This window comes from Streptomyces sp. NPDC057854 (assembly GCF_042797055.1).
Taxonomy (GTDB): domain Bacteria; phylum Actinomycetota; class Actinomycetes; order Streptomycetales; family Streptomycetaceae; genus Streptomyces.
This window is the reverse complement of sequence record NZ_JBHVMF010000027.1, coordinates 1-57,671: the sequence shown is the minus strand read 5'-3', so window position 1 is coordinate 57,671 and position 57,671 is coordinate 1. Positions and strand designations below refer to the sequence as shown.

The following is a 57,671-nucleotide window of genomic DNA, read 5'->3' as shown; positions in this document are numbered from 1 at the left end:
CCACGGCGACAACGGCATCCAGGGCTACCACAACTACTGCCGGCACCGCGGCTACAAGCTGGTCGAGGAGGCCACCGGCAAGCGCCAGAGCCTCGTCTGCCTCTACCACTGCTGGGTCTACGACCGAAACGGCAAGCTCAAGAGCTTCAACGGCACCTACATGGACCACTTCTTCGACAAGGAGAAGAACGGCCTGCTGCCCGTGCGGACCGAGGTCCGCTTCGGCGTGGTCTTCGTGGCGCTCTCCGACGACGCCCCCGACCTCGACGAGTCGCTGGGCGAGTTCGGCGAGTTCGCGAAGGTCTACGACCTCGCCGACCTGGAGTGCGTCGAGGCCAAGGACTACCCGGTCGCCTCCAACTGGAAGCTCGTCGCGCACAACGTCAACGAGAGCCTGCACTTCCCCACCGCCCACAAGGACCTGCATCGCATCACCGACTTCGACGACGCGGGCACCTACGACCTCGAGGGCGACATCGTCGGCGCCTGGCAGTCGATCCGCACCGGCTACAACTCCGTCTCCATGTCGGGCCGCAGTCCCCGCACGCCGATGCCGAACGTCCCCGAGGGCGACCTCCAGAAGATCAACTGGATCACCATCCTGCCCAACCTGCTCTTCGGGTTCACGGCCGACTACGTGATGATGCAGTGGGTCTGGCCGGAGAGCCCCGGTACCTGCTTCGTCCGCCACTTCTGGCTGTTCCACCCCACCGAGACCGCCAAGAGCGACTTCTCGCACGAGGACGTCTTCGCGCTGTGGGACAAGGCCAACTACGAGGACTGGGAGATGTGCGAGCGGACCCACCGCGGCCTCTCCAACCCGCTGTGGGTCCCCGGCCAGCTCTCCTACGACGAGGAGGTCATGGCCCAGATCGACGCCTGGGTCGCGCGCGAGACCGCCGAGGGCGCCGAGGCCGGGGCCGGTACCCCGGCAGCCCCGGCCGCCGAGCCCGCCGGCGCCTCCGCCGACTCCGAGGCCTCCGCCGCCGAGGACGGCGGCCAGGCCGCCGGACCCGGAAAGGCGGAGCGGTGAGCATGAACGCCAACTGCTACCTGATCGGCGGCACCCGCGTCCTCACCCAGTGCGGCGCGCGGCTCCTGGACGCCGGTGTGACGATCGAGGGCGTCCTCAGCGACGACCCCGCCGTCGTCGCCTGGGCCGGCGCCCACGACGTGCCCGTGCACGACCCGGCCGGGGACCTGACGGCGCTCCTGTCGGAGCGGCCGTTCGACTACCTGTTCAGCATGGTCAACTTCCGCATCCTGCCGGGAGCCGTCCTCGACCTGCCGAAGATCGCCGCGATCAACTTCCACGACGGCCCGCTGCCCCGCTACTCCGGAAGCCACGTCCCCGCCTGGGCCCTGTACGAGGGCGCGCCGCGCCACGCGGCCACCTGGCACCTGATGACCGAGGCCGTCGACGCCGGCGGCGTGCTCCTGGAGCGCTGGTTCCCCGTCCGCGACCACGCCACCGCCCTCTCCCTCACCTACGAGGCGGCCGAGACGGGCATCGAGCTGTTCGCCGACCTCGTCCCGCACGTCGCCCGGCGCACCCTCCCCGAGGTCCTCGACACCAGCGGCCGCGAGCGCCGCTTCTACCGCCGGTCCGCGCGCATGGCGGGCGGCGGCGTCATCCACTCCGGCACCACCGCCGCCGAGGCCGCACGGCTGGTCAAGGCCCTCGACTACGGCTCCTTCCCCAACCCGCTCGGCGTGGCCGCCCTCGTCACCGAGCAGGGCGCCGTCTACACCCGCCAGGCCCGGCTGATTCCGCGTGACGAGACCCGCACCGAGACCACGGTGCTGTCCGTCACCACCACGGCCATCACCCTGGCCGCCCCCGACGCCGACCTCGTCCTCAGCGACTGGCGGGCCGTCGACGGCAGCACGCTCAGCGGCCAGGCCGCCGCCCAGCGGCTCGGCATCGCCCCCGGCGCCCCGCTCCCGGCCGTCTCGGAGGAGCGGCTGGCCGGCATCGCCGACGCCCAGAAGCTCCTGCGCCCCCACGAGCCGTGGTGGCGCGCCCGCCTGGAGGACGTGCGGCCCGCCCCGCTGGCCGCCGACGACTTCTCCGCGGCCACCGCCCACTACGGGCACTACGAGCTGGCGTACGTCCCCGCCTCGCGCGAGGAGAGCGTCGCCGTCTTCCGCGCCTTCCTCGCGGCCGTCGCCGAGCGCGTCGGCGAGGAGGTCTTCGACTTCGCCTGGTCGCCGTCCGGCGCCCGCGTCCTCGCGGAGCGCACCCACGGCCTGACGGCCGCCCGCTTCCCCGTCCGCTACGACGGCGGGACCGCCCGCACCCTGCGGGAGCGGCTCGACGAGGCCGCCGCCCGCCACGGCTACACCGGCGACCTCGAGGTCCGCCTCGGCCTGGCCGGACGGCCGCTCGGCGCCGACGAGCCGAGCTTCACCCGCGTCATGGTGCTGGAGCGCGCCCCGGGCGAGGAGGCGTCCGCCGACCCCCACACCGAGATCGCCCTGCTGTGCCTCACCGACGGCCCGCCCACGATCTTCGTGCGGGAGACCGCCATGGCCGAGGAGGAGGCGCTGGACTTCGTCGAGCGCGTCGAGGACCTGGCCATGGCGGCGCTGCTCCAGGGCGACGAGCCGCCGACGGGGTCCACCGCCTCCGCCGAGGCCGCCGACTCGGGCGCGGAGACCGTCGGGGAGCTTGTCGAGGAGACCGGCCGCCCGACCGTACTGGACCTCTTCGCCGCCGCGGCCGCGGAGCGGCCCGGAGCCGTCGCCGTCCGCGCCGGGAACCGCACGCTCGACTACGCCGGACTCGACGGCTGGGCGGACGCCGTCGCGGCCCGCTTGCACGACGAGGGCATCGAGCGCGGCTCGGTGGTCGGCGTCCTGCTGGAGCGCGACACCCCGCTGCTCCCCGCCATGCTCGGCATCCTGCGCGCCGGCGCGTCCTTCCTGCCGCTGGACCCGGGCTACCCCGTGGACCGGCTGCGGCGGTACGTGGACGTCTCGGACTGCGAGCTCATCCTCACCGACGCCCGCACCCACGACCTGGGCGCGTCCCTGGGCCCCGCGCGGCGGGTGCCCGAGCCCGACGGGGCGGCCCAGGCCGTACCCCCGCGTGTGACCGCCGCCGACCTGGCGTACACCCTCTTCACCAGCGGCTCGACCGGCGACCCGAAGGGTGTCGAGATCGGACACGGGGCGCTCGCCGACTTCCTCACCGGCATCGGCGGACGCCTGGGCGTCACGGCGGACGACACCGTCCTCGCCCACACCACGGTCGCCTTCGACATCTCCCTGCTGGAACTGCTCCTGCCGCTCACCGTCGGCGCGACGGTCGTCCTCGCCTCCCGCGAGACCGCGGCCGACCCGTACCGGCTGGCCGAGCTGGCGAGCCGGGTCTCCGTGGCCCAGGCCACGCCGAGCCTGTGGCGCCTGCTGCTGGGCACCGGCTGGACCCCGCACGCCTCGCTGACCGTCCTCTCCGGCGGCGAGGCCCTGTCGCCCGCCACCGCCGAGCGGCTGCACGAGCCCGCGCGCGCCCTGTGGAACCTGTACGGCCCCACCGAGGCGACGATCTGGGCCGCGGCCCACCGGGTCGAGTCGGTCGGCACCTTCCTCCCGCTCGGCGAGCCCCTCCCGCACATGGAACTCCATGTCCTCGACGAGGAGCTGAACCCGTGCGCGGCCGGGAGCACCGGCGAGCTGTACCTCTCCGGTACCGGGCTGGCCCGCGGCTACGCCGGACGGCCCGACCTGACGCGGGAGGTCTTCGTCGACCACCCCGCCACCGGGACGCGGCTCTACCGCACCGGGGACGAGGTCCGCCTGCACGCGGACGGCGCGGTCGAGTGGCTCGGCCGCACCGACGCCCAGGTCAAGGTGCGGGGCCACCGCATCGAGCCCGCCGAGATCGAGCGGGTGCTGGAGCGGATCGACGGGGTCACGGCCGCCGTCGTCGTCGCGGCGCGCTTCGAGGGCCGCGGCGAACCGAGGCTCACCGCCTACCTGGTGGGCGACGCCGTGCCGGGCAAGTCGCGGCTCGACGCCCTGGTCGGCGCCGCCCTGCCCGCCTACATGGTGCCGGACGCCTATGTGGACCTCGACGTCCTGCCGCTCACCGACAACGGCAAGGTGGCCCGCGCCAAGCTCCCGCTGCCCACGCGCGACACCATCCTGCGCTCGGGCGAGGAGCCGGAGTCCGGTGCCGCGCCCGAGGCGGGCCCCGAGTCCGCGCCGGAGAAGGCGGCGGCACCGGAGCCCGCGACGGCCGCGGAGCCGGCCGCCGCACCGGTGGCCGAAGCCACCACCGAGTCCGCCGGAGCCACCGAGACCGTCGAGTCCGCCGGAACCGTCGAGTCCGCCGAAACCGGTATGACGGAGGAGGCGCTGGCGCGGACCATCGCGCGGGTCTTCGCGGCCACGCTGGACCACCCCGGCTTCGACGTCCACGCCAACTTCTTCGACCTGGGCGGCGACTCGGTGAACGTCACCGTCGCCGCCGCGCGCCTCGGCGACGAGCTGGGCGCCTCCGTCACCGCCCCCGCCATCTTCGCCTCGGGAACCCCGGTGAAGCTGGCCCGCCTCCTGGGCGCCGAGGGCGTCGTGCCGCTGCGCGACCAGGAGACGGAGACGGCCGTCGAGACGGCGCCCGTCGCCGCCGAGGCCGCCGCCGCGCCCGCCGCGTCCGCGCCGGCCACGCCCGTCACCCCGGCCGCCCGGTCGACCGCACCCGCCACGCCGTCCGCCGCCCCCGTCCCGGCCCCCGCGGCCGCGCGGCCGGCCGACGACGGCGCCCTCGCCGTCATCGGCATGGCGTGCCGGTTCCCCGGCGCGAGCACCCCGGACGAGCTCTGGCAGAACCTCGTCGCCGGCGTGTCCAGCATCGGCGACGCCCCCGAGGGCAAGCGCGGCTGGGCCCACCTGTGGTCCGAGGCGGGCGCCGACGACGTGCGCATGGGCTGGGTCGACGGCGTCGAGTACTTCGACGCCGCCCGCTTCGGGCTCACCGACCGCGAGGCGCGCCGCATGGACCCGCTCCAGCGGATCCTGCTCAGCGTCACCGCCGAGGCCATGGACAGCTGCGGCCGGGACCACACCTCGCTCGGCGCCGCCACCGGCGTCTTCGTCGGCGCCATCGCCAGCGACTTCCCGGAGATCGTGGCCCGCAGCATCGGCCACTCCGACCCGCACGTGGCCACCGGCACGGCCCCCTCCATGGTCGCCAACCGCCTGTCCCACGTCTTCGACTGGTCCGGCCCGAGCTTCGCCGTCGACACGGCCTGCTCGTCGTCCCTCGTCGCCCTGCACGAGGCCGCCATGCACCTGCGGGCCGGCGAGGTCGACGCCGCCGTGGTGGCCGCCGCCAACCTGGTGCTCACCCCGGCCAAGACCCGCTCCTTCACCCGCAACGGCATGCTCTCCCCGCAGGGCGCCTGCCGGGCCTTCGACGACGCCGCCGACGGCTATGTGCGGGGCGAGGGCGCCGGCGCCCTCATCCTCAAGCGGCTCTCCGACGCCGAGCGCGACGGGGACCCGGTCCTCGCCGTCATCCGAGGCACCGCCGTCAATCACACCGGCGGCAGCGCCGGCTTCCTCACCGCGCCGAGCAGGCCGGCCCAGGAAGCCGTGCTGCGCCGGGCGCTGGCCCGCTCCGGGCGCTCCGCCGCCGACATCGGCTACGTCGAGGCGCACGGCACCGGCACCCAGCTCGGCGACCTCATCGAGCTGGAGGCCCTCCACGCGGTCCTCGGCGAGCCCGTCGGCCGCGCGCCGGTCGCGGTGGGCTCCGTGAAGACCAACATCGGCCACCTGGAGCCCGCCGCGGGCATCGCCGGCCTCATCAAGACGGTGCTGGCGCTCCAGGCGGCCCACATCCCGCCGTCCCTGAACTACGAGACCCCGAACCGGTCGTTCGACTTCGACGGCTCCCCGCTGTTCGTGGCCGACCGGCTCCTCCCGTGGGGCCCCGGCCCGCGCGTCGCGGGCGTCAGCAGCTTCGGCTTCGGCGGTGCGAACGCCCACGTCGTGGTCGAGGCAGCACCGGGCACGGAGCAGGGCGGCACGGACTCCGGTCCGCAGCTCCTGGTCCTCTCGGCCGGCTCCGAAGACGCGCTGCGCACCCTCGCCCGCCGGCTCGTGCTCATGCTGCGCTCCGCCTACTGCCCCTCCCTGGAGGCCCTGGCAGAGGCGAGCCGGCTGCGTCCGGCCGGGGTGCACCGGCTGGCGTGCGTCGCGGACAGCGCCGAGCAGCTCCAGGACAAGCTCCAGCTGTTCCTGGCCGGCGTCGAGGACGTGCGCTCCCTCCACGTGGGGGTCGCCTCCACGGCGGCACGCCCGTACGGGCTGCCCACCGCAGCGCCCGCGGACCGCGGCGAACTCGCCGCCGCGGCGCGGGCGTTCGTCGCGGGCGCCGACCTCGCCTCCGAGCCGCGCCGCCGGGCGGGGGTGCGCTTCCCGACCGCGCCGCACGCCGAGAAGTACCTGTGGCTCGAGCCCGCGCAGCAGCAGCCCGCGCCCGCTCCCGCCCGTACGCGCAGCACGTGGACGGACCACCCGGAGGCCGCGGAGCACCTCGTGCTCGGCCGGCCCACCCTGCCGGGCGCCGGCTACCCGGCCAAGGTCGCCGACTTCCTCGGCCAGGACCGCTTCGGGCTGCGCGACCTCACCTTCCGGGCGGCCGTCGAGGCCCCCGCCACGCTCACGGCCGCGCGGGACGGCGACGCCCTCGCCTTCCGCGACGGCTCCGGCGCCCTGGTGTGCACCGCCACCCTGACCGCGCCCGAGCGGCCCGCGCTCGCCGCCCCGCCCGCCGCGCACGGCTTCACCGAGGTCGGGCTCGACGCGATGTACGCCGCGTTCGCCCGCTCCGGGCTGGACTACGGCAGCGGGTTCCGCACGGTGGCGTCCCTGTCGGTCGCCCCCGGCTCCGGGGAGGCCGTGGGCGTCCTGCGCGGCGACGCCGCCGGGATCGTGGACGCCCGGCTCCTGGACGGCGCCTTCCAGGTCGCGCTCGCCGCGTGCGGCGCGCAGGGGCTGTACGTCCCCTTCACCGTCGAGCGGCTCACCGTCCTCGGCCGGCTGCCCGCCACCGCCCGCGTGTACGCCCGGCGCGACCGGGACTCCGGGCCGGGCTCGGGCCTGCTGACCGCCAGTCTGGTCGTCCTCGACGGCGACGAGCCCGTGCTGGAGGCGCGGGGCATCACCTGGAAGCGGCTCTCCGCAGCCCCGTCCGGGCCGGGCGCGGCCGGTGACACCGGCCACGGCCACCGCCCGGCCCCGGCCGCGCCCACCGCTCCGGCCCCGGCGCCGGTGCGGGCCTCGGCCCCGGCCCCCGTGCCCGCCGCCAACGGGCACCTGCCCGGTAGCCGGCCGGGCCGCGCGCTGGAGGCGGCGCTGGCCGAGTGGGTGGCCGCCGCCCTGGAGCTGGACGCCGCCGAACTGGAGACCGACCGCCCGCTGCAGGAGCAGGGCCTCGACTCCATGCTCGCCGTCTCGCTGGCCCAGGACATCCGGGCCCGCCTCGGCGTCGACATCCCGGTGACCCTCGTCCTGGAGGTCGGCACGGTCGACCGCCTCGCGGAGGAGCTGCGCGACGAGTACGGCGTCACCGCCCCGCCCGCCGACGCGACCGGCCTCCCGGCCGGCGCCGACGCGGGCGGGCCGGGCGGCGGGCCGGCGCACGTACCGGCCCCGGACCCGGCGCCGGCCGCCGCGCCCGCCCCGGCCCTGGCCGCCGTGCCCACCGGGGCTCCGGCCCCGGCCCCCGGCCCGGCCGCGGCCCCCGCCGCGCTCGCGGCCGTCCCCGCCGCCCCCGAGGCGGCGGACGCCGACACGCACGACATCGCCGTCATCGGCGTCGACGGGGTGTTCCCCAACGCCGGGAGCACCGACGAGCTGTGGCGGGTCCTGGTGGAGGGCGAGGACTGCCTGACCGAGGTCCCGGCCTCCCGCTGGGACATCGACGCCTACTACGGGACGGACGGCGCCCCCGGCACCGTCTACCTGCGGCGGGCGGGCTTCGTCGAGGGTCTGACCGACTTCGACCCCGGCTTCTTCCGGCTCTCGCCCGCCGAGGCCGAGTGGATCGACCCGCAGCAGCGCCACCTCGTCCAGTCCGCCTGGCGGGCCCTGGAGGACGCGGGCCTCGCGGGCAGGACCCAGCCGGCCACCGGCGTCTTCGTCGGCGCCAGCTACCAGCACTACCGCGACACCGTCGTCGGGGACGTCGTCCAGACGCCCGCCGGCCTGGGCAACCACAACGCGATCCTGGCGAACCGGGTGAGTTTCTTCCTGGATCTGCACGGGCCGAGCATGACGATCGACACGTTGTGCTCGTCGTCGCTGGTGGCGCTGCACACGGCGGTGCGCAGCATGCGCGCCGGGGAGTGCGAGCAGGCCGTCGTCGCCGGCGTGCACCTGGGCATGTCCCCCCAGTACTTCCAGCTCGGCTCCCGCCTGCGCTCGTTCTCCCCGTCCAACGCCCTGCGGCCGTTCGACTCGGGTGCGGACGGGTTCGTGCCGGGTGAGGGTGTGGTGACGGTGGTGCTGAAGCCGTTGCGGGCGGCTCTGCGTGACGGTGACCGGGTGCGCGGTGTGATCAAGGGCACGGCGGTGAACCATGGTGGTCGTACGAGTGGGTTGACGGTGCCGAGCAGTGCGGCGCAGCAGTCGGTGATCTCCGCCGCGCTCGCGGACGCGGGGGTGTCGGTGGAGTCGATCGGCATGGTGGAGGCGCATGGCACGGGGACGAGTCTGGGTGATCCGATCGAGGTCGAGGGGCTGACGCGTGCGTGGCGTGCGCTGACGGATCGTTCGCAGTTCTGTGCGATCGGTTCGCTGAAGGGGAACGTGGGTCATCTGGAGCCGGCGGCTGGTCTGGCGGGTCTGGTGAAGGTGCTGCTGTCGATGGAGCGGGGCGTGGTTCCGCCGTCGCTGCATGTGGTGCGGCCCAACGACCACATCCGTTTCGAGGAGACGCCGTTCTACCTGGCGGACCGGGTCATGGAGTGGCCGCGTCCCGAGGGCGGTCCGCGGCGTGGTGCGGTGAGCGCGTTCGGGATGGGCGGGGTCAACGCCCACGTCATCCTGGAGGAAGCACCCACCGCCCCCGCCCGGGAGGTCGTGGCACAGGAGTCGTACCTCGTCCGCGTGGACGCGGCCGACGAGACCTCCGTCCGGGCGCTGGCGGGGTCCTACGCAGACGCCCTGGCCGAGGTGGACGCCGACCGGCTGGGTGACTTCGCCTTCACGGCCAACACGGGCCGGGCGGAGGGCAGGTTCGGTGCGGTCGTGTCGGGGGGTGACGCGGGTGAGCTCGCGGTCGCGCTGCGGGACGTCGCCTCCGGCACCTCCGCCGTCGCCCGCAAGCGCGGCGGGAACGCGGCGCCCGTGGCCTTCATGTTCACCGGGCAGGGCTCGCAGTACGCGGGCATGGGCCAGGGCCTGTACGCCACCGAGCCCGTGTTCCGGGACGCGCTCGACGAGTGCGCGTCCCTGCTCGCCGGCCACCTCGACGTACCGCTGACGGAGCTGCTGTTCGGCTCGTCGGCTCACCTGCTCGACTCGACCCGGTTGGCTCAGGTGGGGATTGTGGCGGTGCAGGTGGGGTTGGTGCGGTGGTTGGAGTCGGTGGGGGTGCGTGCGGATGTGGTGGTGGGTCACAGTCTGGGTGAGTTGACGGCTGCGTGGGCTGCGGGTGTGGTGGGTCTGGGGGATCTGCTGCGTCTGGCGGTGGTGCGGGGTCGGTTGATGGAGTCGCAGCCGGGTGAGGGTGCGATGGCGGCGGTGCACGGGGATGTGGACGCGGTCCTGGAGGTGCTGCGGGCGTTTCCCGGTGTGGAGGTGGCGGCGTTCAACTCGCCGAGGGTGGTGACGGTTTCGGGTCCGGCGGGTGTGGTGGCGCGGTTCCGTGAGGAGTCGGGTCTGCGGTCGCAGCCGTTGGTGGTGAGCCACGCTTTTCATTCGGCTTTGATGGAGGGTGCGGTTGCGCCGTTCGCCGAGGCGGTGTCGGGGGTGGTGTTGTCGGCTCCTTCGGTGGCGTTCGCTTCGTCGGTGTCGGGTGGGTGGCATACGGCGGAGTCGGCGGTGGATCCGGGGCATTGGGCGCGGGGGATTCGTGAGCCTGTGCGGTTCTCGGAGGCTGTCGCGTTGGTGGGTTCGGTGGGTGCGGGTGTGGTGTGGGAGATCGGTTCCCAGCCGCAGTTGACGTCGTTGGCGCGGGCGTCGTGGCGGGGGGGTGAGCCGGTGTGGTTGACCACGCTGCGGCGTGATCGTGTCGACCAGGCCGAGGTGCATGGCGCGCTCGCCGCTTACGCGAACACCGGGTCGGGAGCTGTGGACTGGGCCGGTGTGCATGCCGGCAAGGGCCATCGGACGACGACCCTGCCGACCTACCCCTTCAACCGGCAGGACCTGGTGGCGCCCCCGGCCCGCCGCGAACGAGCGGCGAGCACCCTGGGCCACCCGCTCTTCGACCGTCATTACGAGCACCGGAGCGAGGGACAGTGACGCATCCCGCCGAGACGTACGAGAAGACCTTCACGGGCCACGAGCCCTTCATCGCCCAGCACCGCTCCGCGGGGACCGGGCTGCTGCCCGCCGCCGTGCAGCTGGAGATGGCGCTCGTCGGCGTTGCGAGGCGCCGGCCGTTCGCTCCCCTGGAGCTGACCGGCGTGTCGTTCCTCCGCCCGCTGATGATCGCCGACCGGGCCACCGCGCCGGTCCGCCTCGACGTGACCCCCGGCACCGACCGGACCCGCTTCGAGCTGACCACCGTCGCGGCCGGCAGCCGCAAGCAGCTGTCGACCGGCGCCGGACGGTTCCTCCCGGCGGACGCGCGGCCCCCGCGCGCCGACGCGGAGCACGGGCCCGCCGCCCGGGACATCGCTCCGGACCGGCTCTACACCGGCTGGGAGCGCGAGGGACTCCAGTACGGTCCCGACTTCCGCACCGTCCGCACGCTGTCCGTCGGCGACGGCGGAACGGCCCGCGCCACCCTGCGGTCCGACGCCGAACCGATGCCCTGGTACGCCCACCCGCTGCTGGTGGACGGCGTCTTCCAGGTCGTCAGCTGCGCCCTGCAGGACCTGACGGGCGAGGACGGCCCGTATCCCATGCTGCCGATCGGCGTGGAGCGGCTCGCCCTCTTCACCGACCTGTCGGCGCTGACGGGAGAGGTCACCGTCTACGTCCGCCGCACGAGCGACGACGGTGCCTACGCCACCGCCGACGCGCTGCTGCTGGGCCCCGCCGGTGACGTCCTCGCCCAGTTCCAGGGCGTGCGGATGCGGCGTACGACCACCGTGACGCGCACGCCCGGCGCGGCGGCCTCGACGGCCGCCGCCTCGCCGGCCTCCGCCACGGAGGCCGGCGGGGCGCGGACCCCCGACCCGGCCGCCGTCCGGCGGGAGCCGCTGCCCGTCTCCCGCATCGACTGGCGCCCCGAGGAGGGCGACGCCGCCCGCCGCGAGGCGGCGACCGGCACCTGGGTGGTCCTCCACCACGGCCCGGCCGACCGCCTCGGCACCGGCGCCGCCGAGGCGCTGCGCGCCGACGGCGCCCGCGTCGTGGAGGTCGCCGCGGGCCCGGCCGCGTCGACGGACGGCGCCTACGGCCCCGACCGGCTGACGCTGGAGCGGCTCGACCCGGACGCCTTCCGGGCGCTGTGGGAGCAGGTCGGCGACCCCGTCGCGGGCGTGGTCCACCTGTGGAACGCCGACGGCCCGGCCGACGGCGGCCGGGGCGAGGAGGAGGAGCTGGGCCTCGGCCTGTACGCCTGCCTCGCCGCCCTGCGGACCCTCGGCGAGCGGCAGCGCAAGTCCCGCTTCCTCGTCGTGACCCGCGACGGCCAGCCCGTCGCCGACGGCGACCGGCCGGTCCCCGCCCGCGCCGCCCTGTGGGGCCTGATGCGCACCGCCGCCATCGAGTACCCCGGCCTGCGCCCGCGCGTCGTCGACCTCGGCGGCGCCCCCGGCACCCTGCTGCCCGCCCTCGTGGCGGAACTCGGCGACGCCCGCGGGCCCGTCGAGACCGGCTACCGCGACGGCGTCCGGCACGTGCCCGTCCGGGTGCGCGACCGCTCGGCGTACACCCCGCCGCGCCCCGCCGGGCAGGGCCCCATCCGGCCCGGCGGACGCTACCTCGTCCTGGGCGGCCACGGCGGCCTGGGCCTGGAGGTGGCCGAGCGCTTCGCCCGCGAGGGCGCCGGCGTCATCGCGCTGGTCTCCCGCTCCGGCGGGAACCCCGGCTCCGACGAGCGGGCCGCCGCCCTCGCCGCCCATGGCTGCCTGGCCGTCTCCTACAGCGCCGACATCACCGCCCCCGGCGCCCTGACGGCCCTGGTGGAGCGGATGCGCCGGGAGCACGGCGAGGTGCACGGCGTCATCCACGCCGCGGGCACCCTCAAGGACGGGCTGATCCGCAGCGCCACCGCCGAGGACGTCGCGGCCGTGATGCGGCCCAAGGCCGACGGGGTACGCGAGCTGGCCGCCGCCGTCGCCGGGCTGGACCTGGACTTCGCGGTGCTGTTCGCCTCCGTCTCCGGCACCTTCGGCAACCTCGGGCAGGGCGGCTACGCCGCCGCCAACACCTACCTCGACGGCTACGCCCACGCGCACGGCGCGCCGTGGCTCAGCGTCGACTGGGGCCTGTGGGGCGAGGTCGGCATGGGCACCGCCGTCGCGGACCAGCTCCGGGCGCGCGGCGTCCGGCCGCTGACCACCGCCGAGGGCCTGGACGCCCTCATGGCCGTCCTGGGGACGGAGCGGCCCGCTCGGCAGCTCGTCATCGCCCACCCGGACGCCGGCACCGAGATCGTCGAGCTGGACGACCCGGAGGTCCGTGCCGGTTCCGCCCCGGCCTCCGCCGCCGCACCCGCGGGGGGCGGCGCCGCCGTCTCCGGGCAGGCGGGGGGTGCCGACGGCGCCGGTGCGGGCGCCGAGGACGCCGTGGAGCGCGTCGCCGACGCACTGGCGGCGTTCCTCGTGGAACGGCTGGGGGTCGCGTCCCTCGACCGCGAGGCGCCCCTGTCGGAGTACGGCATGAGCTCGATCATGAGCGTCGAGCTGTCCGAGGCGCTGTCCCGCCGATGGGGCGTCAGCCTCCCGGCCACGCTCTTCCTGGAGTACGGCGCCTTCGACGAACTGGCGGAGGCGCTGACCGAGCGCTACGGCGCGGCGGCGGCCCTGCCGGAGCCGGCCGGGGGCGAGACCCCCGGGGCGGCGGCCGAGACCGCCGCTGAGGCGACCCGGCCCGCCGGGTTTGCCGAGGACACCGGGTCCGCCCGGTCCGCCGAGTCCGCCCTCTCCGAGGGCGCGGCCCGGTCCGAAGCCGGTCCCGCGACCACTCCCGAGGCCGTCCCCGCCCCCGCCGCCCCGCGCCGCCCCCGGCGCCCGGCGCCCGGCGGACGCGACCTGGACATCGCCGTCGTCGCCGTGTCCGGCGACCTCCCCGGCGCGCCCGGCGGCGTGGCGGAGCTGTGGCCGCTGCTGCGCGCGGGCGGCCACGCCTTCACCGACGTACCCGCCGAACGCTGGGACGTCGACGCCCACTACGAGCAGCGCGGGCCCCGCATGACGGGCACGTACTGCCGCAAGGGCGCCTTCCTCTCCGGCGCCGACCGGTTCGACCCGGCCTTCTTCGGCATCTCCGTGCGCGAGGCCGAGGAGATGGACGTCCAGCAGAAGCTGCTGCTGGAGCACGCCTGGGCGGTGCGGGACGACGCCGGCCTCGCCGGCCGCCGCGACATCGGCGTCTTCGTCGGCGCGACCTACACCCACCACCGCGACACGCGGGGACTGGAGACCGTGGGCCCGCACACCGCGCTCGGCTCCATGAACGCGGTGCTCGCCAACCGGATCTCCTACGTCCTCGACCTCACCGGCCCCTCACAGACCGTGGACACCCTCTGCTCGTCCTCGCTCGTCGCGCTCCAGCAGGCGGTCGCCGCGCTCCGCGCCGGCCACTGCGGCGCCGCGATCGTGGCGGCCTGCCAGGTCGGCCTGACCCCGTGGTACTACCGCAGCCTCAGCCAGCTCGGCGCCCTGTCGGAGGGCCTGCCGAAGCCCTTCGACGAGCACGCGGACGGCTTCCTGCCCGGCGAGGGAGCCCTCGCCGTCCTGCTGAAGCCGCTCGCGGACGCGGAGCGCGACGGCGACCTGATCTGGGGCGTCGTCCGGGGCACGGCCGTCAACCACGGCGGACGCGGCAGCGCCCTGCCCGTGCCCCGCAGCGAGGCCCAGGCGGCCGTCGTCCGCGCGGCGCTGGACGACGCCGGGCTCGCCCCGGCCGACATCTCCCTCATCGAGACCCACGGCACCGCGACCCGGCTCGGCGACCCCATCGAGATCGCCGCCCTCACCGAGGTGTTCGGCGGCGACCCCGACCGCGAGGGTCCGTGCCACCTCGGCGCCGTCAAGGGCAACATCGGGCACCTGGAGCCCGCCGCCGGGCTCGCCGGACTCGTCAAGGCCCTGCTGTGCCTGCGGCACGGGGAGATCCCCCCGGTCGCCGGGTTCGAGAAGCCCAGCAGCCACCTCGACCTGTCCACCGGGCCGTTCGAGATCCCGACCGAGCCCCGCCCGTGGACCTCGGCAGGGCCGCGACGCTTCGGCGTCAGCTCCTTCGGCATGGGCGGCACCAACGCCCACGTCGTCGTCGAGGAGTACGTCGGAGGCGACCGCTCCGGCGGGACCGGCGGCGGACCGGCCGCCGAGGCCGCCCACGCGGACGGCGCCCCGGGCGAGCACCTGCTCGTCCTCTCCGGCCACACCCCGGAGGCCCTGCTGCGGCGCATCGCGGACACGCGGGCCCTGCTACGCGGGGAGACCGCCTCCGTCCTGCGGGAACTGTGCCGTTCCAGCGCCGTCGGACGCGACCACCGGGCGTACCGGATCGCCGTGCTCGGCGGCGACGCCGAGGAGATCGGCGCCGGACTGGACCACGCCCTGCGGCTCGCGGACCGGGCTCCCGGCACCGTCGTGCGCGGCTCCGCCGTGGTGGAGAGCGCGACGGCCGGGCTCGGCGTCCACGCCCTGCGCCACGCCGGGGGCAAGGCCGTCGACTGGGCGTCCGTGTACCCGGACCCGGCGGTACGCCGCCGGCCGCTGCCGCCTTACCCGTTCGGCGCGGCCGCCAGCACCACGGCCGCCACCGTCACCGCCGCCACCACGCCCTCGGGCACGTCGGCCGCGGCCCGTGGCGAGGACGTGGCCGAGGCGGTGCGCAGGCTCTCGCGCGCACACCGCGTGCTCGGCGAGGACACCGTGCCCGGCGCCGTGCCCCTCGCCCTCGGACTGCGGGCGGCCGGCGAACTGCGCGCTGTCGCCTTCACCGGCCGGGGGAGCGGCCCGCACGCGCTGACCAGCGACCTGGACGAGCCGGGCCGCACCGGTCCGGCCGCCTTCCGGCACGCCGGCCGCACCATCGCGCGGCTCACCACCGGCGCCGCCCAGGCCGGGCCCGCGCCCGCCCCGGCGGACCTGGACGCCCTGCGCGCGGAACTGGGCCGCGACCTGGCACCCGCGGGCCTCTACGCCTGGTTCGCCGCCAAGGGCATGGAGCTGACGGCCCCGCTGCAGTCGATCGCCGAGGTCCACTACGGCCCCCGCCGGGTCCTGGCCCGCGTCGGCATCCCGGCCGGCGGCCCCCTGGAGGCCGAGGTGGCGGCGCTCGACGCCGCCCTCCAGGCCATGGCGGTGCTCACGCTCGCCGACCCCGAGGCACCGACCGGCACCTTCCTGCCGGTCTCCATCGACCGGGCGGCGCGCTGGGGCGACCCCGCGCGTACCGCGTTCGTGCTGCTGGACGGTGCCGAACCGGGCGCCGACGGCGTACGGCGCGGTGACGCCAGCCTGCTGGCGGCCGACGGCCGGGTCCTGGTCCGCCTCGACGGCGTCGAGTACCGGACGGTGACCGGCAACACCACGGGCGGGAGCACGTCCTCCACGGCAACCGGCAGCGCCGCCGGCGCCACCGCCACCGGCACCGGCGCCCCCGCCGACGCGCCCGCGCCCCGCTCGGCGCGGCTCGCGGCGGCCGAGGCGGCCGTCGTCGAGGTGGTGCGGGCGGCCCTGCACGACCCCCGGATCACCGCGACCACCTCGCTGTCCGCCGTCGGCATCGACTCCATGCTCGCGACGGCCGTCGCCGCCGACCTGGACGAGCGGTACGGGGTGCCGCTCAGCCCGACGGACGTCCTGGACGCCGCCGACTGCCGCACCCTCGCCGCCCACGTCGCCGAACTGGCCCCGGAGGACGCCTTCGGCCGGCCCGGGGCCGAGGCCGCGCCCGCCGCCGGAGCCGCGCCGCGTGCCACCGTCCAGGCCGCCGACCCGGCCGCGCTCTACGGCGCGGACCCCGGCGAGGCCGCCTCCGCCGACGACGTGGCCGTGATCGGGATGGCCGTGGCCCTGCCCGGCGCCACGGACCCGCAGGGCCTGTGGGACGTGCTGGCCGGGTCGGGCGACCTGGTCGGCCCCGCGCCGGCACGCCGCTGGGGCCGGTACGCCGACGGGCGGGAGCCGGACATGGGCGGGTTCCTCGACGGCGTCGAGGAGTTCGACGCCCGGTTCTTCGACTTCTTCCCCAAGCAGGCCGAGGCGCTCGACCCGCAGGCCCGCTGGCTGCTCCGCACCACCTGGGAGGCGGTGGAGTCGGCCGGCCTGCCGCCGCGCGGACTGATCCCTGCCACCGGCGTGTTCGTCGGGGCCAGCTACCAGCACTACAAGGACTACAACCTCTCCCCGGAGCTGGACGCCCCGGCGGGTCTGGGCAACCACAACGCCTTCCTGGCGAACCGGGTGAGTTTCTTCCTGGATCTGCACGGGCCGAGCATGACGATCGACACGCTGTGCTCGTCGTCGCTGGTGGCGCTGCACACGGCGGTGCGCAGCATCCGCGCGGGGGAGTGCGAGCAGGCCCTCGTCGCCGGTGTCCGGGTCGCCATGTCCCCGCTGCACTACGTCGCCATGCGGAACCTGCGCGCCCTGTCGCCCTCCGGCCGCTCGCGGCCGTTCGACTCGGGTGCGGACGGGTTCGTGCCGGGTGAGGGTGTGGTGACGGTGGTGCTGAAGCCGTTGCGGGCGGCTCTGCGTGACGGTGACCGGGTGCGCGGTGTGATCAAGGGCACGGCGGTGAACCATGGTGGTCGTACGAGTGGGTTGACGGTGCCGAGCAGTGCGGCGCAGCAGTCGGTGATCTCCGCCGCGCTTGCGGACGCGGGGGTGTCGGTGGAGTCGATCGGCATGGTGGAGGCGCATGGTACGGGGACGAGTCTGGGTGATCCGATCGAGGTCGAGGGGCTGACGCGTGCGTGGCGTGCGCTGACGGATCGTTCGCAGTTCTGTGCGATCGGTTCGCTGAAGGGGAACGTGGGTCATCTGGAGCCGGCGGCTGGTCTGGCGGGTCTGGTGAAGGTGCTGCTGTCGATGGAGCGGGGCGTGGTTCCGCCGTCGCTGCATGTGGTGCGGCCCAATGACCACATCCGTTTCGAGGAGACGCCGTTCTTCCTGGCGGACCGGGTCATGGAGTGGCCGCGTCCCGAGGGCGGTCCGCGGCGTGGTGCGGTGAGCGCGTTCGGGATGGGCGGGGTCAACGCCCACGTCATCCTGGAGGAAGCACCCACCGCCCCCGCCCGGGACGTACCCGTCCCGGAGTCGTTCGTGGTGCGCGTCACCGGCGCGGACGAGACGGCCGTACGGACACTGGCCGCCGCGTACGCCGCCCGCTTCGAGACGGCGCGCGACGCCGCCGAGACCGCCGACCTGTGCCACACCGCCAACACCGGCCGGTCCGCACTCGAGTTCCAGACCGCCGTGCACGGACGCTCGGCGGCGGACCTCGCGGCGGCGCTCCGCTCCGTCGCGGACGGGTCCCTGCCCGTCGCCCGCGTCGACATCGACCTCACCGCCGACGCGGCGGCGGCCCTCAGCGGGACCACCGCCGCCCCCGGCCGCCCGGCCGGCGCGGCGGAGCTGGCCAGGGCCGGGTACGCGCACGTCGACTGGGCCGGGCTGTCCCCCGCGGGAGCCCGCGTCACGGACCTGCCCACCTACCCGTTCGCCGGGACCCCGTTCTGGCGCGGCCCCGAGGAGGCCGAGCACCCCGACCACGCCGCGACCCCGGCGCGCGACGGGCGGCCGGGCACACCGGCCGTACGGGTCCGGTGGCACGCCCGCGCCCTGACCCCGGCGACCTCCGCCGGACCGGCGACGGTGAGCCTGGCCGCCGCCGACCCCGCCCTCGGGCAGGCCCTGACCGGGCTGCTGCGGGACCGGGGCGTGACCGTCGTCGCGCCCGGCGCGCCCGCCGACGCCGCCCTCGTGGTCGGCGCCCGGGACACCCGCCTCGCGGACCCCGCCGAGATCGGCGCGTTCTGGGCGGAGCTGGGCGACCTGATGAGGACGCTGCCGCAGCGTGCCGGTGTGCTCTGGGCCTCGTTCGGCGGGGTGGATCTCCACTCCGCCGCCCGGACCGGTCACGCCGCGCAGGACTCGCCCGCCGCGCACGGCGGCGGCGCCGGTCTGGACCCGGTCCGGGCCGCGACCGCCATGGCCGTACGGGCCGCGGGCGCCGAGGGCCGCCGGCCCACCGCCGTCGTCCACCTGGACCCCGCCGACCCGGCCGCCGCCCAGGCCGCCCACCTGGCCGCCGAGCTCGCCGCACTGGCGTCCGGCGCCCCGGAAGGCCCCTCCGGTGCCGACCCGGCCGACGCGGGGACCACCGTCGCCGCCTACCGGAAGGGCGTCCGCTACGTCCCGGAGACCGCGCCCGCCCGGCCCGGCCGCCCGTACTCCCTCCCGGACGAGGGCTACTGCCTGGTCACCGGGGGACTCGGAGCCGTCGGGCTGCGGCTGACCGAGCGTCTCGTCGCGCGAGGCGCCCGGCGCGTCGCCGTCGTCGGCCGGTCGGCCCTCGACGCCACCCGCGCGCAGGCGCTGCGGGAGCTGGCGGACGGCGGCGCCGAGGTCGAGTACCTGCCGTGCGACGTCTCCGACCCGGCGGCCCTCGCCGCCGTCGCGGACCGGCTCGGCCGGCGCTGGGGCCGGCTCGTCGGCGTGGTGCACGCCTCCGGCCGGGTCAACCCCTTCGGGGCGATGCACCGCCGCCCCTGGAGCGACGCCGAGAAGGTGCTCGCGCCCAAGGTGGCCGGCTCGCTGCACGTCGTCCGCCTGGCCAAGGAGCGGCGCGCCGACTTCGCCGTCCTCGTCTCCTCCATCGCCGGCACCCAGGCCCTGGCGGGCCGCGGACTGGTCGACTACAGCCTCGCCAACGCCTTCCAGCTGGCGCTCGCCGAGCGGGAGGACGACGAGGTCACCGCGGTCACCGCGCACGCCTGGCCGGACTGGACGGGCATCGGGATGAAGGCCGACGAAACCTTCTCCGCCGCGTACTCGGTCGGCGCCGAGGAAGCGCTCGACGCGTTCATCGACCACCTGCGGTCGGGCGGCGCCGTCGTCTTCCCCGGCACCGCGCCCGCCACGGCGGGGGAGCGGCCCGCGGCCACCGCCGCGCCGGTCGTCCCGGCCGCGGTACCGGCCGCGCCCGCCGCCGCCCCGGCCATCGCCCCCGCCGGGGCCGGGACGGAGGCGGCGGGAGCCCGCCGGGACACCACCGCCATGCGCGCCCGCGTCCGGGACGCCTTCCTCCACGTGCTGGGGGAGGACCCCGGTGACCGGCCCCTCCAGGGGCTCGGCCTGGACTCCCTGATGATCGCCGAACTGACCACCGCCCTCGAACGGGGCGGCGGCCTCACCGTCGACCCGTCCCTCCTCATGCGGGCCCGTACGGCCGACGGCATCGCGGCCGAACTCGCCGCCCTCGCCGGACCCGCCGATCCGGCCGTACCCGCCGGTCCTCCGGCGCCCACGGCCCCGCCCGCGCCCGCACCCACGGCGCACACCTCCGCGCCCGACCACGACGGGACCGCCGGCTCCGCCCTCAGCGCCCTGCTGCGCCCCCTGCTCGACCGCGACGGCGGACGCGGGGTGGTCCGCGCATGACCGGCGAGCGACACGAAAGGACAACTGTGAGCGAGCTCGACACCCGCATCGCCGTCATCGGCCTCGCGGTAAGGCTCCCCGGCGCCGAGGACGTGACCGACCTGACGGCCATGCTGGGCGGCGACGGCGTCGAGGTCGGCGAGGTCCCGCCGAGCCGGTGGGCCCGCCACCTGTACCTCGGCGAGGCGCCGCACCGCGGCACCCACCACCGGGGCGCCTTCCTGGTCGACCCGTTCTCCTTCGACCACGAGGCCTTCGGCATGACCGCCGAGGACGCCGTCCTCCTCGACCCGCAGCAGCGGGTCATGCTGGAGGTCGGCGCCCGGGCCCTGGAGGACTCGGGCTACCTGGGCGCGCGCCGCAGGCTCGACGCGGGCGTGTTCATCGGCGCCCGGATGAACGCCTACGGCTTCGACCGGGGCCGCGGCACGGTCGCGCCCGGCGGCCTCCCGGACCCGCCGGCGCCCGGCCCGGCCGGCGCCGCCGGGCCCGGCCCGGCCGCCCTGTGGGGCCGCTCGCAGAACTTCATGGCGGCCTGGCTGTCCGACCGCTTCGACCTCGCGGGCCCCAGCCTCGTCGTCGACACGGCCTGCTCCTCGTCGCTCTCGGCGGTCTGGCTCGCCTGCCAGAGCCTCGCGTCCGGAAGCTGCGAGGTGGCCCTCGTCGGCGCGGTCGACCTGCTGATCGACCCGCTGACCTTCGTCCTCCTCTCCCGCACCGGGGCGCTCTCACCGGACGGGCTCTGCCACACCTTCGACAGCCGGGCCAACGGCTACGTCCCCGGCGAGGGGGCCGCCGCCCTGGTGCTGAAGCCGATGGCGGCGGCGCTGCGCGACGGGGACCTGGTCCTCGGCGCGATCAGCGGGGTCGCGGTCAACAACGACGGCCGCACCATGGGCGTCACCACGCCCAACCTGGAAGCCCAGATCGACCTGCTCGACAAGGTGTACCGGACCGTCGACCCGGCGACCGTGCAGTACGTCGAGGCGCACGGCACCGGCACCGCCATCGGCGACCCCATCGAGGTGCGGGCCCTCACCGAGGTCTTCGGGCGCCACGGCGTGCCGCGCAACTCGGTCGCGCTCGGCTCGGTCAAGCGCCGGATCGGCCACCTCCACTCGGCCTCCGGGCTTGCCGGACTCGCGAAGATCATCGTGTCGCTGCGCGAGGGCACCGTACCGGCCGTGGCCGTCGAGTCCCCGAACCCCCGCCTCAACCTGGCCGACAGCCCCTTCCACCTGCCCGAGACCGCCCGGCCCTGGCCCGACGCGCCGGTCCGCCGGGCCGCCGTGAGCGGCTTCGGCTTCGGCGGCACCAACGCGCACGTCGTGGCCGAGGCGGTCCCCGCCCCGGCCCGCCGGACCGGGACGGCTCCCGCCGGGGCCCGTCGGCCCGTCCACGTCCTGACGCTCTCCGCCGACACCGCCTACGGGCTGCGCGAACTGTGCGCCCAGTGGGTCCAGTTCCTGCCGTCCCTCCAGGACCGGCCGGAGGAGCTGGCCGACGTGTGCACCACCGCCCGGCTCGCCCGCCCGCACCGCGCCGTCCGGCTGGCCGTCGTCGGCGAGGACGCGCGGGAGCTGACGGCCGCCCTGCGCGCCAGGCTCCTGACGCCCGGAGCCCCCGGCACCGGCGCCGGCACGTCCCGCGCCACCGTCTCCGTACGTCCCGAGGCCGCCGCCGCGCCACCCGCGTGGCTCACCGCCCTCGACCGCTCCACCCCCGCCGTGCACGAGGTCGTGCGCCTCTTCGAGACGGCCACCGGCACCCCGTTCGCCGCGTTCTCCGGCGAACTGCTCCGCATCCTCTCCGGGGTCGCCCTCGCCATCGCGCTGCGCGACCTGGGGCTGCCCGGCAGCGCCGTCGACCTCCCGCCCGGCTGGGAGGCGGTCGCCGACTTCGTACGGGGCGGCCTGCCGCTGGAGCAGGCGCTCGGCGAGGTCCTGCGGCGCGACGGCGACCCGGCCCGCGACGCCGGACACCCGGACACCGCCGCCTTCGGCACCGGCGGCCCCGACGTCGGCGCGCGCCTGGCCGGGGCGCACGACGAGCGGACCGCCGCGACCGTACTGGCCGCGATCGCCGCCGAACTTTTCGAGGCCGGACGGGACATCGACTGGGCCGCGTTCCAGAAGAGCACCGGCGCCGCCGCGTGGAGCAAGCGCCTGCTGCCCGTCGCCCAGCCGCGCGGACGCGCCCTGGACCTCGCCGAGCCGCTGCGGTCCGCCGAACCGGGCTCGCCCGCCGAGCTGGTGGCCGACGACGGCCCCGCCGGATACACCTACGCCCGGGTCTTCGGGCCCGGCGAGGTGCCCATCGCCCAGCACTCCGTGTACCGCACGCTGATGCTCCCGGGCGTCGCCTGGTTCGACTTCCTGCGCGAGGGCGCCGCCCTGCGCGGCGAGCCGTTCCACGGCGCGACGGACGTCCTCTTCCACCGCCCCCTCATCCCCGCCGGGGCGCGCCGCGTGGTCGGCCGGGTCGACGGGGACGGGCGGTTCCGGGTGGAGGACGGCGAGACCGGCGACGTCTTCGTCACCGGCCGCCTCGCCACCCGTGCCGAGCCGGCGCCCCGCCTCCCGGTCGCCGCCCTGCTGGCCGACTGCGCCGGCTCCGCCCTCCACGCTGGTTCCGGCATGTACCGGTGGCTGCGGCGCATCGGCTACCACCACGGGCGCTACTACCGGAACATCTCCTGGGTGGCGAGCCTGCCGGACGGCGGGACCCTCGCCCGGATCGAGGGCCCTCGCCAGCGGGAGCTGAACCCGCCCGGCGTCCAGCTCTTCCCGGGCCTCCTGGACAGCGTGACCGTGGCGGCCATCGACCCGGCCAACCCGGTCTTCGGCACCGCCGACGCCTCCGCGTTCATCCCGCTGTCGGTCGGCCGGCTCGATGTCCTGGGCCCGCTGGACGACGCCGCGTACGTCCGTACCGAGATCGCCTTCTGGAACGACGAGGCGTGCCGGGTCACCCAGACCGTCACCGACGAGTCGGGCACGCCGCTGCTGGTCTTCGGCGACATGTCCTCCAAGCGCGTCCCGGCGATGGCGTTCCGCGAGGACCCCGCCACCGACGCCACCGCCACCGGGCCTGCCGAGGCCCCGGCCGCCCCGGCTCCGGCCGCTCCGGCCCCGGTCACCCCGGCCGCCGGGCCCGTCCCCGCCGCCGTCGCACCGCTCCCGGCCGAGCCCGCCCCTGCCGCCGCGCCCGCCGCTCCGGCGGTTCAGGCCGCCCCCGCCGCCGCGGTCGGTACGCCGTCCGCGCGGGCGCTGGCCTGGTTCCTGGCGCTGACCGGCACGTCCGAGGAGCACGCCGACACCGAGTTCCTCTCCGCCGGCTTCGACTCCGTCGGCCTGGTGGGGCTGAGCGAGCGGATCTCCCGGGAACACGACCTGTCCCTCTACCCGACGGTCTTCTTCGAGTACCCGACGCCCCGCCAGTTCGCCGACTTCCTGACGGAGGAGGCCCCGGAGCTCGTCGACCGGCTCCCGAGCCCGTCCGCCCCGCAGGCCCCCGAGGCCCCGCAGGCCGCCGAGGCCCCGGCGGCCCCGCGGACCCCGACGCCCCCGGTCGCCGAGGCGGCCCCCGTGATGGAGCCGGCCCCCGTGGCCCCGGCGCCTCCGGTGGTCCCGCAGGCGCCGCCCCGGCCCCCGGAGCCGCAGCGGGCACCCGCCACGGCGGCGGGCGTCACGGCCGTCCACAGGCCCCGCTCATCCGACGAGGCCGCGTCCGCGCCCGGCGGGGCCGCCCCCGCGACCCGGCCGCGCGACGTCGCGGTCGTGGGCGCCGCGGTCAGGCTGCCCACCGCCGGTTCGCTGACCGCCTTCGCCGACCTGCTCGTCGAGGGCCGCGACACCGTCGGCCCACTGCCCGAGAGCCGTCGGGGTGACACCGCCGGACCCCTCCCGCACGCCTCCTTCCTCGACCGGGTCGACGAGTTCGACCCGGCCCCCTTCCGGATATCCGCCCGCGAGGCGCCGCTGATCGACCCGCAGGCCCGCATCGTCTACGAGACGATCTGGGAGGCACTGGAGGACGGCGGACGCGCCGGCGCCCGCGCCGACGAGGCCCGCACCGGCCTGTGGATCGCCTACAGCCACGACCACTACCACGAGGAACGCTTCCGCCACGGCGTGCCCGAGGGCCGCGGCCTGGGCCTGGAGGCGATGATCGCCAACCGGCTCTCGTACCTGATGGACTGGCGCGGCCCCAGCACGGTCGTCAACACGCTCTGCTCGTCGTCGCTGGTCGCCCTGCACTCCGCGCTCCAGCACCTGCGCTCCGGCGACATCGACACGGCGGTCATCGGCGCCGTGCACGCCGGCATCAGCCCGGAGTACTTCCGGTCGATGGGCGACATGATGGCGCTCTCCCCGCGCCACCGCAGCCGCGCCTTCGACAGCACCGCCGACGGCTTCGTCCCCGGTGAGGGCGCCGTGGCCGTGGTGCTGCGGCGCTGCGACGACGCGCTGCGCGACGGCGACCGGATCCGGGGCGTCGTCAAGGGCGCGGCCGTGAACCACGGCGGCCGTACCACGCGCTACTCGGCGCCCAGCCCGCGCGCCCAGGCGGAGGTCATCACGGCCGCGCTCGCGGACGCGGGGGTGTCGGTGGAGTCGATCGGCATGGTGGAGGCGCATGGTACGGGGACGAGTCTGGGTGATCCGATCGAGGTCGAGGGGCTGACGCGTGCGTGGCGTGCGACGACGGACCGTTCGCAGTTCTGCGCGCTCGGCTCGCTCAAGAGCAACGTCGGTCATCTGGAGCCCGCCGCGGGTCTCGCCGGACTCGTCAAGCTGCTGCTGTCGATGGAGCGGGGCCTGATCCCGCCGTCGCTGCACGTGGTGCGGCCCAACGACCACATCCGCTTCGAGGACACCCCGTTCTACCTGGCCGACGGCGTGAAGGAGTGGCCGCGTCCCGAGGACGGTCCGCGGCGTGGCGCGGTGAGCGCGTTCGGGATGGGCGGGGTCAACGCCCACGTGATCGTCGAGGAGCCGCCCGCGGCCCCGGCCCGGGAGGTCGTGGCGCAGGAGTCGTACGTGGTGCGCGTGGACGCGGCCGACGAGTCCTCCGTCCGGGCGCTGGCCGGGTCCTACGCGGACGCCCTGGCCGAGGTGGACGCCGACCGGCTGGGTGACTTCGCCTTCACGGCCAACACGGGCCGGGCGGAGGGCAGGTTCGGTGCGGTCGTGTCGGGGGGTGACGCGGGTGAGCTCGCGGTCGCGCTGCGGGACGTCGCCTCCGGCACCTCCGCCGTCGCCCGCAAGGGCGGCCGGAGCTCCGCGCCGGTCGCCTTCATGTTCACCGGGCAGGGCTCGCAGTACGCGGGCATGGGCCAGGGGCTCTACCGCACGGAGCCGGCGTTCCGGGCGGCGCTCGACGAGTGCGCCGACCTGCTCGCCGGAGAGCTGGAAGTCCCGCTGCTGGACCTGCTGTTCACCGACGCCTCCGGCACCCTCGGCCGCACCCGGTTGGCTCAGGTGGGGATTGTGGCGGTGCAGGTGGGGTTGGTGCGGTGGTTGGAGTCGGTGGGGGTGCGTGCGGATGTGGTGGTGGGTCACAGTCTGGGTGAGTTGACGGCTGCGTGGGCTGCGGGTGTGGTGGGTCTGGGGGATCTGCTGCGTCTGGCGGTGGTGCGGGGTCGGTTGATGGAGTCGCAGCCGGGTGAGGGTGCGATGGCGGCGGTGCACGGGGATGTGGACGCGGTCCTGGAGGTGCTGCGGGGGTTTCCCGGTGTGGAGGTGGCGGCGTTCAACTCGCCCGGGGTGGTGACGGTTTCGGGTCCGGCGGGTGTGGTGGCGCGGTTCCGTGAGGAGTCGGGTCTGCGGTCGCAGCCGTTGGTGGTGAGCCACGCTTTTCATTCGGCTTTGATGGAGGGTGCGGTTGCGCCGTTCGCCGAGGCGGTGTCGGGGGTGGTGTTGTCGGCTCCTTCGGTGGCGTTCGCTTCGTCGGTGTCGGGTGGGTGGCATACGGCGGAGTCGGCGGTGGATCCGGGGCATTGGGCGCGGGGGATTCGTGAGCCTGTGCGGTTCTCGGAGGCTGTCGCGTTGGTGGGTTCGGTGGGTGCGGGTGTGGTGTGGGAGATCGGTTCCCAGCCGCAGTTGACGTCGTTGGCGCGGGCGTCGTGGCAGGGGGGTGAGCCGGTGTGGTTGACCACGCTGCGGCGTGATCGTGTCGACCAGGCCGAGGTGCATGGCGCTCTCGCCGCTTACGCGAACACCGGGTCGGGAGCCGTGGACTGGGCCGGTGTGCATGCCGGCAAGGGCCATCGGACGACGACCCTGCCGACCTACCCCTTCAACCGGCAGCGGTACTGGGTCTCCCCGCCCACGCCCACCCCCGGCACCACCACCCCGAACCACTCGCAGGACCCGCAAGACAGGCAACACCCGTACGACAGGAACGAGAGGCACCAGCACCATGGCTAGCGAGTACGGACTGAAGCGTCACTTCAACGGTGACGCGGCTCGCCTCATCGGCGGCAAGATCCGGGCCGTTCACCCCGGCTTCGACGTGGAGGACTATGCGGCCGAGGTCGAGAAGCGGATCCCCGGACTGGAGCTGAAGGACCGCGTGATGGTCCTCGCGGAAGGGCTGCGGACGCGGCTCCCCGAGGACTACACGGCGGCCGTGCCGATCCTCCTCGCGATCCTCGAGGACGAACTCGCCGAGGGCGAGGGCATGTTCAACAGCAGCTGGTTCCTCATGCCGGTGGCCCGCTTCGTCGAGGAGTACGGCCTCGACCACCCCGAGCTGTCCCTCGACGCCATCGAGGAGATCACCAAGCGGCACACTGGCGAGTACGCCATCCGGCCCTACCTCGAGCAGCACTACGAGCTGACGATGGAGCGGGTCGCCCGCTGGGCCGTCAGCCCCAGCCACAACGTGCGCCGGCTGGCCACCGAGGGCGTCCGCTCCCGGCTGCCCTGGCACCGCGCGCTCGCCGTCTTCATCAAGGACCCGCACCCGGTCCTGGAGATTCTCGAACCGCTGCGCAGCGACTCCTCCGAGTACGTGCGCAAGTCCGTCGCCAACAACCTCAACGACATCTCCAAGGACCACCCCCAGGTCGCCCTCGACACCGCGCTGCGCTGGCTGGAGGAGAGCCCCACCCCCGAGACCCGCTGGATCGTCAAGCACGGCCTGCGCACCCTCGTGAAGAAGGGCGACCAGCAGGCCCTGGCCCTCCTCGGGGCGACCGGCGGCGAGCACGTGCTCGTACCCCGGCTGCGGATCTCCCCGGACGCGGTCACCGTCGGCGACACCCTCGTCATCGACTTCGACATCGAGAACACCGACGACCGCCGGCACAGCCTCGCCATCGACTACGTGGTGCACCACGTCCGCAAGAACGGGCGCAGCATCCCCAAGGTCTTCAAGCTGACCACGCTCGAACTCGGCCCCGGCGAGAAGCGGACGCTGGAGAAGTCCCACCCCATCAGGGAGGTCCAGACCCGCACGTACTACCCCGGCGAGCACGCCGTCGACATCCAGGTGAACGGCCTCGTGCGGGCCACCGGCCGCTTCGGGCTGCGCACATGAGCGCCCGCCGGATCACCCTCAGGGCCGCCGACCCGCTGGTCGCCGACCACCGGATCGGCGGCGTCCCGGTCGTGCCCGCCGCCGCGCAGATCGACGCCCTGCTCGCCGCCCGCGACGCCGAGCGGCCCGACCGGGTGTGGAAGCTGGAGCAGATCGCGTTCAGGGCGCCGCTGACCGTCCCCGGTGCCGAGGCAGGCATCGAGGTGGCGGCGGCCGGGGACGGCCGGTACGCGATCCGCTCCGTGCCGTCGGCGCCCGGCGAGGAGCCGGTCGAGCACAGCGCCGCCCGCGTGACCGGCACCCCGCTCCCGCCGCCCCGGTACGTCGACGTGGCCGGGCTCAGGGCGGGCTGCACCCAGCAGGTCCCGCTGGCGGACCTGGCGGCCTGGCGGGACGCGAGCGGCATCGCCTACGGGCCCGCCTACCGGGTCATCCGGTCGGCGCACCGCGGCCCCGGCCGCATGCTGCTGATGCTCCGCGCCGAGGACGGCGCGGACGGCGGGGCGGTGCCCCCGTTCGTCCCGCCGCCGCTGCTCGACAGCGTCTTCCAGGCGCTCGGCATGCTCGACGACGGTTCGGCCGGGGCGTGCCTGCCCTGGTACGTCGGCCGGCTGGTGGCCCGCCGCCGGATCTCCGGCACGGTCATCGCCCTGGTCGAGCGGGACGAGCCCGCCGACTCCGGCTCCGGCGCCACGTCCGCGGGCGCCGTGCGCGGCCGGGCCGTGGTCTGCAACCAGCAAGGGGAGGTGCTTCTGGAACTGGACCGGATCACCCTCAAGGCCGCGGGGCCCATCGCCGCGCCCCGGCAGGCCGGCGCCCCCGCGGCGCCCGACGCGACCGGCACCGCCCCGGTGACCGTCCCGGCGCTCCGGCCGGCCGGCGCCGTGGCGCCCGCGCGCCCCGTCGCTCCGGTGGCACCCGCCGGGGGCGACCCGGCCGGCACCGGCCGGGCACCGGCGGTGGTCCCGATGACCGAGACCCTGGTCTGGCGGGAGGTTGCCCCCGCGACCGCCCGCCCTGCCGGGGCCGGCGGGTCCACCGGACCCACCGCCCCCGGCCCGGCGACCGGCCCCGGGGAAGCGGCCGACGCCGGCCCGGCGGCCGCCGCCGAGGGCACCGTCCTGGTGGTGGCGGCGCACGCGCCCCGCGCGCCCGAGGGCCGCCGGGTCCTCCACCTGACGCCGCAGCGGTTCGCCGACGAGGGCCTCGACGCCCTGCCGGAGGGCACCGTCCCGCGGGACGTCGTCTACGTGGCCCCCGACGGTCCGGCCGCGGCGGACGACGCGGCGGCGGCGACCAGGGCCTTCCAGGACGTCTTCGCCCTGGTCCGCCGGCTCGCCGCCCGCCCGCCCATGCCCGACCTGCTCATCGTCACCGGCACCGCGCACGCGGTGGCGGAGGGGGACCTCGTCGACCCCCTCATGACGGCCCTGTGGGGCCTCGGCCGCACCCTGCGCGTCGAGCACCCCCGCACCAGGGTCCGCCTGGCCGACCTCGGCTCCGGCCGGGGCACGGCCGCCGGAGCGGAGGGCGACGACGGCGCCGCCCTCTGGGAGGCGCTGCGCCGGGACGGCACGGAGCTCGCCCTCCGGGACGGCGTCTGGTACGAGCCCTCCCTGCTGCCGGCGCCCCCGGCGCCCGCCCGCGAGGTGCGGTACCGGGGCGGTCGGTTCCTGATCACCGGCGGCATGGGCGGCATCGGCCTGCGCGTCGCCGAGTTCCTCGCGGACGAGGGCTGCGCCCGGCTGACCCTGGTCGGGCGGACCGTCCCGGAGCGGGGCGAGGCCCGCGAGCGCCTCGACCGGCTCGCCGGGCGCTGCGACCTCGACATCGTGGCCGCCGACGTCCGCTCCCTCGACGAGGTGCTCTCCGGTCCCTTCGACGGGGTGTTCCACGCGGCGGGCGTACTGCGCGACGGACTCGCCCGCAACCTGACGCCGGACCGGGTCGCCGCCGTCCTCGGCCCCAAGGTCGGCGGCACGCACGTCCTCGCCGACCTCGTCGCGGGCGGCGAACACCCCGGTTTCGTCGTCCTGTTCTCCTCGATCGCGGCCGTCCGGGCCAACCTCGGCCAGAGCGCCTACGCCGCGGCCAACGGCTACCTGGACGGCTACGCCGCCCGCCGGCGGGCCGAGGGCCTGCCCTGGTACAGCCTCGGCTGGGGCCTGTGGACGGTCGGCATGGGCGAGGCCATCGCCCCCAAGGCCGCCGCGCACGGCGTCGCCGCGCTCACCGAGGACGACGGCATCGCACTGCTCCGCACGGCCCTGGGCCGCCCGCCCGCGCACTACGTACTCTCCGCCGCGAACGCGAAGGACGCACCCATGACTGCTGTCACGCCCGACGCCGGCCTCTGGCCGTCGCTCACCCTCGCCCTCCGGAAGGTCCTGCACGTCGACTCGGTCTCCGCCGAGGACGACCTGCTGGAGCTGGGCCTCGACTCGATGATGGCCGTCGAGTTGGCCGCCTCGCTGGCCTCCGACGGGCTCGACGTGGACCCGATGGTGTTCTTCGAGCAGACCCGGGTCGGCTCCCTCCTCACCCACCTGGAGAGCCTGCCGCGCGACGCCGCCGCGCAGGCGCCCGCGGCCCCCGCCGCGCAGGCGCCCGCCCTGTCCATACCGGCGCCCCGCGAGTCGCCCTACGAGGCCCCCGCGGCGGCCCCCGCCCCGGCCGCCCCGGCGACCGCCGTACGGGCCCCGGCGCAGCCGCCCGTGCAGGAGCCGGCCCCCGCCCGGGCCGCCGACGGCTTCGTGCCCGACTGGGACCGCTTCCGCGACACGGACCCCGCCCCGGCGGCCCGGCCGACCCAGGCCCAGGCCCCGGCCCCCGCGCCCGCCCGGACGGCGTCCCCCTCCACGGGCCCGACGCCCGCGCCGGCGTCCGCCGCCCTGCCCGCCCCCGGCGCGGAGCCGGCCGCGTCGACCCGCGTCCCCCGCCGTACGCTGCCCGGACGACTGGCCGACGCCCCGCACGGCACCTTCCTCGACCGCCGCATCGACGCGCTGTCGGGCGACGACCGCGGGATCGTCGCGCGCGGCGAGTACTTCTACGAGCCGGTGATCGAGGAGGCGTCGGGCTCCCGCATCAAGTTCGACGGCCGCTGGTTCCTGAACTTCGCGTCGTACAGCTACCTCGGGCTCATCGGGCACCCCTACATCGACGACCAGGCGCTGCGCGCCGTCGAGCAGCACGGGACCGGCGCGCACGGCGTGCGCCTGCTGGCCGGCACCCTGCACCTGCACCGCGAGCTGGAGCTGGCGCTCGCCCGCTTCCTCGGCGCGGAGGACGCCATCGTGTTCTCCAGCGGCTACATGGCGAACGTGGCCACGGTCGGCGCCCTCGTCGGCCCCGGCGACACCGTCATCGGCGACGTCTACAACCACGCCAGCATCCTCGACGGCTACCGGCTTTCCGGGGCCAAGGTCGTCACCTACGCCCACAACGACCTCGCCGACCTCGAGCGTGCCCTGCGCAAGGCGGGCGACGGCGGCCGCCTGGTGGTGACCGACGCGGTGTTCAGCATGGACGGCGACGTGGCCGACCTGCCCGGCATCCTGGAGCTGTGCGAGCGCTACGACGCCCCGCTGATGGTCGACGAGGCGCACAGCCTCGGCGTGCTGGGTGACACCGGGCGCGGTATCACCGAGCACTTCGGCATCGACCCGGACCGCGTCCACGTCAAGATGGGCACGCTCTCCAAGACCGTGCCGAGCGCGGGCGGCTACGTCGCCGGCTCCCGTGACCTGATCTTCGCCCTGAAGAACAACGCGCGCGGCTGGATGTTCTCCGCGGCGGCCACGCCCGCCCAGGTGGCCGCGGCCAAGGCCGCCGTCGAGGTGATGGCCGCCGCGCCGTCCCTGACCCGCGAGCTGCGGGCCAGGACCACCCGGTACCGCGACCAGCTGCACGCCCTGGGCTTCGACACGCTCGCCAGCGAGACACCCGTCGTGCCCCTCATCTGCTCCAGTGCCGACCAGGCCGTGGAGATGGCGCGGCTGTGCCAGCTCGACGGGCTCTTCGTCCAGCCGATCGTGTACCCGGCCGTGCCGCGGACCCTTCCCCGGCTCCGGACGATCGTCAACCTCAGCCACACGGACGCCGACCTGGACGCGGCGGTCGTCACGCTCGAGAAGGCCGGCCGCGCCTGCGGCCTCATCCGCTGACCCGCCGGTGCCGCGCGGCTCCGCCCCCTCCCGGGGACCGGAGGCCACCGCACACCCGCACCGGCCCGTGCGCCGACCGACGCACGGTCACCGCACCGCTCACCGTCACCGCACCGGCCGGCGCACCGACCGACTGACGTGCCGACCGATGTACCGCGACCAAGGGGGATTCGACCATGACCGACACAACGGCGTTCTTCGGAGCGGTTCTGAAGACCATCGCCTCCACCCGCAACAACGGCAGCGACCCGGCGGCGTTCGCGTCCGGCGTGGCCGAGCCGACGGCGCGCATCCGCGCGCTGGAGAAGGAGATCGGCGAGAGGGGCCTGTCCCCTGCCGAGGCCGAGGAGATCCTCCGCCTGCTGGAGACGACGCTGCGCACCAAGCGCACGCCCGACGAGGAGCGCGAGTACTACCTGCAGTACATCGAGAAGGCGTCCGGCGTCAGCCGCGCCTCGCTGGGAGTGGCCGGCTGGTGAGCGGCTCCCGTCTCGCGTGGTTCAGCCACGAGATCTGCTTCTGGCACGACCCAGGCGCCGGTTCGGGGTACGTGCCGGTCGGGCCGGGCGTCGAACCGCTGCGGCAGTTCGCGGTCGACCCCGACCTGCGGCGTGCCGAGGGGCTGGTCAAGGCGACCGGGGTGATGGACCACTACACCGCCCACACCCCGGCGCCCGCCACCGACGAGGAGTTGCTCCTCGTGCACGTGCCCGGCCACATCGAGCGGGTCGAGGCCGCCTCTGCGGCCGGCGCGGGCGACGCCGGCGTGTACGCGCACGTCAACTACCACAGCGCGCGGGCGGCCAGGCTCGCCGCCGGGGCCTGCGTCCAGGCCGCGACGGGCGTCCTGGACGGACGGTTCGACCGCGCCTACTGCCTGGTGCGCCCGCCCGGCCACCACGCGGAACCCGACCGGGCGATGGCGCTGTGCCTCTACAACAACGTGGCGGTGGCCGCCCGCGCGGCCCAGCGCCACGGGGCGCGGCGGGTGCTGATCCTCGACTGGGACGTCCACCACGGCAACGGCATCCAGCGCACCTTCTACGAGGACCCCGACGTCCTGTACATCTCCGTCCACCAGGACGGGCTGTTCCCGGCGGCGTCCGGTCTCGTCATGGAGACCGGCGCCGGCGCGGGGGCGGGCAGCACGCTCAACGTGCCGCTGCCCGCCGGCTCCGGCCACGGTGCCTACCTGGCCGTCATGGAGCGGATCGTGGAGCCCGCGGCCCGCGCCTTCGCCCCCGACCTGATCCTGGTGGCGGCGGGCGTGGACGCGGGCGGCCACGACCCGATGGGCCGGATGATGTGCACCAGCCGGACCTTCCACACCATGGCCTCGGCGATGTGCCGGCTCGCCGACGAACTGACCGGCGGCCGGGTGGTGTTCGCCCACGAGGGCGGCTACTCGGCGTGGTACCAGCCGATGCTGGTGCTCGGTACGGCCACCGCGATCGCCGGGCTGCCGGCGCCCGAGGACCCGTTCCTGCACTCCCTGGAGCACCTTCCGGGACAGCGCCTCCAGCGCCACCAGGAGCGGGTGATCCGGCACCTGGAGGAGCACCACCCGCTGCTGACCGGCCGCCCGGCGGACGGGCGGCCCGCGACGGCCGGACACGCGGTGTCCGGGGACGCGGGGCCCGGATGAGCGGCTGGTGGATGAGGGCGGGCAGCGGTGCCCGCCGTACGGCCGCAGGCGGCCCGGGGCCCGTGCCCCGGGCCCGCCCGCGGTTCCGGCTCGTGGCGCTCCCGCACGCCGGCGGGTGGCCGTCCGCGTTCCGCTCCTGGTGGCAGGTGCTGCCTGACGACGTCGAGTGCGTCGTGGCCCAGCTGCCCGGCCGGGGCGCGCGCATCAACGAGCCGCTGGTGAACCGGGTCGAGCCGATGGTCGACGCCCTCGCCCGCGAGCTGGCCGAACTGGAGCCGCTGCCGTATGCGGTGATCGGGCACAGCTTCGGCAGCGTCCTCGGCTACGAACTGACCCGCGCCATGGAGACGAAAGGGCTGCCCCCGGAGCTGCTCGCGGTGTCGGCGCGGCAACCACCGTGCTTCCCCAGCGAACCGCCCTTCGCGCACCTGCGGACCGATGCGGAGCTGCTGGAGCACCTGACGGACATCGGTGGGATGTCGCCGGGGCTGATGGACCGCGCCGACCTGGTCGGCCCGTCGCTCCGGGCCATCCGCGCCGACCTGGAGGCGATGGAGACGTATCGGCGGCCCCGCTCCGGCGTCCGCGTCCCGATCTTCGCCCTGAGCGCGGTGGACGACCCGGTGGTGATCGGTGACCGGATGCACCTGTGGTCGCTGGAGACCTCCGGCGGCTTCGCACACCGGACGTTCCACGGAGGTCACTTCTACCTGTACGCCCCTGCCAACGCGGCGGCCGTGGCGGCGCTCCTGCTGCCCGGCCCCGCCGCGCCGCTACCGGCGGCGCCTCCCGACCCCCTGCCCGGCATCCGAGCCGGGCACCGATGAGCACGACCCCGAAAGGACCCCCCTTGACCACCAACACCGACACCCCCGCGCAGGCAGGGCCACGCGAGTGGCTGGGCCTGGCAGTCCTGGCGCTGCCGACCCTGCTGCTCTCCATCGACGTGAGCGTGCTGCACCTCGCCGTGCCGCACATCAGCGCGGCTCTGGACCCGTCCGCCTCCCAGATGCTGTGGATCATCGACATCTACGGCTTCCTGATCGCGGGCTTCCTGGTGACCATGGGCACCCTGGGCGACCGGATCGGCCGCCGGAAGCTGCTGCTGATCGGCGCGGCGGCGTTCGGCGTCGCCTCGCTGGCCGCCGTCTTCGCCAACGACCCGGTCACGCTGATCGCGGCGCGGGCGGCGATGGGTCTGGCCGGGGCCACGCTGATGCCCTCCACGCTCGCCCTGATCATGAACATGTTCCACGACGCCCGTCAGCGCGGTGTGGCCATCGCCGTCTGGGTCACGATGTTCTCCGTGGGCATCGCGCTCGGTCCGGTGGTCGGCGGTGCCATGCTGGAGTACTTCTGGTGGGGCTCGGTCTTCCTGCTCGGCGTGCCGATCATGGCGCTGCTGCTGGTGGCCGGTCCCCTGCTGCTCCCCGAGTACCGTGACGAGCAGGCCGGCGGCCTCGACCTGACGAGCGCCGCGCTGTCGCTGGCCGCGATCCTGCCGGTGATCTACGGCCTGAAGGAGATCGCCAACGACGGCTTCGGGGCCGTCCCGGTCGCCGCGGTCGTCGTGGGCCTGGCCGTCGGGGCGCTCTTCATCCGCCGGCAGCGCTCCCTGGAAAGCCCGCTGATGGACCTGGCGCTCTTCCGTACCCCCACGTTCCGCACCGCGCTGGTGACGCTTCTGCTCAGCATGCTCGTGGCGGGCGGCACGTATCTGATGGTGACGCAGTACCTCCAGCTCGTCGGAGGCCTGACGCCGATGAAGGCGGGCCTGTGGCTGCTGCCGGCGGCGTTCGCGCTGATCGTCACCGCGGTGGTGTCCCCGATGGCGGCGAGCCGCTTCCGGCCCGCGTACGTCGTCGCGGTCGGCCTGGCCGTCTCGGCGGTGGGCCACCTGACGCTGTTCCTGGCCGACAGCTCCTCGGGCATCACCCAGGTGGTCATCGGCTTCGCCTTCGTGTACGCGGGCGGCGGTCCGCTGATCGCGCTGGGCACCGACATCGTGGTCGGATCGGCCCCGCCGGAGCGGGCCGGCGGCGCGGCCGCCCTGTCGGAGACCAGCACCGAGCTGGGCATGGCGCTGGGCGTGGCGCTGCTCGGCAGCCTCAGCGCGGCCGTGTACCACGCCGGGGTGAAGGTCCCTCAGGGGGCACCGGAGTACGCCGGGGACACGCTGGCCGGCGCGGTCGACGCGGCGCGGGGCCTGTCCGCGGAGGCGGCCTCCGGCTTGCTGGCCTCGGCCCGGGACGCCTTCACCGACGGCCTGAACATCATCGGCGGCATCGGGGCGGTCGTGGCGGTCGGCTCGGCCGTGCTGGTGGCGCTCGTCGTGAAGCTGCCCCCGACGGGCGCGGGCGAGGGCGCCGGCGACTCCGAGGGCGCGGCCGACGGGGCCGCCCCCGTCGGTGTGGAGGGCTGACACAAGCCGTCCGTCCCGCCCGGAAGGGCGACCCCGAGTCCGGCCCGCGTCACGACGACGCGGGCCGGAACCGTCATGCGGTGGCACCAGCCCGGCGCCGTACGGGGCGCGGCAGCAAGTCCGGCCGCGCCCCGGCAAGCCACCCGGGTACCACCCCGGGCCCCGCCCCAGCGGCACCTGCACCGCTGCCTTGTACCGTGGCACACCCCCACCCCCGACCTCCCACCCCGCTACTCGACCCCGTCCTGATAGGCGTCGACGTACTCACCCGACGGGGGGATGGGCGTAATCACGTCCACCAGGACACCGCCCGGGGCGGCCACGATGAAGTGGCGCTGGCCGAACGCCTCGCTGCGCAGGTCGAGTTCGACCGGGAGGCCGGCCTCCCGTACCAGCCGGGCGTACTCGGCGTCGACGTCGGCCACCTCGAAGTTGAGGAGGAGGCCCGTGGCGGGCCGCCGGTACCCCTCGGGCACGGTGGGGTGGCCTGCGGAGACCAGGGCCAGTTCGTGGTGTGGCGGCTCGAGCCGGCGCAGGCTGACGTACCAGTCACTCGTGTAGGTCGTCTCGAACCCGAAGTGTGTGCGGTAGAAGGCCACGGACTCGTCGATCTGCTCGGTGCAGAGGACCGGATAGAAGCTGGTCAGGGCGGAGGACGTCATGGTGACACCGTTCTGCGTGGGACATCGGTCGTTCCGTCCCAACGAGCCCAGCGCCCCCCGCGTCACGCCGCCGCGTGACGTCTCCGCCAGTCGCTCGTTGAACCTGTGGAAGTGAGATTGACATACCGTCGGTATGTCTCTAGCGTCATCTGACATACCGTAGGTACGTGAGCGGAGTCGTGTCCATGCTGACCAGCTTCAGTCCGGTGATCTGCACCTCGCGCATGGACGAGACCCGCAGTTTCTACGCGAGACTCTTCGGCTTCACCGCCGCCCATGCGACCCCGTGGTACGCCGCGCTGGTCCGCGACGGGCAGCGGCAGCACGAGCTCACGCTCCTCGACCACACCCACCCCGCGCTGCCCGAGGCCCTCCGCACGCCCGTGCGCGCGGTGCGGCTCACCGTGGCCGTGGCGGACGGGGACGCGGCGTGGGAGAGGCTGGCCGCCCATGGGGCCGTGGAGGGCGCGGAGCAGGGGGAAGGGCGGCGCGTCGTCATCGTCGACCCCAACGGGGTCCGCGTCGACGTCGTGGCGGCCTGACCGGCGCGCGGCGCCGGGTGGGGGGAGCACCGCGGGGCGCCCCGACGGGGGGCGCCGCGCAGGGTCACCTGGTGCGCAGCGCTTCCAGTATCCGGGTCAGCGCCTGGCGCGTGGCGTCCAGATCGGCGGCGTCCTCCGACACGGCCAGCCACAAGGCGGCCTCGTTCATCGCGCCGGACAGCAGATGTGTCAGCGGTGCCACCGGCTGGGCCGGGATGGTGCCCTCCAGGACGAGCGCGGTGAGGGCGTGGGCCAGGTGGCGGCCGGAGGTGGCTTCGGTCAGCGCTCGCCAGCTCCGCCAGCCGAGCACCGCGGGTCCGTCCACCAGCATGATCCGCTGGACGGAGGGGTCCGTGGTGGCTTCCAGGAAGGCGTGGCAGCCGGCCGTGAGCTGGCTCCAGGAGTCCTGCTGCGCGTCGGCCGTCGCCGCGACACGGGTGGCGATCTCTTGCTGGACCTGCTCCAGCACGGCCTGGAAGAGCGCGGCCTTGCCGCCCTCGAAGTGGTGGTAGAGCGCCCCCTTGGTGACGCCGGCCGCCTGGACGACCTCCGACAGGTTGACGGATGCGTAGCCCTGGGTCGAGAAGAGCCGTCGGCTCTCGCGCACCAGTGCCTTCCGGGTCTGTTCGCGCTGCTGTGCCCGGACCCCGGTCATCGTGCACCCCCGTCTCGACCTGTCGGAACCTCCTGCACACGGTACTTCGCGGCCCTCCGGACCAGCGACCGCGTTCCGCGGCACCCAGCCTCCCCCCTCCGGAGGCGGAGCCGCACGGCCGGCGCGCCTGAGGCGCCGTCAGTCATGCCAGGAGTATGTCACTTCGAGCCATCCGGCGAAATATGCGTTGCCCACCCGGCAAAGCCGCCCCACCATCCCCCTCGGGACCGGCTGGGCCAACCAGCCGCCTGGACGAGTAAGTCCGAAGTCTTCGCGCGCATGAAGCGCCTCGACCTCCAGGGCGGCGCCCCGTCCGGTGCCCTCCTGCCGATCCACTGGGCGACCTTCAACCTGGCCCCGCACGCGTGCCCGCGGAGGTGTGGTGGTGGACGGTCTCCCGGCCGATCGCCCGCCCGTGGCGCCGGCCGGAGCCGGCACCGGCTCCGGTCCGGGCGCCCGAGTACGATTTCGACCTGGCGGGCGACCGCTGACTCCCCTGAGGGGCCCGGGCCCTCAGTCCTCCGCCGCGTCCGGCCGGTGGACGGTGATCGCCCCGGCGGGGCAGAGGCCGGCGGCCATCCGCGCGGCGGCGCGGTGGGCGGCCGGCGGCTCGGGGGCCAGCAGGAGCACGAGGCCGTCGTCGGGGTCCTGGTCGAACACCTCGGGGGCGGTCATGGCGCACATGCCGGCGCCGATGCAGCGGTCGCGGTCGACGCCCAGGCTCGGCGTCCCGCTCGTCACGACGCGTCCCAGGTGACCGGGAGGCTCTTCACGCCGAAGATGTCCGCCGTCTCCGGCCGCAGGGCGACCTCCTCGGCCGGCACGGCCAGGCGCAGCGTCGGGAAGCGGTCGAGCAGGGCGCGGAACGCGACCCGCATCTCGACGCGGGCCAGCTGCTGCCCCAGGCACTGGTGGATGCCGTGGCTGAAGGCCAGGTGCCCGCCTGCCGGCCGGCTCAGGTCGAGGGTGTGGGGGTCGGGGAAGCGGTCGGGATCGCGGTTGGCGGTGTGGTACGAGAGGACGACCGTCGTCCCGGCCTTGATGGTCTGGCCGCCCAGTTCGATGTCCTCCAGCGCCGTCCGGTGGAACGTCTTGGCGACGCTCAGGTACCGCAGCAGTTCCTCCACGGCGCCGTCGGTGAGCGACGGATCGGCGCGCAGCGCGGCGAGCTGCTCCGGGTTCCGCAGCAGCGCGAAGGTGCCGAGGGACAGCATGTTCGCGGTGGTGTCGAAGCCGGCGGCCAGCAGGATGAGGCTGATGCCCTTCAGCTCCTCGTCGGTCAGGTCGCTGTCGGTGAGCTCGCTGAGCACGTCGTCGGTGGGGTGCGCGCGCTTGGCGGCCACCAGCCGCTCCAGGTACTCCTGCGTCGCGGTGTACGCCGCGATCAGCTCCTCGTCGCTGACCTCGCCGCCCATGAACGCGTCGATCTGCTCCTGGAAGGACGCCCGGTCCTCGTAGGGCACGCCCAGGATCTCGCAGATCACGATGGTGGGGATCGGCTTGGCGAACGCCGTCACCAGGTCGGCCGGCGGCCCGGTCTTCTCCATGGCGTCCAGGCAGGAGGCGGTGATCTGCTCGATCCGCTCGGTGAGCATCCGCATCCGCCGGACGGTGAACCTGCCGATCAGGGGCTTCCGGTAGCGGCTGTGCTCCGGCTCGTCCATGAGCAGGAACTCGCCGGGCGGCGCCGGCGGAAGCGTGAAGTCGACCACGTTCATGAGGTCCTTGCGCGCGCTGAAGCGCGGGTCGGCGAGGACGGACCGCACCTGGTCGTACCCGGTGATCAGCCAGGCGGACTGGCCGCCGGGGTGGGTGTAGCGGCTGAGCGGGCCGTGCCGGCGGGCTTCGAGCAGTTCGGCCGGCGGGTCGAAGGGGCAGCCGGGCTGCCGCTCCGTCGGCATGGTCGTGAGGGTGTGCACGGACTCGCTCATGAGCGTTCCCCATCTCGTGATGCGATGCGTTTCCTTTCCGCTGAACGCTACGTTGCGTTCAGGAGGGCGGTCAATCGCCTTGTCGCATCAACGCAGTTCAGGAAAGGGGAATTGATGCAATGGGCTGGAGGTGAAGGCAACGGTGCCTGGCGGAGGGTGGCGGTGGTGGAGTGCGGCCCGGTCCGGCGAAGCCGTCGGCCTCGGGGGTGGGTGTCCGGGGTGTGAGACGGGTTTCCCGGAGGGTGGGCGGTCGTGGCAGGATTCCGGCATGCAGCGGCGGCTCATTACCAGCGCCCGCGTGCCGGCACCGAGCTGAGCCGGAGGCGACCCCTCCCGGCCGGACCCACCGCCCGCGCGCAGACCTCTCGTGTCCACGAGGGGTCTCTTTTGTTTCCCCGGCCGGCCGATCCGGCAGGACCGGACACACCCCCTGGACACCGGAACCCGGAACCCTTGGAGCAGGAACACCCCATGGCATACGACAACGGTTCAGCCCCCGCCTCGGCCCCCGTTTCCGTCTCCGCCGACGCCGACGCCGACGCCGACGCCGACGCCGACGCCCGCGCCCGCGCCCGCGCAGCCGAACTGTGCACGGTCGTCGTCTCGATCCGGGACACCCCCGGGGCGCTCGCGCGGATCGCCGCCACCCTCTCCAGCACGCCCGTCCTGGCGCTGGCGTACCGCGTCACCGGCGCGGAGCGGGCGCTCGCCGAGATCCGGCTGCCGAGGGCCCACGCGACCCGCGCCCGCCAGAAGCTGAGCCGCATGGTCGACGCCACGTCCGTGTGGGAGCCGGAGCCCGCCGTCCCCGCGCGCTGAGTCAGCGCGGCAGCTCCGAGGCCAGCAGGTCCATCAGGAGGCCGTCGTGCCAGGTGCCGTCGGGCCCCCGTTCGTACTGGCGCATCACGCCGACCGGGCGGAAGCCGGCCTTCTCGTAGCAGCGGATCGCCGCCGCGTTGTCGGCGGCCGGGTCGATGACGAGGCGGTGGTGGCCGTGGTCGTCGACGAGGTGGCGGGCCAGCGTGCGCACGGCGTCCGTGCCGAGGCCCCGACCGTGCACCGACGGGTCGAGGAACAGGTCGATCCCGGCGTGCCGGTAGTCCGGCTCCTCCTCCGCGTACCACTGGATCATGCCGACGATCCGGTCCTCGTACCGGATCGTCAGGCAGTGGGTGTCCTCGTCCGCCAGGTCCTCGGCGACCTCCGCCGCCAGGTCGTCGCCGCCGCGCCAGCGGGCCCGCACCTCCGGGGTGGCGCGGACGGCGGCCAGCGCGGGGACGTCGCCGGGGACCGAGGGACGCAGGACGACGGAGGTGCCGTGCAGATCGCTCATGCGCCCCAGCCTGCCCGACGCGGGGCCGACGGGACGAGGGGTTTGGCGCGGACGGGACGGGAGATACGCGGCGTATGACTTGATTCCTCCTGTCCTCAGCCACCGGCGGCCTCGCGTCCGCCGGATCCAGCGCGCTCGGCTTCGCCCTCGCGATCGGCGTCGTCGTGGTCGCCCTGCTGCTCGGAGCCTTCTGGTGGGGCTCCCGGCGCACGGCCCGCCGGCGGCGGCCCGTCGGCGACCCCACGCGGCAGCAGCCCCGGGCGCCCCGCGACGACTCCTGGTCCACCCCCGACGAGCGGCGGGACGGCGGCGACGGGAGGGCCTGACCGCCGCGCCGAACCGCCGGGCCCGGCTGCGGGCCCGGGCCCGGCGGTGACGGCGGCCTCCCGGCGCGGCCGGGAGGCCGCCCGCGTCAGTCGGCCGCCCGGCGCGGGGCCGGAGCCGGAGCGGGGGCCGCCGGGGCCGGGGCCGTCGCGATCCTCGGCAGTGCCGCCGGCTGTTCCTGCGCGAGCCAGCGCACCAGTTCCTCGCGGACCGCGCACCGTACCGTCCACAGGTCGTCGGCGTCCTTCGCCGTGACGATCGCGCGGACCGTGATGCCGGTGGGGGAGGTGTCCGTGACGGCCAGGTCCCACGCGCGCCCGTCCCAGCCCGGGCACTCGTCGAGGAAGTCCCGCAGGTGCGCCCGGAGCCGCGGCACCGGGGTGGCGTGGTCGCAGTGGAGGAAGACGGTGCCCGTCATCTCGGCGCCGCCCCGGGACCAGTTCTCGAACGGGCGGGACGTGAAGTACGACACCGGCAGCGTCACCCGCCGCTCGTCCCAGGTGCGCACCGTGAGGAAGGTCAGGGTGACCTCCTCGACGAGGCCCCACTCGCCGTCGACGACGACCGTGTCGCCTATCCGGACCATGTCGCCGAAGGCGATCTGGAAGCCGGCGAAGAGGTTCCCGAGCGTCGACTGCGCCGCCACGCCGGCCACGATGCCGATGATGCCGGCCGAGGCGAGCAGCGACGTCCCCAGCGTCCGGAAGGACGGGAAGGTCACCAGCGCCACCGCGCAGGCGATCACCCCGACGGCCACCGACACGACCCGGGTGATCAGCGTGACCTGCGTCCGCACCCGGCGCACCCGCGCCCGGTCCTGGGTGTGCGCGGCGTAGCGCGCGAACGAGGACTCCACCAGCGCGGTGGCGAACCGGACGGTCAGCCAGGCGCCGGCGCCGATCAGGCACAGCACCCGGAGCCGGGCGACCGGGCCGTCGGGGTCGAGCGCGGGCGCCCACTCGGTGAGCGGCGCCGCCCATCCGAGCAGCACCGTGAACAGGACGACGAACAGCGGGGTGCGGCACCGGCGCAGCAGCCCCCACAGCGGAGTGCCGGGGCGTCGGGCGTCCGCGCGCCGGGCCGCGAGGTCGGCGGCCCGCACGACGGCGTACGCGACGAGCGCGGAGCCGCACAGGGCGATCATCAGCCGTAGCGAATTCTCCATGTCCCCCGCCTGACCACCGCCGCTCCCGTCAAACAATCCCGGGACCCGCGGGGCGCCGGGGGCACCCGGTACGTCGCGGACCGTCCGCGGGGCCGTCCGGCACCGGGTCGTCCGCCACCGGAACGGAGGATTTCCCGGCGCGCGCGCCGCGCCGGGAACCCTTTGCCGCCGGGGACCCTCATGATCGGTAGGCGCGGGGGCACGGGCCGGAGTCGTCGGCGCGTGTGCCCGGTCCGCCCGGCGGCCACGGCAGGCGTGCGCCGCGAACTCCCCGTGACAGCAGAGGATTTCCGTGCTCCTGACCTCCCACCGCGGCCTGACGCGCCGTCGCCGGCTGACCGCCGGCGCCACCCTGGTCGCCGCCCTCGCGGCCGGACTCGCCCCGGCCGGCGCCGCGAACGCCGCACCCCTCGCGACCCCGGCCCCCGCCCCGGCCGCGAACCCGGTCGCCCCTCCGGCCACGGACCACGCTGGCGTGCCGGCCCCGGCCCCGGCCCCCGCCCCGGCCACGGACCTCGCCACCGCCCCCGCCTCCGCCCCCGCGCCCGACGTCGCCGGCATCGCCGCCGCGCTGAAGTCCGCGATGGCGAACGGCGCTCCGGGCGCGATGGCCCGCTTCTCCGGTCCCGGTGGCGTCGAGAGCGTGACCGCCGGCGTACGGGACCGGGCGACGGGCGCGGCGATGGACGTCCGGGCCCGCTTCCGGATCGGCAGCGTCAGCAAGACGTTCTCGTCCGTCGTGCTGCTCCAACTGGTCGACGAGGGAAGGATCGTGCTCGACGAGCCGGTCAACCGCTACCTGCCCGGGCTCCTCCCCGACGACCGGATCACGGTCCGCCACCTCCTCACCCACCGCAGCGGCCTGGCGGACTACACGAACGCCATGTTCGCCGACACCGTGCCGGGCTTCGAGGCCGTACGGAACCGGGTGTTCACCTACCAGGAGCTCGTGGACCTGTCGCTCGCCGAGCCGCGCACCACCGAACCCGGCGCCGCGTACCGCTACTCCAACGCCAACTTCGTCGTCGTCGGCATGCTCATCGAGAAGCTCACCGGCAAGCCAGTGGACCGCGCCTACGAGCAGCGGATCATCAAGCCGCTGAAGCTGCGCGCCACGTCGTACGTCCACCCCGACACCCGCATCAAGGGGCTGCGGGTGCGCGGCTACCTGCACCCGGACGCGGCGGGTGAGCCGCTGGTCGACTCCACCGAGCAGACCGTCTCCTGGGCCCAGTCGGCCGGCGCCGTCCTCTCCAGCCCCGCCGATCTGAACACCTTCACCAGCGCGCTGATGCGCGGACGGCTGCTCTCCCCGGCGATGCTGGCGGAGATGACCACGGTCTCCCCGACCGACGCGACCAACACCCGCTTCTACGGGCTCGGTCTGCGCCGGTACGACCTGTCCTGCGGCACCCAGGTCTTCGGCCACACCGGCACCGTGCAGGGGTACTACACGTACGCCTTCTCGACCCGCGACGGCGAGCGCAGCCTCGCAGCGGTGGCGAACACCTCCAACCACGGCGCCGCGAACACGGCCCTCGGCGGCACCCTGGAGGCCGCCTTCTGCGGCCCGAAGCCGGCCCCGTCCGCGGCCCCGTCCGCGGCCCCGTCCGCGCGCACCGCTCCCGAGGCCGCGACGTCCGCCCGGTCCGGTGCCGCCGCGTCCGCGGTGACCGACGCCGACGGCGCGCCGCGGCCGGCGGAGCGGGACCTGCCCGAGCGCCACTGATCCAGTGGGCCGCCCCCGGTCAGGGGGCGGTACGGGGGAGGGCGCGGGGCCCGGCGCACCGGGCGCCCGCCTCCTCGACCCGGCGGCGCAGCTCGCGGTCGGCCGTGATCACCAGGCACGGCCGGCCGTGCGCCTCCCGGGCGAGCTCGGCGATCAGGTCGTCGCCGCTGCCGGCGGCCTCCGCCACCCGCACGCCGGGCACGGAGGCCACGCCGCGGGCCCGCCCCTCGACCACCAGCACGATCTCGTACGGCCCCGGCCACGGTCCGTCGACCGGGCCGCCGTCCGCCGCGAGCCGGTCCCGCAGCCGCTCGGCGGCCCCGCGCCGGTCGCGCCACCACCCGTCCGGCACGGAACCCACGACGTTGGCCCCGTCCACGACGAGCAGCGGACGGGACGCGGGCTCTTCGCTGTTCATGCCCCCAGGATGACAGCGCGGCGCGGCCGGCGCCGCAGGCGGTCGCGGTGCGGCCGGTTCCGCTCTGACCGACGGTGACGTCCGCGGGCCGTGCGGGCGGCGCCCCGGGTCCGGACGGCACCGGGGGCGACCTTTGCGGAATCCTTCACGCTCTGTGACGAAAAGCGGGTTCGACGGCCGGATCCGTGCCCTTCCGGGGATTCCGCTCGGGGGCGCGACGGGCGCGTTTGCGCAGCCGAGCGAGGTCAATTGGCCTCTCCATCCTCATTCGTACGATTCCGCTCCCGACAACTCTCCTGCCACGAAGGCGACTTTCGGCCAATCGATATCAGCCGCCCGGAGTGGCGCCGATACCAGACTCCGCAGGTCTACGGGCAGGTTTGCCAACTGAACACCGCACATGAACGGTTGACGACTACCCTGTGTGGTCGGTGATCATCGGTAGGCTCATCGCACCCGCCGACCTCACCGGCGACCCCCCGTACCGACAGACCCCCGGCCCCACCCAGCACCTCCTCACCCCCCGTAGCACCGCAGCCCCGTACCCCGTATCCCGCACCCCGTACCCGTCCCCCCGTTCCCCTCAGTACGCCGAACTCCGGGCACGTACCAAGGAAACCCATGTCACAACTTCGCGCACCCGCCCCGCGGTCCGACCGCCGCGAGGGCGGGCGGCACGGCCGATCGGGCGCCCGCTCCACGACCACCGGCACCGCGGCCCGGCCCGCGACGGCCGCCCCCGCCGAAATGCGCATACGGCCCCAGTTGCTGCGCACCTCGGTCCTCCCCGCCGTCGCCGTCGCCCTCGGTGGTGCCGCCGCCGTCCTCTTCACCCTCCGCTCCACCGGCACCAGCCCGACGCCCGCCCTGTGGGCCGCGCTCACCGGTGCCGCCGCGATCACCCTCGCCTCCGTGACGGCCGCCGCGATCGGCGCCGACCGCGCCGCCCGGGCCGTCCTCGCCCGGGTCTCCGGCCTGCGCCGCGACGCCGCCCAGGACCAGAACGAACTGCGCGCGCTCATCGAGCAGCTGCGCCGCGGCGAGGACCCGGCCCCCCGGCCGGCGCTCCCCGACGCCCTGCAGGGCGACGAGTTCGACCGGCTCGGCGCCGAACTGGCCCGCTCCCACGAGGCGGCCGTCGCCGCCGTCGTCCAGGCGTCCCGGCTCTCCAGCAGCGTCGGCAACGAGCAGAAGGTCGAGGTCTTCGTGAACCTCGCCCGCCGGCTCCAGTCCCTCGTCCACCGCGAGATCCAGCTCCTCGACGAGCTGGAGAACGAGGTCGAGGACCCCGACCTGCTCAAGGGCCTCTTCCAGGTCGACCACCTGGCCACCCGCATCCGCCGCCACGCCGAGAACCTCGCCGTCCTCGGCGGCGCGATCTCCCGCCGCCAGTGGTCCAACCCGGTCACCATGACCGAGGTGCTCCGCTCCTCCATCGCCGAGGTCGAGCAGTACCCCCGGGTCAAGCTCGTCCCGCCGATCGACGGCACCCTGCGCGGCCACGCCGTCGCCGACGTCATCCACCTGCTCGCCGAACTCGTCGAGAACGCGACCGTGTTCTCCGCGCCGAACACCACGGTGCTGCTGCGGGCCCAGTACGTCACCGCCGGCCTCGCCATCGAGGTCGAGGACCGCGGCCTCGGCATGCCCGTCGCCGAGCAGAACAAGATGAACGCCCTGCTCGCCGACCCCGACCAGGTCAACGTCGCCCATCTGCTCCAGGACGGCCGCATCGGCCTCTTCGTGGTGTCCGCGCTCGCCCGGCGCCACGGCATCGCCGTCCGCCTTCAGTCGAACATCTACGGCGGCATCCAGGCCGTCCTCGTGCTCCCGCAGGGCCTCCTCGGCGCCGACCCGGAGGGCCTCGCCCAGCACGAGCTGCAGACCGCCGCGGTCGCCGGCGGCGGCACCCCGCCGCCGCTCCAGCAGCCGCAGCCGCAGCACGACCGGCCCCAGCAGGCCCACCAGAACCACCAGCACCACCAGACCCCGCAGCCGCAGCCGCAGCCGCTGCCGCAGTCCCAGCCCCAGCCCCAGCCGGCCGCCCACCAGGGCGTGCCGCCGCAGGTCCGGCCCGAGGCCCCCTCGGCGCCGTTCCCGCAGACCGCGCCGCCCGCCGCCGCCCCCGCACCCGCGGAGGCCCAGGCCCCGGCCGCGTACCCCTACCCGCACCCCGCGCCCGCGGCGCCGGACGCCTCCCCCGCGCCCGCCGCCCCCGAGCGCCCCGGCCCCCCGGCCGGCTACGGCACCGCCGTACCGTCCGCGCCGCCCGCGCCCCGCGCGGAGGCACCCGGCCGGCCCGACCTGCCCAAGCGGCGCGCCCAGGAGCACCTCGTCCCGCAACTGCGCGACGAGCCGCAGGCCCGGCCCACCGAGGACCACGCCCTGCACGACCCCGGCCTGATGGCCGCCTTCCAGCGTGGGATCGGCCTGGCCGAATCCCAGCCCACCCCCCAGGAGTCGCTGCGTCACGGCGACGCGCACAAGGAGTAGATACACGATGACGGGCAATGTGCCGAGCGGCCATTCCTCGGATCTCGACTGGCTGCTGAGCGGCCTGGTCCAGCGGGTCCCGTACACCCGCAGCGCGGTGCTGCTCTCCTCCGACGGTCTCGTGAAATCCGTCCACGGGCTCGACCCCGACGCGGCCGACCACATGGCGGCCCTCGCCTCCGGTCTCTACTCGCTCGGCCGCAGCGCCGGCGTCCGGTTCGGCGACGGCGGCGAGGTCCGGCAGGTCGTCGTGGAGCTCGACTCCACCCTGCTCTTCGTCTCCACCGCCGGTTCCGGCACCTGCCTGGCCGTCCTGGCGGGCCGGGAGGCCGACGCCGCCGTCCTCGGCTACGAGATGGCGATGCTGGTCAAGAGCGTCCGCCCGTACCTGGTGACGCCCGCCCGGCAGGCGGCCGCAGCGGCGGGTGGCGCCGGTCAGTGAACGTGTCTCCTCCGCAGGAAGGGCCCTGGCTCGACGACGCGGCCGGCCGGCTGATCCGCCCGTACACCGTCAGCGGCGGACGGACCCGGCCCACCGCCTCGCTCGACCTGCTCTCCCTGGTGATGGCGACCGGATCCGGCCTCCAGCCCCACATGGGCCCCGAGCACGGCCTGGCCCTCCGGCTGTGCGAGGGGCCCACCTCGGTGGCCGAGATCGCGGCGCACTTAAGGCTCCCGGCCGCCGTCACCAAGGTCCTCCTCTCCGACCTCGTGGACTGCGGCGCCCTCACCGCGCGGGCCCCGCGCTTCCACGCCAACCCATCCGACCGTTCCTTGCTGGAGGCAGTGCTCGATGGCCTACGACAGCGGCTCTGAACGCCATGACGGTTTCGCTGCCGACCCCTTTCCCACCGCACTGAAGATCCTGGTGGCGGGCGGATTCGGGGTGGGCAAGACCACCTTCGTCGGCGCGGTCAGCGAGATCGAACCGCTCAGCACGGAGGAGCTGCTGACCTCGGTCAGCGCCGCCACCGACAGCCTGGAGGGCGTGGAGAACAAGACCACGACCACCGTGGCCATGGACTTCGGCCGGATCACCCTCGACGACCGGAACGTGCTCTACCTGTTCGGCACGCCCGGCCAGGAGCGGTTCTGGTTCATGTGGGACGAGCTGTCCGCGGGGGCGCTCGGCGCGGTCGTGCTCGCCGACACCCGCCGCCTCCAGGACTGCTTCTCCGCCATCGACTTCTTCGAACGGCGGGGCATCGCCTTCGTGGTCGCGGTCAACGAGTTCGACGGGGCCTTCCGCTACGAGCCCGACGAGATCCGGCAGGCGCTCGACCTCCACCCCGAGGTGCCGATCGTGCTCTGCGACGCCCGGATCTCCAGCTCCGCCATCACCACCCTCCTCACCCTCGTCCAGCACCTCCTCAACTCGACCCCGGCCAGCGAGCCGAGCTTCGGAGTCACCCCATGACCTACGACCCGACGGGTCACCTCCTGCTGACCCCCATCGACAAGGACGCCCCCGACCGCGTCCGGCGGCTGCGCGAACTCGGCCTCGGCGAGCGCCCCGACCCGGCCTTCGACGAGTTCGCCCACCGGCTCGCGGAGATGACCGGCGCCCCGTTCTCGATGGTCAACTTCATCGACGAGAACCGGCAGTTCTTCGCCGGCCTGCACACCCCGGGCGGCTCCCACTCGGGCAGTGACCTCGGCGCCGCCGGGGCGGGCGGCGTCGGCCGGTTCATGGCGCGCGACCACGGCTACTGCCCGCACGTGGTGGTCCGCCGCAAGGCGCTCGTCCTGGAGGACGTCTGCGACTACCCGCGCTTCGCGGGCAACCCGGTCGTCGACGAGATCGGCATCCGCTCCTACATGGGGGCGCCGCTGATCGACCGCACCGGCGTCGCCCTCGGCACGATCTGCGTCGTGGACACCGACGTCCGGCCGTGGGGCCGGTCCGGTCTGGAGACCATCAAGGCGATGGCGGCGGAGCTCGTCGAGCAGATCCACCGCCGCGAGGACGGGGTGTTCTGACCCCTTCCGCCCGTTTCCGGGGCAGCGGTGAGGGCCCGTACGGCACAGGTCGTACGGGCCCTCGCGCGTTCCGTCACGCGGTGGCCGGCTCCGGCTCCGGGGTGCGGACCAGGTCGGAGAGCCGCTCGGACCAGCTGCCCTTGCCCTGGCCGAGGGCGATCTCGCCGAGCCGCAGCAGCTGGATGTCGGAGGTGCCGGCCGGCGCGAAGATGTGGTGGGCGTCGCGGAGGTAGCGCTCGATGGGCCGGTCGGTGAAGAGGCCCGCGGCGGCGTGGATCTCCATGGCGTTGCGCCCGGAGTCGAGGGCCGACTCGACGTTGACCAGCTTGGCGTTCATCAGCTCGGTGTCGCAGGAGAGGCCCTGGTCGAGCAGGTGCACCGCGTGGTACGCGGCGAGCCGGGCGGTCATCAGCCGGGACTGCATCTGGCCCAGCTTGAGCTTCACCGTGGGCAGCTCGGAGAGCGGCTTGCCGTAGCGGATCCGCTCGGTGGCGAAGCGGGTGGTCTCCTCCAGGATCGCCCGGTGGATGCCGAGCGAGACGGCGGTCAGGTTGGCCCGCCCGTAGAGCACGCTGGAGGAGTACGCGACGGCGAGGCCGTCGCCCTCGTCGCCGAGCCGGTTGGCGGCGGGCACCCGGCAGTCCTCGAAGATCAGCTCGCCGAAGCTGAAGCCGTGCAGGCCCATGGCCGGCTGCTGCGGCCCGAGGCGGAACCCCGGCCGGTCGGCCTCGACGAGGAAGGCGGTCAGCCCCTTGGAGCCCGGCCCGGTCCGGACCACGACGCCGTGCAGGTCGCCGACGTGGCTGTTGCCGACGTAGACCTTGCTGCCGTTGAGGACGTAGTCGTCGCCGTCCCGGACCGCGCTCGCCTCCATGCCGAGCACGTGCCCGCCGGACTCCGGCTCGGTCACCGCGATGGTCGGCAGGCACTCACCCGAGGCGACCTTCGGCAGCCAGGTCTTGCGCTGGGCGTCCGAACCGAAGTGGACGATCTTCGCGGTGCCGAGCTGCGACGCCTGCACCATGGCGCCCATCGCGCCGCTGACCCGGGACAGCTCCTCGATGATGATCGTCTTCGCCAGGTGTCCGGCGCCCATGCCGCCGTACTCCGGACTGATCGTGGCGCCGAGCCACCCCTGCTCCGCGATGAGCCGCGACAGCTCGTGGTGCACCGTCCGCGACGCCTCCATCTCGGCTATGCGGGGGCGCACCTCCCGTTCGGCGAAGTCGCGCACCGTCGCCCTCAGCCGATGATGGAGCCGGCTGCTGAAGTAGCTGTCCATTACGAGTCCCTCCCTGCGAAACGCCTGCCCGGCACGGTCCGAGCAGGTGGAGCATCGGCAGTGGTCCCGTCCCGAACAGGCCGACACTTCATGGTGTTGATCTTTACGAAGGGGATCAATATCGCGCCCGTCTTTGTCCGAAACAGGTGCTGTTGACGATCACTTCGGAATATGTTTGGTGCGATCTGGAGCCACGGAGTCCGCCGGGGCGGATGCGTCAAGGGGTGTCTTTCTGCCACATGCCACCGGCAAGGACCCCCTTCCGGCCACCGCCGGGCGTGACCCCCGTCAAACGGTTCGTGACCACCCGGCGAAGTGCGGTATTGTTCTCTTGCACGCACGGCCGGGGGAAACCCCAGGTCAGACGGGCATCGGGACGTGGCGCAGCTTGGTAGCGCACTTGACTGGGGGTCAAGGGGTCGCAGGTTCAAATCCTGTCGTCCCGACTGTGCGGAAACGCAGGTCGGAAGGCCGTTCTCTCATCATGAGAGGACGGCCTTTCGCGCGTCCGGGGTGTGGTGGGGGCGGCTCGGCCGCCCGTCCCGCGGGCCGGGACCGTCAGGTCAGTCTCCTGATGACGGCGGCGGTGAGGGCCGCGCCGACCAGGACGGCCGGCAGGGGGAGCCGGGCCCGGCGGAGCACCGGGACCGCCGCCAGGGCTCCCGCGAGGGCCGGGTCCACCGTCCGCCATCCGTCACCGGCGACGTCGACCGTGACGAGGCCGGCCAGCAGGGCCGGGGCCATGAGCGCGATCACCGCCCGGGAACGCGGCGGCAGCTCGCGCTCACCGAGCGCGACCGGGCCCGCGGCCTTGAGGGCGAAGCCGAGGACGGCGACGGCGGCGACGGCCGACCAGGGGGTCATCGGGTGGCCTCCGCTCCGGGCTGATCGTCCGTACGTCCGCGCGATGGGTCGCCGCGTCGCGCGCTCGCCGGCGGCACCGGACGGGTCAGGGCGACCAGGGACGCGCAAGCGGCGCCGATCAGCGCCGGCCCGGCGGGGAGGACGAAGGACAGGACGGCGGCGACGGCCGCGCCCAGCAGCGCCGTCGTCCGGGACAGGCGGTCGGCGCCCACCAGGTCGAGCAGCAGGAACAGGAACATGGCGGGCGCCACCACGTCCAGGCCGAGCGAGGCCAGCAGGTCCGGGCTGGGCGCCAGGTACGCGCCGAGTGCCGTGCCCGCGGCCCACAGCACCCACTGGATCGCGGTGGCGGCGAAGAGCACCTCGCGGTCGAAGCGACCGCCGCCGAGATGTGCGGCGGCCCAGGAGCCGTCCACCACCGCCTGGGCCTCCACGGCGCGGCGCAGCCGTCCGCCGCGGAGCGCCCCGGAGACGGACACCCCCATGGGCAGGAAACGCGCGTTGACGAGGGCGGCCGCGGCGACCGCCGACGCCACCCCGCCCCCCGCACCGAGCGTCGCCACCAGAGCGAACTGCGCCGAGGCGGAGAAGACGGCCATCGAGCAGAGGACGGCCCCCGCGAGGGCCCACCCCTGCGACTGCGTCATCGCCCCGAAGCTCACCGCCAGCAGGAAGGAGGCCGCCCCGAGGGCGAGGCCGACGCGGACTCCGGCGTGAAGACCGCGACGGGGTAACGCGCCCCGGCCCGGGGGCAGGTGAGTGACCATGCCCTCAACCTAACAGGCAAAGTCCTGTAAGCCCATTAGAATCGCATGAGTCGTGCGCGTGGCTAAGGTGGTGAGGTGACGACAGCCCAGGACGCGAGCGGCAGGGAACCCTCCCCCCGCGGGACGCATGCCGGAGTGGCCCTCATCGGCGGGCACCCCGTCCTCGACTTCGCCAACACGGTCGCGTGGCGCACGGATCCCGATCGCCGCGTCGCTCGCGTGACGGGAGCCGAGGCGTGGCTCCGGTGGGCGGTCGGCGTGGAGCTGCTGACCGCGCAGGAGACCGCGGCGCTCCTCGGCTCCGCCCCGCCGGACCCGGCCGGCGTCACGCTCCTGGAGACGTGGAGAAGCACCCTCTGGGCTGTCCTCGACGCGCTCGTCGACGACCTGCCCCTGCCCGCCGAGCCGTGGGAGAAACTGCGCCTGTCGATCGCGACGGCCCGCCAGGAGGCCTTCCTGGCGCCGGAGTTGCCCCTGCGGTGGCAGGTGCGGGTGACGCGGTGCGAGGACCTCGCCCACGCCCTCGCCCTGCGGGCCGACGAACTCCTCGCGAGCCCCGCCGACATCCGGCGGATCAGGCGCTGCGAGGGCCCGGGGTGCGGATGGTTCTTCCTGGACCGCAGCCGCAGCGGTACGCGCCGCTGGTGCAGCTCCGGCGACTGCGGCAACCGCGACCGGGCCCGCCGCCACTACCACCGCTCCCGCGCCTGAGCGGGCCCGGGGCCCGGGCGTACGGCCCGTCCGGCTCCTGAGCGCGCGGTGCTCGCCCGCCCGGCCCGCCGGCGCGTACGTGCGCGCCCTGCGCGCGGCCGGCGAGCGCGTCAGGGAAGCGTCAAGACGCGCCGGCCGGGCGTCGCCTTCCGCGCGCCGGGCCCGGCCGTGCTGCTCAGGGCATGTGCGGGGCGGCCGAAGCGCCGGTGCGTAGCGGGGGCGTCAAGAGGGGCGTCGTGGGCGTCAGGGAGGCGTCAACGGGGGCGGAAATCGGCCGGACGGGCGGTTTCCTCATCTCGTCAGAGAATCCGCCTTCTTCCTTCTTCCGGGAGTTCACGATGGCCGACGTGGCCTTCGTCGTCACCACGCTCGCGGTCTTCGCGCTCGTGGCCTTCATCGCCAAGGGGGTGGCGAAGCTGTGAGCGCCGAGAACATCGTCGGTCTGCTCGTCGCCGCCGGCCTGCTGGGATACCTCGTCCTCGCCCTCGTCAAGCCGGAGAGGTTCTGAGCACGGATATGAGTCCCGTCCTGGCTGGAGTCCTCCAGCTTCTGGCACTGGCCGTCGCGCTCGGTCTGTCGTACCGGCCGCTGGGCGACCACATGGCGAGGGTCTATTCCTCGGAGCGGCACCTGAGACCCGAGCGGTGGATCTACCGGGCCGTCGGCGCGGACCCGTCGGTCGGGATGCGCTGGCCGGCGTATCTGCGCGGGGTGCTCGCCTTCTCCGCGGTGAGCGTTCTGTTCCTGTACCTGCTCCAGCGGGTGCAGGGCGCGCTGCCGGGTTCGCTCGGCTTCGTGTCGATCGACCCGGACCAGGCGTTCAACACGGCCGCGTCGTTCGTCGCCAACACCAACTGGCAGTCGTACTACGGCGAGCAGGCCATGGGCCACGTCGTGCAGACCGGCGGCCTCGCGGTGCAGAACTTCGTCTCGGCGGCGGTCGGCATGGCGGTCGCGGTGGCCCTGGTGCGCGGCTTCGCCCGCTCCCGCACGGGCGAGCTGGGCAACTTCTGGGCCGACCTGGTCCGCGGGGTCGTACGGATCCTGCTGCCGATCTCCGTCGTGGGCGCGCTGGTGCTCGTGGCGTGCGGGGCGATCCAGAACTTCTCGGGCATCCACGAGGTCGGCCGGTTCACCGGCGGCGCGCAGCAGTGGAACGGCGGCGCGGTGGCCTCGCAGGAGGTCATCAAGGAGCTGGGCACGAACGGCGGCGGCTACTTCAACGCCAACTCGGCCCACCCCTTCGAGAACCCGAACGGGCTCTCCAACCTCTTCGAGGTCTATCTGATCCTGCTGATCCCCTTCGCGCTGACGCGGACCTTCGGCCGCATGGTCGGCTCGCTGCGGCAGGGGTACGCGATCCTCGGCACCATGGCCGTCATCTGGCTCGGCTTCACCGCGCTGATGATGTGGACCGAGTTCGCGGGCCGGGGCCCGGCCTTCGAGCTCGCCGGCGGTGCGATGGAGGGCAAGGAGACCCGGTTCGGCATCGGAGGCTCCGCGATCTTCTCGGTCGCCACCACGCTGACCTCGACCGGCGCGGTGAACTCCTTCCACTCCTCGAACACCGGCTTCGGCGGCGGGATCAACCTGCTGGGCATGCAGCTCGGCGAGATCGCGCCCGGCGGCGTCGGCTCCGGCCTCTACGGCATGCTGGTCATGGCGGTCATCGCCGTGTTCCTCGCCGGACTGATGGTCGGCCGGACCCCGGAGTACCTGGGCAAGAAGATCGGCACCCGCGAGATCACGTACGCCGCCTGCTACCTCCTCGTCACCCCCGCGCTCGTGCTCGGCTTCACGGCCGCCTCGCTCGCCCTGGACACCCCGGCGCACTCGATGACGAACTCCGGCGCGCACGGCTTCTCCGAGATCCTGTACGCCTACACCTCCGGCGCCAACAACAACGGCTCCGCCTTCGCCGGCCTGAACGCCGACACCCCGTGGTTCAACACCACGATCGGGATCGCGATGCTCCTCGGCCGGTTCCTGCCGATGGTGTTCGTCCTGGCGCTGGCCGGCTCGCTCGCCGGGCAGACGCCCGTCCCCGAGACCGCGGGCACCCTGCGGACCGAGAAGCCGCTGTTCAGCGGGCTGCTCGTCGGCACGATCGCGATCGTCACCGGTCTCACCTACTTCCCGGCGCTCGCGCTGGGCCCGCTCGCCGAAGGGCTCGCGGCATGACCATCGACGTACGGAAGCACGAGGACCCGATGTCCCCCTCCGCCCCTTCGGCCGCGGCGCGGGCGCCGCACGGCGACCTGTCCGGCGGGCACCCGCCGTCCGGCGGGGCCGGCGGCGGCCTCTTCGACCCGAAACTGCTGATCGCCGCCTTCCCGGACGCGCTCCGCAAGCTCGACCCGCGCGTCATGGTCAAGGCACCGGTCATGTTCGTGGTCCTCGTCGGCTCGGTGGTCACCACCGCGCTCGCCGTGGCGCACCCGGGCGACTGGTTCGGCTGGGCGATCACCGCCTGGCTGTGGCTGACCACGATCTTCGCCAACCTGGCGGAGGCCGTCGCCGAGGGCCGCGGCAAGGCGCAGGCCGACACCCTGCGCAAGGCCAGGACCGACACCGTCGCCCGCCGCCTCACGACGACGGGGGAGGAGCGGGTCCCCGGGACCGGACTGCGCGTCGGCGACCTGGTGGTCTGCGAGGCCGGGGACGTCATCCCCGGCGACGGGGACGTCGTCGAGGGCGTGGCGTCCGTCGACGAGTCCGCCATCACGGGCGAGTCGGCGCCGGTCATCCGGGAGTCCGGGGGCGACCGGTGCGCGGTGACCGGCGGCACGAAGGTCCTCTCCGACCGGATCGTCGTCAGGATCACGGCGAAGCCGGGCGAGACGTTCATCGACCGGATGATCGGCCTGGTCGAGGGCGCGGCCCGGCAGAAGACGCCGAACGAGATCGCCCTCAACATCCTGCTGGCCTCGCTGACGATCGTCTTCCTGCTCGCGGTCGTCACGCTCAAGCCGTTCGCGATCTACGCCGGGGCCGACGAGCAGACCTCCCTGATCGTCCTCACCGCGCTGCTCGTCTGCCTCATCCCGACCACGATCGGCGCGCTGCTGTCCGCGATCGGCATCGCCGGCATGGACCGGCTCGTGCAGCGCAACGTCCTCGCGATGTCCGGGCGGGCGGTCGAGGCCGCCGGAGACGTGTCGACGCTGCTCCTGGACAAGACGGGCACGATCACGCTGGGCAACCGGCAGGCCGCCGCGTTCGTTCCGGTGCGCGGGACGACGGAGGCCGATGTCGCCGACGCCGCGCAGCTGTCCTCGCTCGCCGACGAGACGCCCGAGGGCCGCTCGGTCGTCGTGCTCGCCAAGGAGAAGTACGGGCTGCGCGAACGCCACCGGGGCGAACTGGCCCACGCCACGTGGATCGAGTTCACCGCCCAGACCCGCATGTCGGGCGTCGACGTCGACGGCCGCAAGGTCCGCAAGGGCGCGGCCGGTTCGGTCGTCGCGTGGGTGAAGGAGCGGGGCGGCACCGTCGCCGAGGACACGCAGGCGCTCACGGACCGGATCTCCCAGGCCGGCGGCACGCCGCTGCTGGTGGCTGTGGACGACGACGAGGGCGCGCGTGTCCTCGGGGTCGTCCACCTGAAGGACGTCGTCAAGGAGGGCATGCGGGAGCGGTTCGACGAGCTGCGCCGCATGGGCATCAAGACAATCATGATCACGGGCGACAACCCGCTGACCGCCAGGGCCATCGCCGAAGAGGCCGGTGTCGACGACTTCCTCGCCGAGGCCACGCCCGAGGACAAGATGGCCCTCATCAAGCGCGAGCAGGCCGGCGGGAAGCTGGTGGCGATGACGGGCGACGGCACGAACGACGCCCCGGCGCTCGCCCAGGCGGACGTCGGCGTGGCGATGAACACCGGTACGTCGGCCGCGAAGGAGGCCGGCAACATGGTCGACCTCGACTCCGACCCGACCAAGCTCATCGAGATCGTCGAGATCGGCAAGCAACTCCTCATCACCCGGGGCGCCCTGACGACCTTCTCGATCGCCAACGACGTCGCGAAGTACTTCGCGATCATCCCCGCGATGTTCGCGGTGGCCTACCCGTCGCTGGACAAGCTCAACATCATGGGCCTGGCGTCGCCCGAGTCCGCGATCCTGTCCGCCGTCGTCTTCAACGCGCTGATCATCGTGGCCCTCGTCCCGCTCGCGCTGAAGGGCGTGCGCTACCGGCCGTCCAGCGCGGACGCGATGCTCCGCCGCAACCTGGGCCTGTACGGACTCGGCGGCCTGATCGCCCCGTTCATCGGCATCAAGCTCATCGACATGCTCCTCACCCTCATCCCCGGAATCGGCTGACGCTCATGAACAACTCCGTAGGAAACACCGGACGGGTCCTGTGGGCGGAACTCCGGGCCCTCCTCGTCCTCACCGTCGTCTGCGGCGTGCTCTACCCGCTCGCCGTCACCGGCATCGCCCAACTCGCCTTCCCCGGCAAGGCGAACGGCTCCGAGATCACGGACGCGAGCGGGAGGGTCGTCGGCTCTGAGCTCATCGGCCAGCGCTACGACCTGCCCCTCAAGGACGGCGAGGAGACCCCGGCGCCCGACCTGCGCTGGTTCCAGCCCCGTCCCTCCCACGGCCTCGGCACCAACTCCGTCAACACCCAGTACGCGATCGTCCTGTCCGGCGCCACCAACCGCTCCGGCGACAACGCCGACCTCATCCGGTGGGTGAAGGACGCCAAGGCCGCCGTGGTCGAGGACAACTCCACGGCCTCGTACACCGTGCGGCCCTCCGACGTGCCCGCCGACGCCGTCACCTCCTCCGGATCCGGCCTGGACCCGCACATCTCCCCGCAGTACGCGAAACTCCAGGTCCACCGCGTCGCCGAGCGCAACAAGCTCGACGTCGCCACGGTCGAGAAGCTGGTCGCGGACCACACCGACGACCGCCTCCTCGGCTTCATCGGCGAACCCCGCGTCAACGTCCTGAAACTCAACACCGCCCTCAGGGAACTGACGGCCGGGAGCTGACGGGACCGACGGCACCGACCCGACGACAGCGCGGCCGGCGTCGCCATGGACCTCCATGGCGACGC

35 protein-coding genes, 1 tRNA gene and 1 pseudogene (1 of these 37 running past the window's edge) are annotated in these 57,671 nt (G+C 74.6%); 27 read left to right on the top strand and 10 right to left on the bottom strand.

Annotation, left to right across the window (positions count from 1 at the left end; all coding sequences use genetic code 11):
- The 10 genes from ACFVQZ_RS30915 to ACFVQZ_RS30870 form a co-directional block, all read left to right on the top strand.
- Positions 1-1,033, top strand: partial view of an SRPBCC family protein gene (locus tag ACFVQZ_RS30915; protein ID WP_383628038.1) — the 3' portion only. The gene continues 236 nt to the left of window position 1, outside the view; the window shows 1,033 of its 1,269 coding nt (coding positions 237-1,269); its start codon lies beyond the left edge, outside the window; the stop codon is at positions 1,031-1,033.
- A 2-nt stretch (positions 1,034-1,035) separates the two neighbouring features.
- A complete protein-coding gene (locus tag ACFVQZ_RS30910; protein ID WP_383628083.1) occupies positions 1,036-10,482 on the top strand; it encodes an amino acid adenylation domain-containing protein in 9,447 nt (3,148 codons plus the stop codon).
- Positions 10,479-19,973 carry an SDR family NAD(P)-dependent oxidoreductase gene (locus tag ACFVQZ_RS30905; protein WP_383628036.1) on the top strand — a complete coding sequence of 3,165 codons (9,495 nt, stop codon included), beginning with the start codon at positions 10,479-10,481 and terminating at the stop codon, positions 19,971-19,973. The genes ACFVQZ_RS30910 and ACFVQZ_RS30905 overlap by 4 nt, the downstream gene beginning before the upstream one ends.
- 26 nt (positions 19,974-19,999) lie before the next feature.
- The gene (locus ACFVQZ_RS30900) at positions 20,000-26,404 is read left to right on the top strand and encodes a beta-ketoacyl synthase N-terminal-like domain-containing protein (RefSeq protein ID WP_383628034.1); all 6,405 of its coding nucleotides are present in this window, start codon (positions 20,000-20,002) and stop codon (positions 26,402-26,404) included.
- Positions 26,397-27,518 (top strand): DNA alkylation repair protein, encoded by a 1,122-nt coding sequence (locus ACFVQZ_RS30895; protein WP_030497258.1) that lies wholly within the window; start codon positions 26,397-26,399, stop codon positions 27,516-27,518. Before ACFVQZ_RS30900 ends, ACFVQZ_RS30895 begins: the two co-directional genes overlap by 8 nt.
- Positions 27,515-31,684, top strand: a complete 4,170-nt coding sequence (locus tag ACFVQZ_RS30890; protein ID WP_383628031.1) for an aminotransferase class I/II-fold pyridoxal phosphate-dependent enzyme — start codon at positions 27,515-27,517, stop codon at positions 31,682-31,684. The genes ACFVQZ_RS30895 and ACFVQZ_RS30890 overlap by 4 nt, the downstream gene beginning before the upstream one ends.
- A gap of 176 nt (positions 31,685-31,860) precedes the next feature.
- The gene (locus tag ACFVQZ_RS30885; RefSeq protein ID WP_030497256.1) at positions 31,861-32,163 is read left to right on the top strand and encodes a hypothetical protein; all 303 of its coding nucleotides are present in this window, start codon (positions 31,861-31,863) and stop codon (positions 32,161-32,163) included.
- Positions 32,160-33,329: a class II histone deacetylase gene (locus ACFVQZ_RS30880; protein ID WP_383628029.1), complete on the top strand. Its 1,170-nt coding sequence runs from the start codon at positions 32,160-32,162 to the stop codon at positions 33,327-33,329. The genes ACFVQZ_RS30885 and ACFVQZ_RS30880 overlap by 4 nt, the downstream gene beginning before the upstream one ends.
- A gap of 92 nt (positions 33,330-33,421) precedes the next feature.
- A complete protein-coding gene (locus ACFVQZ_RS30875) occupies positions 33,422-34,156 on the top strand; it encodes a thioesterase domain-containing protein (protein ID WP_321193346.1) in 735 nt (244 codons plus the stop codon).
- On the top strand, positions 34,153-35,751 hold the full coding sequence (locus ACFVQZ_RS30870) for an MFS transporter (protein ID WP_383628026.1): 1,599 nt from the start codon (positions 34,153-34,155) through the stop codon (positions 35,749-35,751). The genes ACFVQZ_RS30875 and ACFVQZ_RS30870 overlap by 4 nt, the downstream gene beginning before the upstream one ends.
- Positions 35,752-35,981: 230 nt before the next feature.
- Here ACFVQZ_RS30870 and ACFVQZ_RS30865 read toward each other — a convergent pair whose 3' ends face one another.
- The gene (locus ACFVQZ_RS30865; protein WP_030497252.1) at positions 35,982-36,413 is read right to left on the bottom strand and encodes a VOC family protein; all 432 of its coding nucleotides are present in this window, start codon (positions 36,411-36,413) and stop codon (positions 35,982-35,984) included.
- 167 nt (positions 36,414-36,580) lie between these two features.
- Between ACFVQZ_RS30865 and ACFVQZ_RS30860 the strand changes: the two genes are divergently transcribed.
- A complete protein-coding gene (locus ACFVQZ_RS30860; RefSeq protein ID WP_383628024.1) occupies positions 36,581-36,955 on the top strand; it encodes a VOC family protein in 375 nt (124 codons plus the stop codon).
- A gap of 64 nt (positions 36,956-37,019) precedes the next feature.
- Here ACFVQZ_RS30860 and ACFVQZ_RS30855 read toward each other — a convergent pair whose 3' ends face one another.
- Positions 37,020-37,610 (bottom strand): TetR/AcrR family transcriptional regulator, encoded by a 591-nt coding sequence (locus ACFVQZ_RS30855; RefSeq protein WP_383628022.1) that lies wholly within the window; start codon positions 37,608-37,610, stop codon positions 37,020-37,022.
- A gap of 288 nt (positions 37,611-37,898) precedes the next feature.
- Here ACFVQZ_RS30855 and ACFVQZ_RS30850 point away from each other — a divergent pair.
- A pseudogene (locus tag ACFVQZ_RS30850) lies at positions 37,899-38,101 on the top strand (MBL fold metallo-hydrolase); the annotation flags it as partial.
- Positions 38,102-38,123: 22 nt separating this feature from the next.
- Here ACFVQZ_RS30850 and ACFVQZ_RS30845 read toward each other — a convergent pair.
- Together ACFVQZ_RS30845 and ACFVQZ_RS30840 are read right to left on the bottom strand one after the other, a co-directional pair.
- A complete protein-coding gene (locus ACFVQZ_RS30845; RefSeq protein WP_030497249.1) occupies positions 38,124-38,351 on the bottom strand; it encodes a 4Fe-4S domain-containing protein in 228 nt (75 codons plus the stop codon).
- Positions 38,348-39,541, bottom strand: coding sequence for a cytochrome P450 (locus tag ACFVQZ_RS30840; RefSeq protein WP_383628020.1), 1,194 nt, complete (start codon positions 39,539-39,541; stop codon positions 38,348-38,350). The genes ACFVQZ_RS30845 and ACFVQZ_RS30840 overlap by 4 nt, the downstream gene beginning before the upstream one ends.
- A gap of 471 nt (positions 39,542-40,012) precedes the next feature.
- Here ACFVQZ_RS30840 and ACFVQZ_RS30835 point away from each other — a divergent pair, with 471 nt between their 5' ends.
- Positions 40,013-40,360: a hypothetical protein gene (locus tag ACFVQZ_RS30835; protein ID WP_383628018.1), complete on the top strand. Its 348-nt coding sequence runs from the start codon at positions 40,013-40,015 to the stop codon at positions 40,358-40,360.
- Position 40,361: 1 nt separating this feature from the next.
- Here ACFVQZ_RS30835 and ACFVQZ_RS30830 read toward each other — a convergent pair whose 3' ends face one another.
- Positions 40,362-40,874, bottom strand: a complete 513-nt coding sequence (locus tag ACFVQZ_RS30830) for a GNAT family N-acetyltransferase (RefSeq protein ID WP_030497246.1) — start codon at positions 40,872-40,874, stop codon at positions 40,362-40,364.
- Positions 40,875-40,963: 89 nt separating this feature from the next.
- On the opposite strand from ACFVQZ_RS30830, the gene ACFVQZ_RS30825 reads away from it, so the two are divergent.
- Positions 40,964-41,200, top strand: a complete 237-nt coding sequence (locus ACFVQZ_RS30825) for a DUF6479 family protein (RefSeq protein WP_030497245.1) — start codon at positions 40,964-40,966, stop codon at positions 41,198-41,200.
- Between the two features lie 86 nt (positions 41,201-41,286).
- Here ACFVQZ_RS30825 and ACFVQZ_RS30820 read toward each other — a convergent pair whose 3' ends face one another.
- Positions 41,287-42,363, bottom strand: a complete 1,077-nt coding sequence (locus ACFVQZ_RS30820; RefSeq protein ID WP_030497244.1) for a mechanosensitive ion channel domain-containing protein — start codon at positions 42,361-42,363, stop codon at positions 41,287-41,289.
- A 298-nt stretch (positions 42,364-42,661) separates the two neighbouring features.
- On the opposite strand from ACFVQZ_RS30820, the gene ACFVQZ_RS30815 reads away from it, so the two are divergent.
- Entirely contained in the window at positions 42,662-44,092 is a 1,431-nt protein-coding gene (locus ACFVQZ_RS30815) for a serine hydrolase domain-containing protein (RefSeq protein WP_383628081.1), read from the top strand.
- Positions 44,093-44,111: 19 nt separating this feature from the next.
- Here the strand turns inward: ACFVQZ_RS30815 and ACFVQZ_RS30810 are convergent, their stop codons facing one another.
- A complete protein-coding gene (locus tag ACFVQZ_RS30810) occupies positions 44,112-44,510 on the bottom strand; it encodes a hypothetical protein (RefSeq protein ID WP_030497242.1) in 399 nt (132 codons plus the stop codon).
- 621 nt (positions 44,511-45,131) lie between these two features.
- Between ACFVQZ_RS30810 and ACFVQZ_RS30805 the strand changes: the two genes are divergently transcribed.
- Genes ACFVQZ_RS30805 through ACFVQZ_RS30785 form a run of 5 tightly spaced genes read left to right on the top strand, consistent with a single transcriptional unit; the run spans position 45,132 to position 48,983 of the window.
- Complete coding sequence (locus tag ACFVQZ_RS30805; protein ID WP_383628015.1) at positions 45,132-47,003, top strand: sensor histidine kinase; 1,872 nt, start codon at positions 45,132-45,134, stop codon at positions 47,001-47,003.
- Between the two features lie 7 nt (positions 47,004-47,010).
- A complete protein-coding gene (locus ACFVQZ_RS30800) occupies positions 47,011-47,445 on the top strand; it encodes a roadblock/LC7 domain-containing protein (RefSeq protein WP_030497240.1) in 435 nt (144 codons plus the stop codon).
- Between the two features lie 2 nt (positions 47,446-47,447).
- Positions 47,448-47,819 carry a DUF742 domain-containing protein gene (locus ACFVQZ_RS30795; protein WP_107645518.1) on the top strand — a complete coding sequence of 124 codons (372 nt, stop codon included), beginning with the start codon at positions 47,448-47,450 and terminating at the stop codon, positions 47,817-47,819.
- Entirely contained in the window at positions 47,797-48,420 is a 624-nt protein-coding gene (locus ACFVQZ_RS30790; RefSeq protein ID WP_030497238.1) for an ATP/GTP-binding protein, read from the top strand. Before ACFVQZ_RS30795 ends, ACFVQZ_RS30790 begins: the two co-directional genes overlap by 23 nt.
- Complete coding sequence (locus ACFVQZ_RS30785) at positions 48,417-48,983, top strand: GAF domain-containing protein (RefSeq protein ID WP_030497237.1); 567 nt, start codon at positions 48,417-48,419, stop codon at positions 48,981-48,983. Before ACFVQZ_RS30790 ends, ACFVQZ_RS30785 begins: the two co-directional genes overlap by 4 nt.
- A gap of 73 nt (positions 48,984-49,056) precedes the next feature.
- Here ACFVQZ_RS30785 and ACFVQZ_RS30780 read toward each other — a convergent pair whose 3' ends face one another.
- Positions 49,057-50,265, bottom strand: coding sequence for an acyl-CoA dehydrogenase family protein (locus ACFVQZ_RS30780; protein WP_383628012.1), 1,209 nt, complete (start codon positions 50,263-50,265; stop codon positions 49,057-49,059).
- Positions 50,266-50,637: 372 nt separating this feature from the next.
- On the opposite strand from ACFVQZ_RS30780, the gene ACFVQZ_RS30775 reads away from it, so the two are divergent.
- A tRNA-Pro gene (locus ACFVQZ_RS30775) sits at positions 50,638-50,711 on the top strand.
- 112 nt (positions 50,712-50,823) lie between these two features.
- Here the strand turns inward: ACFVQZ_RS30775 and ACFVQZ_RS30770 are convergent.
- Both ACFVQZ_RS30770 and ACFVQZ_RS30765 read right to left on the bottom strand, forming a co-directional pair.
- Positions 50,824-51,129: an AzlD domain-containing protein gene (locus tag ACFVQZ_RS30770; protein WP_383628010.1), complete on the bottom strand. Its 306-nt coding sequence runs from the start codon at positions 51,127-51,129 to the stop codon at positions 50,824-50,826.
- Positions 51,126-51,896 carry an AzlC family ABC transporter permease gene (locus ACFVQZ_RS30765; RefSeq protein ID WP_063835384.1) on the bottom strand — a complete coding sequence of 257 codons (771 nt, stop codon included), beginning with the start codon at positions 51,894-51,896 and terminating at the stop codon, positions 51,126-51,128. The genes ACFVQZ_RS30770 and ACFVQZ_RS30765 overlap by 4 nt, the downstream gene beginning before the upstream one ends.
- Positions 51,897-51,971: 75 nt before the next feature.
- Between ACFVQZ_RS30765 and ACFVQZ_RS30760 the strand changes: the two genes are divergently transcribed.
- From ACFVQZ_RS30760 to ACFVQZ_RS30735, 6 genes are all read left to right on the top strand, one after another.
- Entirely contained in the window at positions 51,972-52,607 is a 636-nt protein-coding gene (locus ACFVQZ_RS30760) for a CGNR zinc finger domain-containing protein (protein WP_321193342.1), read from the top strand.
- Positions 52,608-52,843: 236 nt separating this feature from the next.
- Positions 52,844-53,029 carry a hypothetical protein gene (locus ACFVQZ_RS30755; protein WP_321193341.1) on the top strand — a complete coding sequence of 62 codons (186 nt, stop codon included), beginning with the start codon at positions 52,844-52,846 and terminating at the stop codon, positions 53,027-53,029.
- On the top strand, positions 53,026-53,115 hold the full coding sequence (kdpF, locus tag ACFVQZ_RS30750) for a K(+)-transporting ATPase subunit F (protein WP_036416182.1): 90 nt from the start codon (positions 53,026-53,028) through the stop codon (positions 53,113-53,115). The genes ACFVQZ_RS30755 and kdpF overlap by 4 nt, the downstream gene beginning before the upstream one ends.
- 8 nt (positions 53,116-53,123) lie before the next feature.
- A complete protein-coding gene (kdpA, locus tag ACFVQZ_RS30745; protein ID WP_383628007.1) occupies positions 53,124-54,788 on the top strand; it encodes a potassium-transporting ATPase subunit KdpA in 1,665 nt (554 codons plus the stop codon).
- The gene (kdpB, locus tag ACFVQZ_RS30740; RefSeq protein ID WP_383628005.1) at positions 54,785-56,929 is read left to right on the top strand and encodes a potassium-transporting ATPase subunit KdpB; all 2,145 of its coding nucleotides are present in this window, start codon (positions 54,785-54,787) and stop codon (positions 56,927-56,929) included. The genes kdpA and kdpB overlap by 4 nt, the downstream gene beginning before the upstream one ends.
- A gap of 5 nt (positions 56,930-56,934) precedes the next feature.
- The gene (locus ACFVQZ_RS30735; protein WP_383628003.1) at positions 56,935-57,606 is read left to right on the top strand and encodes a potassium-transporting ATPase subunit C; all 672 of its coding nucleotides are present in this window, start codon (positions 56,935-56,937) and stop codon (positions 57,604-57,606) included.
- Positions 57,607-57,671: the final 65 nt, after the last annotated feature.

Coding starts and splice junctions, on each gene's coding strand:
- ACFVQZ_RS30910 (WP_383628083.1), top strand. CDS start 1,036: ATGAACGCCAACTGCTACCTGATCGGCGGCACCCGCGTCCTCACCCAG.
- ACFVQZ_RS30895 (WP_030497258.1), top strand. CDS start 26,397: ATGGCTAGCGAGTACGGACTGAAGCGTCACTTCAACGGTGACGCGGCT.
- ACFVQZ_RS30890 (WP_383628031.1), top strand. CDS start 27,515: ATGAGCGCCCGCCGGATCACCCTCAGGGCCGCCGACCCGCTGGTCGCC.
- ACFVQZ_RS30885 (WP_030497256.1), top strand. CDS start 31,861: ATGACCGACACAACGGCGTTCTTCGGAGCGGTTCTGAAGACCATCGCC.
- ACFVQZ_RS30870 (WP_383628026.1), top strand. CDS start 34,153: ATGAGCACGACCCCGAAAGGACCCCCCTTGACCACCAACACCGACACC.
- ACFVQZ_RS30865 (WP_030497252.1), bottom strand. CDS start 36,413: ATGACGTCCTCCGCCCTGACCAGCTTCTATCCGGTCCTCTGCACCGAG.
- ACFVQZ_RS30855 (WP_383628022.1), bottom strand. CDS start 37,610: ATGACCGGGGTCCGGGCACAGCAGCGCGAACAGACCCGGAAGGCACTG.
- ACFVQZ_RS30840 (WP_383628020.1), bottom strand. CDS start 39,541: ATGAGCGAGTCCGTGCACACCCTCACGACCATGCCGACGGAGCGGCAG.
- ACFVQZ_RS30835 (WP_383628018.1), top strand. CDS start 40,013: ATGGCATACGACAACGGTTCAGCCCCCGCCTCGGCCCCCGTTTCCGTC.
- ACFVQZ_RS30830 (WP_030497246.1), bottom strand. CDS start 40,874: ATGAGCGATCTGCACGGCACCTCCGTCGTCCTGCGTCCCTCGGTCCCC.
- ACFVQZ_RS30820 (WP_030497244.1), bottom strand. CDS start 42,363: ATGGAGAATTCGCTACGGCTGATGATCGCCCTGTGCGGCTCCGCGCTC.
- ACFVQZ_RS30810 (WP_030497242.1), bottom strand. CDS start 44,510: ATGAACAGCGAAGAGCCCGCGTCCCGTCCGCTGCTCGTCGTGGACGGG.
- ACFVQZ_RS30805 (WP_383628015.1), top strand. CDS start 45,132: ATGTCACAACTTCGCGCACCCGCCCCGCGGTCCGACCGCCGCGAGGGC.
- ACFVQZ_RS30800 (WP_030497240.1), top strand. CDS start 47,011: ATGACGGGCAATGTGCCGAGCGGCCATTCCTCGGATCTCGACTGGCTG.
- ACFVQZ_RS30790 (WP_030497238.1), top strand. CDS start 47,797: ATGGCCTACGACAGCGGCTCTGAACGCCATGACGGTTTCGCTGCCGAC.
- ACFVQZ_RS30785 (WP_030497237.1), top strand. CDS start 48,417: ATGACCTACGACCCGACGGGTCACCTCCTGCTGACCCCCATCGACAAG.
- ACFVQZ_RS30780 (WP_383628012.1), bottom strand. CDS start 50,265: ATGGACAGCTACTTCAGCAGCCGGCTCCATCATCGGCTGAGGGCGACG.
- ACFVQZ_RS30770 (WP_383628010.1), bottom strand. CDS start 51,129: ATGACCCCCTGGTCGGCCGTCGCCGCCGTCGCCGTCCTCGGCTTCGCC.
- ACFVQZ_RS30765 (WP_063835384.1), bottom strand. CDS start 51,896: ATGGTCACTCACCTGCCCCCGGGCCGGGGCGCGTTACCCCGTCGCGGT.
- kdpA (WP_383628007.1), top strand. CDS start 53,124: ATGAGTCCCGTCCTGGCTGGAGTCCTCCAGCTTCTGGCACTGGCCGTC.
- kdpB (WP_383628005.1), top strand. CDS start 54,785: ATGACCATCGACGTACGGAAGCACGAGGACCCGATGTCCCCCTCCGCC.
- ACFVQZ_RS30735 (WP_383628003.1), top strand. CDS start 56,935: ATGAACAACTCCGTAGGAAACACCGGACGGGTCCTGTGGGCGGAACTC.